Here is a 57,671-nt window from a genome sequence, read left to right on the forward strand (position 1 = left end):
GAGAAAATTTGCGATGATTTTGTGCTGATCTCGGGTGGCAGGGTTGCCGCTGCAGGAACGCTCGAAGATATACGTGATTATGCTGGGCTGCCGGAGGCGTCGTTGTTTGATTGCTTCGACGAACTGACATGAGTAAGCAGAAGCAGCGAGGGTTTGCTTTTCCTACCTCCAAAAAGCTATTCTGGCGGCGATTATTTTCTCATTGGCGTGAGCAATCTGCTATTATCCGTACGGCTGCCGATTGGACTGTGCTGTTATATATACTGATTCCCGGGGGATTTCTGGGAGGACGGTTATATTACGGGTTCTGGAACGAGGCATTGCCAGCTTGGAGTGCAGATTTGCCGTTTATGCTGATTCCTTCATTATTTGTGCTCCTGCTCTGTAGAGGGGGACTGGTGCTATTATTGCAGGAAGGCGATCTATTATTTCTAAGACAACGGCAGCGATGGATAAATACGATCATGTTCCGCGGGTTGTTGTACAGCCTGATCGTAACATCGTTGAAGTTCTGTGCAGCTTTTGTGCTGTTATTACCTTTTCTGGTTCGGGGATATGGAATGCTGTCATCGGAGGTATGGGCGCTGTTCGCTCTGACTTTGGCATGTAGCTGGTGCGTTAAATTACTTGGGCATATTGTAAAAGTACAAAAGCAAGGCTGGCGGCGCTGGCTGTGGCTGATTCTGGCCATCTCCGTTCCTTGTGGGATTTATTTCCGTGCAGCTACGTTTTGGAACAACAGTCCAGTTTTTATGCTGCTGATGGCAGCGCTCTTTGCAGTCGTAGCGGTAATCGCTCTTCAGCGGCGTATAGTGATGCGTGGGACATTCATGAACGATGTGCGTGAAGATTATAAGCAGCGGATGAAAATAGCGGCCCTATTACTCCGCGGTGTACTGGATAAGCCACGTCCGACCCGCCATAAGCCGTGGATTTTCCGGAAATCACAGCCTTTGCTAAAATCAAAAACTGCCGAGAGCCGTTTCTCTGCGGCAGCGATTAAGGCCCTTGTACGGAATCCTGCCCATTTAAAGCTCTACTTATCGTTTACTGCTGTGTCCCTTCTAGCGATATTTATCATTCCATCAGGGTTCAAATGGCTGGGATTTATAGTTTTAGTTTCTCTCATGACCAATTGGCTGTTGTCGTTCTGGTCGTTATTCGTGGGAGATGATTACATCGGAATTCTGCCGTTTTCAAAGGAACAAAAAGCCGAAGCGGGGCTGCGTGCGGTCCCTATCTTACTGCTTCCTTTTTCAATCATTTGTTCTGCGCTGATCTGTATTTCCTTATATGGATGGTTTGGGATTATCCTGTTCATCCCGCTAGGTTATATCGTTGCACTGTTTAGCTCTAGAATATTTGGAACATTTCGCTTAGCGAAATAAAGATATAAATAGAACGGAAGAGTGCCCCATAAGTGATATGCTCCCCATACAGTAGACAGGTGAAATAATAAAAACCTGTCGCTGTATGGGGAGCATTTTTATGGAACAAAAGAAGTTTACAGCACTGGAAAAGTTAACGATTCTCCAAGAAATTGAACGGGGCGACATTGGTTTGAAAACTGCGGCCCGGAAGTATGGAATATCCAAAAACTCATTAGTGAAGTGGCGGCAACGTTATCAATTGTATGGATACGAAGGGCTGGAAGTCCGAAGCTACAATCGTACATATTCTGCAGAACTTAAACTCCATGCCGTTAAGGACTATCTCGAGGGAGGATTGTCGCAAAACCAAATCATCTGCAAGTATAAAATTGCAAGTTCAACCCAACTCGCCAACTGGATTAGGAAGTATAATGGTCATAGCAACAGCTTAACAGCTCATTCAGGAGGAACTAAAGCTATGACCAAAGGACGCGTAACCACTTGGCAGGAACGGATAAATATCGTGCTGTACTGCCTTTCGAACAGAGAAGACTATGCGAAGACGGCAAGCCATTTTCACGTGTCTTACCAACAAGTATATAGCTGGGTAAAGAAGTACGAAGCTGGTGGTGAAGAGGCGTTACGAGACGGTAGAGGACGCACTAAAGCGCCTGAAGAACTTACGGAAGCAGATCGCCACAAACTCGCGATGCAAAAGCTGGAATACGAGAATGCACGCCTGCGTGCGGAGAATGCTTTTCTAAAAAAGTTAGAGGAACTCGAAAGGAGGAGACGTTAAGGACCATTCGCCAGGTGAACATCTACTTGGCCATTCAGGCCGTTCAGCAGGAACAGACATGCTCCATTCGGCTTTTGTGTGACATCGCAGGGATTTCACGGTCAAGTTATTACAAATGGTTGAATCGCAAACCCAGTTATCGAGAGGCTGACAACGAGAAACTGACAGAGGCTATGCTCCTCTTGTATGAGAAGGTGGAACGAACCTTTGGGTATCGTCAATTGACCCTGCATTTGCGCAGACAAATGGATAAATCTATTAACGCAAAGCGAGTGTACCGGCTGATGAGATGCCAAGGCATCCAGTCAGTCATCCGCAGAAAGAGAAAGAAGTATGTAGGCTCCACACCTCAGCAGGTTGCAGAGAATGTGCTGAACCGTAATTTTAAGGCTGAAGCTCCAAACCAAAAATGGGTAACGGATGTAACGGAATTCAAATACGGCAACGGCAAGAAGGCGTATTTAAGTGCAATAAAAGATCTGTATGACAAGTCGATTGTTGCTTACGTTCTGGGTCATTCCAATAATAATTCGCTAGTTTTTAACACACTGGAATTAGCTTTGAAGGCAGCACCGGGGAGCCGAACCTTACTCCATAGCGACCGTGGTTTTCAGTATACCTCTCTGCATTTTAAAAAGATGCTGGACGATGCAGAACTGAAGCAAAGCATGTCCCGAGTAGGCTGCTGCATTGACAATTCGCCGATGGAATCCTTCTGGGGAACATTGAAATGTGAGAAGTACTACTTACATTCCTACCAGACCTTTGAAGAACTCCAAACAGATATTGATACCTACATTCATTTTTACAATAACGAACGGTTACAGGCAAAACTAAACGGCCTCAGTCCCATTGAATTTAGGACTAAGGCCGCTTAAACTACTTTTATTTTTTGTGCTGTCTACTTGACGGGGTGCAGTTCATAAGCCGTGAAAAGGCTGCTGGAGCACTCTTCTTTTGTTGTCTTGATCGCACGTACGTACGAGGTACCTAGCTAGCCTATGGGACACAGCTGCCCCTAAACATACTATTTTTCCACTTTTGGGATGCTAACGGACTCCATAGTTGCTATTGCCATGAAAAACACCATATATGAGCCTCGTTATAATGAATAGCGTCGTTGGAGTCCGAAACACTGCCCATAAGGTGATAAATTCGCCAATAACGTCATCTGGGTCCGAAGCCGCAGTAGCTGATTAGGACAGACGCTCCACATAGCAGCTGAGGAACCCAAAACAGAGGAGCGATTCTCCAATTAATGAGAGAATCGCGCAGACCGCCATTTTCAAAGTAGTAAGCTGCTTGGAGGATATTCACGTTGCATTAGAGATTATCCCAGTCGAATGTCAGCAGCGTGCTTGCCTGCTGTATATCCTGTTGAGAAGGCCGCTGTTATATTGTAGCCTCCTGTATAGCCATGGATATCGAGTACCTCGCCGCAGAAGAATAACCCCGGCATAAGCTTCGATTCCATTCTTTTGGGATCGATCTCCTTCAGGTTTACCCCGCCCCCGGTAACAAAGGCCTCGGATAGGGAACGGGTGCCATGCACATAAACCGGCATGCGTTTTAAAATCCCAGCCAACAGAAGCAATCCATTCTTGGAGACGTGATGACCGGTTGTATCCCCATCTAAGTCAGCTTTAGTCAGCAAGAGGGGGATGAGACGCTCTGGCAACAGCCCTTTTAGCGAATTGCGGATTGCTTTCTTTGTCTCCTGATCCAGCTTATCCTGCAACATAGATTCTACTTCCTGTGCGTTCAGATCAGGGAAGAGATCGATGGACATCTCCACCGTATCTGTGCCGGATTTACGTTGGACCTGTCTCAGAAATTGGCTGCACCGCAGTGCAATGGGTCCTGATAATCCAAAATGGGTGAATATCATATCTCCTCGATGAGAGATGACCTTCTTTCCTTTAGGATTCCACACAGTGAGGGCTACATCACGTAGCGACAGGCCTTGCAGCTCGCCGGACTTAATCCATTCTTCCCGTGAAAGAATCGGCACCTCTGTCGGAAACAGCTCGGTGATCGTGTGCCCTGCGGCTTCTGCCCAAGGGTAGCCATCTCCAGTGGAGCCGGTCTGTGGTACAGACTTGCCTCCGGTGGCGATGATAACAGCTGTGCAGGCGATCGTCTTGCCCGAGCTCAGCTGGACTCCCTTAACAGCCCCTTCGTTATAGATTATTCTTGAGACGGGACTGTCGGTCATAATCTGCACGCCTAGACTCCGTACTTTGCTAATTAAGGCAGATACGACACTAGAGGCCTTATCGGAAACGGGAAACATCCGCCCGTTATCTTCTTCTTTTAATGCAATGCCTAAACCTTCAAAAAAGGCGATGATATCCTGGTTATTAAAATGGTCGAAGGCACTATACAAAAAACGCCCGTTTCCTGGAATATGGGCGATTAGCTCGTCTCTTTCCTTGACGTTGGTAACATTGCAGCGTCCGCCACCGGATATTCCGAGCTTTCGGCCTAGTTTTGCTCCCTTGTCGATTAGCAGAACGGATGCCCCGTGTTCTGCAGCGGCCACGCTTGCCATTAGACCCGAAGGGCCGCCCCCAATGACGATCACATCGTAATTGCTCATGAAATTTTACTCCTTTACATGTTAAGACACGGAAGCGATTTCCGCGGGTATTCCTAACGGAATCATACCATTCTGATTCACATGTAACCAGTCTTGTCCAATCATTAGGTGATTATCGTTGTCAGGAGAGTAATCCTGTGCTTTAATCTAAGCATGTAGGGTAATTTGTCCATTTTGGGGTGTGATTGTAATTATTGGTGCGGTTAAGGATATCTTATTGCAAATATCGGCAGCATGCTCCTTTCTTTTTCTTTTTCAATGGTGGGTGGACCGTAGATTTGTGACTCGGAAAAAGGGGAAGCTCCCAAATGATCAGACCTTTTTAATTTTGGCGTGTACGTTTAGTCTTATCCTGTGCTCTCTTCTTTCGACAACTCTGTTTGGTGTAGCCTATTTGAATTTAGGATTAATCCCTGCGTATATTGGTATTTTATATGGAACTACCCGTTCGGGCATTTTGCTGTCCATTTTCTTGCTTATCTGCAATGTAATCATTGCGGAGCCTACAGGAATCAGTAACGTGATATTGAATTCAGGGGTTTTATTATATCCGCTACTGTTTGGACTGGCCAAACCTTTTAAGAAAGGTACAGTAGTTGAGAAGATCGGTATGTTATGGATGATTCTTTGTCCAAGCATGCTATTTATTGCGTTAGTCCCGATTATAGGCGGGGAAAATATATATGAATCAAATTCCGTACAAGCATTTCTAATTACGGTGTATCTGTTTTTTACCATCGCGCTAGGTGGTGTTTTTGTATATTTTGTTGAGATGGTTAGAAGTAGATTGCGGGATAAAGTACAAATGGAGAGTATCAGTGAAAGTTTCCAGTGGGAGTCCGAGAAGCTGCAGCAGATTACCAATGTAGTCCCTCTGAGTATTATGTCTCTGGATGAACACGGAGTTGTAACTGATCTTAATGATTGTATGTTAGGAATGATGAGGACTCATTATCCCAATTTGCGAAAAGAGGATATTATTGACGAACCGGTAAAAAAGTTTTTTCACAGCTCAGTGGATACACAGGCCTATATGCGGGTAAGTGATAATATCCGCTCTAAACGGCGTTCCAGTGAAAAAATGATTCATGAGTCGCGTATCTATCAGATTTATTCAGCGCCGTTAATGCATAAGAGCTCAGGGGTAACAAGTGGTGCTGTAATTATTGTGCAGGATATGACCAATGAGGAAAAACTACGTGTAGAGCTGGATCATGTGGAACGTTTGAGCTTGGTCGGGCAGATGGCTGCTGGAATTACCCATGAGATTCGTAATCCTATGGCGGTAGTTCGGGGTTTTTTGCAGCTGATGAGAGAAAAGAGTGCTCAAGAATTGGATTCTTATTATCAGATTGTGATGGAAGAGCTGGACCGCGCTAATAGTATTATTAATGATTTTTTATCCTTGGCACAGAGCCGGGTTTCTGATAAAGAGAAGGTGCTGCTGCACCATATTATAGAAGAAGTTAGTCCATTGCTGTGGGCTGATGCTAATCTTCGCGGTCAAAGTGTTGAACTGAAGCTGAGCCCATCACTGCATGAATTGGAGCTAAATGTCCGGGAAATCAAGCAGCTTATTCTCAATTTAGGACGTAATGGTATGGAGGCTATGGGACCCAAGGGGGTGCTGACGCTGGAGACTCGCAGTACTCATGATAAAGTGGAGTTGATTGTCACCGATAGCGGTGTTGGTATGTCAGAAAGTCAACGCGAGAAGCTGTTTTTACCCTTTTTTACGACGAAAATTCAGGGAACAGGTCTAGGCTTATCCTTGTGTCTTAGTATTGTGGAGCGGCATAACGGTAAAATAAATGTAGAGTCTGTAGAAGGAGAGGGCACGGTATTTACGATCTCCTTCCCATTGAATAAGGAGGAACCCAGCGGGGTTCGCTCTTAGATTGAATCACCCTCTACAGCATCTCTTGCTTTCACAGAGTATGAATGTATAATAAAGTTAGTAAGTACTGCTGTAATATTATCTGACAAACAGTTGAAATGTGAAGGAGAGTGCAGAGAAATGTCCATGTCTTTTAATCAATATATGAGAGATTCAATTCAGCCTATGCGTGATGACCTGACAAGTATCGGGTTTCAGGAGCTTATGACTCCAGAAGAGGTGGAAGCTACTCTTCCAACCGCAAAAGGAACATCGCTTGTAGTCGTAAATTCGGTCTGTGGTTGTGCTGCTGGACAATGTCGACCAGGTGTAGCTCAGGCTTTGCAAAATGAAATCACTCCGGATCACTTGTTCACAGTGTTTGCAGGTCAAGAGAAAGAAGCTACTGCTAAAGCACGTGAATATTTTGCTCCTTATCCGCCATCCTCACCTTCCATCGCACTGATGAAGGATGGAGAACTCGTTCACTTTATTGAACGTCATGGCGTAGAAGATCGTTCGGCTGCTGAAATTGCTGCTGAATTGAAAGAAGTCTTCAATCGTTTGTGCCAGTAAAAACAGTTATTCCATATAATCTCGCATCAGCCGGCAAATCGGCTGCATGCGGGATTTTTCAAAATATAAGAGCAATAATGGGATAGAATATGCTTAGAAGCATGAGCTTCGTTTGGGTGGATATTTTGATGGATATGGAACCATTTCTGATGGAACGAGGTGTGTTTGGTGAGTTTACAGAAAGAAATTATTGCGGATCTTGGCGTGAAGCCAACGATTGATGTAGAGGTTGAGGCACGAAAACGGGTTGATTTCTTAAAGTCGTACGTGCTGAACGCAGGGGCTAAAGGATTATTGATCGCCATTAGTGGTGGAGTGGACAGTGCGGTAGCCGCGGGTCTTTGTAAACAGGCTACGGACGAGCTGTCGGCAGAAAAAGGCACAGAGTATATGACGCTTGGAGTATTCCAGCCTTATGGGGTTCAGGAAGATATTCAGCACAGCTACGATGTTGCCAAAGCTTTTAATCTGACTCATACTGTGGAGACCAACATTGAGGAAGCGGTAAATGAAATTGCCCTTGAAGTTGAGCATGGTCTGAAATCAATAGGCCAACACCGCCATATGACGCATCAAGGCAAAGGAAATGTTAAAGCCAGAACACGTATGGTTATGCAATATGCACTCGCTTTTGAGAACAATCTGATTGTAGTAGGAACGGATCATGCTTCTGAAGCGATTACCGGCTTCTACACGAAGTGGGGCGATGGCGCTGTAGATATTACACCACTATCCACACTTAATAAACGTCAGGTACGTCAATTGGCAGCACATATCGGTGTGCCTGCGGATATTGTCACAAAAGCACCTACGGCGGGCTTATGGCCGGGTCAGACGGATGAAACCGAGCTGGGCATTACTTATGACGATAACAGCGACTATCTGGAAGGTAAACAGGTTAACCCTGAAGTAGCTGAGAAGCTTGAGAATTATTACCGGAGAACGGCACATAAGCGTAATGTTATTCCGGGGATTTAGAATAGGTTGAACTAGAAATCGCCACGGGTCTGCGTAGCAGCAGAGCTCGTGGCGGTTTTTGTGAGTTGGATAGCTGGATAGACTAAGAAGAATAATTATTCTGTAAGCGTAAGTGTCTGATCGATAAAATTAGTTGTCGCAGCAATCGCGAACTCTAATTGCGGAGTCGTGCCAGCAAAAGGATGCACAGTGTTGAACGTATGATTACCCTCAGGAACCTGCACCCAGCTAATATCTGGCCGAAGTTTGATGAGATGCTCAGATCCTTGGCGGAGATGTACTCCATCTTGACTGCCTTGAATAAGGACAACTGGGAAGGACGCTTTCTGTATGCGTTCAAGGATGTTATAGCGTTCTTTGTTGTTCTCCATATCTTCTAAAATTACAGCATCCAGCGGCATTTGTTGGCCAGTACGTCCATTAAGGACATAGGTTCTTCCTGTTTCCTTCATCTGCTGCTTTTGTTCTTCCGTCAGCAAATCGAGTTTCGTAACCCCGTTCCAGGAGATTACTCCGCTGATCTCATTGGGATGATCAAGCGTGTAGACCAAACAAATTCCCCCTCCGAGACTGTGGCCGAGAAGGAATAACGGCAGGCTGCCGAATTTCGGGTGTTGACTAAGATAGGACAACAGGATTTCCATGTCCTTCAAGCTGCGGCGGTAGGTGTTGCGGGCGAACTTCTCAAGTTCAGTGAAATGCAGCAGATCTTCCCCGATGCCAGCATGAGAGAAGTTAAAAGTAATTACTTCATGCTCTTGGCTGAGAGTTGTGGCTATGTAAGGAAACATTCCCCAATCTTTAAAACCTTTGTAGCCATGGGCTATAACTATAACGCTTTTGGCTTTGCCTTGGGCTGGGAAGTGTGAGCAGCGGAGAACAGCTCCGTCTCCGGCAGGTATTTCAAAATTACGATGATTCATAGGGTAATCCCCTCTCCATATATAAAAATGAAGTAAATCAGCTAGTCTATCGTGAAGTCGCTGGATAGTCTTATTAGACTTAGAGCGCATTTTCTTTTAAGATAGCAGAAAGAATCTTGCAGGACTATTACTTTTAATAATACTTCATATGATTGATCATACCATTATTGAAGCAAAATGGGATACACGTCCATAAGGAGCGTGAAGTGTTGATTTACGGAATCGGACATGATGTGTTAGAAATTGAACGAATCTCAGAGGTAATAAATAGAGGACTGGGTAAGAAATTTAACCAGCGGGTCTTAACAGAGCAAGAATATCAACTTGCTGAAGAGCGAAGCGGGAGGTTGGCTGAGTTCGTAGCCGGACGTTTTGCTGCCAAGGAAGCAGTTGTGAAGGCTTTAGGCTGTGGCATCGGCAATGTAGTTGGGTTTCAGGATATTGAGATATTGCCTGATGCTAAAGGAAAACCAGAGGTAACTTTATCGTGTGAAGCTTGGAGCAGACTAGATCTGCCAAATGGACAGAGGTACACCATTCATCTTACGATAACACATGGCCGTGATTTGGCTTCGGCTTTTGCTGTCGTGGAAGGGCCAGGTTCATAAATTGAACCCTGATTATAGAAGGGCAAGGAGCGTTATAATGACACAACAAGATCTACAAGTTCAAGACGAACAGGAGCTGCGGGAGGCTAAGCAATATTTCAGCTATCATTTGCTGGAGTGGTATCAAGGGCAGAAACGGGATTTGCCTTGGCGTCGGCACCGCAATCCTTATTATATTTGGATTTCTGAAATAATGCTGCAGCAGACAAGGGTGGATACGGTAATCCCGTATTTCAATCGGTTTATCGAAAGGTTTCCTACCGTGGAGTCGCTCGCCGATGCACCAGAAGAGGACGTGCTTAAGTGCTGGGAAGGCTTAGGTTATTATTCTCGTGCTCGCAATATACAGCATGCGGCCAAACAGGTCAAAGAGCTGTATGGCGGGCAGGTGCCGAATGATCGCGAGGCTGTGTTCAGTTTAAAGGGAGTGGGACCTTATACGGCAGGGGCTATCCTTAGCATTGCGTTCAATCGGCCGGAGCCAGCGGTCGACGGCAATGTGATGCGGGTGTTGTCCCGATACTTCCTGATAGAGGATGATATCGCCAAGGGACCCACCCGCGTAAAAATGGAGCGCCTGGCAGCTGAACTGATCCCGGAGGGGGAAGCGGCATCTTTTAATCAGGCGCTGATGGAGCTCGGGGCGCTCGTATGCACTCCTAAATCACCGCGCTGTTTAACCTGCCCGGTGATGGAGCATTGCGCCGCGCGCTTGGCGGGCTGCGAGACCTCGCTGCCCGTCAAGACCAAGGCCAAGCCGCCGCGCCCTGAGGAGCGGCTGGCGGCCTTAATCGAGGGCCGCGGTGCCCACGCGGGCCAAGTGCTCATCCGGCAGCGGCCACAAAGCGGGCTGTTAGCCCGCATGTGGGAGCTGCCGCACTGGCCAGCGCCGCATGGGGAAGGCGGCGCCAAAGGCGCGCGGCTGCCGGAAGCGGCGGCGCTGGACCGGCTGCGCCGGTCACTGCGGGAGGCCGGGATCTCTGCCCGGCCTGAGAAGCACTGGATGGCTGCTGAGCATATCTTCAGCCATATCGTGTGGACGCTGCAGGTGTACCGCTGCAGCGAAGAGGACGCCCTTCCGCTGCCGATAGCGGCAGAAGGACGGGCGGTGTACAACGCGGATGCGGACTTATTCTCGGGGATCGACAGCAGCATGCCTATCGAGAGATTTGAGGACGGGACCGCTAGTCCAGAGGATGGCGGAGCAGTGCGCTGGATCAGCCGCGAAGACATGGCTAACTATGCGTTCCCTAACGTTTTTCTGAAGCTACTGAACCTTTATTTTGATGAGCAGGAAGAGCGGGCGAAGCTAGAGAAGTAGGAGATTCACCGTGTTGCGTTGCTAAAGTGCTAAATGTACAAAACCTGAGTTTGGTGTAACCTAAGTATGGTCATATGCACCTAAGTAGGGTCGTATGCTTCAGTCTGTTCGTAGCAAATATTTGTTTATTTGGCTCAGACTAGTTCAGTCTTGTTCCAACTAAATTCTTCTGGTGTTCTATGGCTACGAGAGTGGTAAAGATTTAATTAGGGAATTCTTCCCTGAAAATAGGTCGATTTGGCTTGTAATTGATCATTTTAGGGAAAACCTCCCTAATAATTGGGGAAATATCGGTTTTATGCCCAAAACGGATGATTTTTAGGGAGTATTTCCCTAATTACTCGTGTTTATGGAGTATATCGCAGAATTTTAGGGAGTTATTCCCTAATCTATTGCTCAGCGACTCCAAACGCAGATTCTCGTAAGCCGAGTATAGATTTATTGCGATTTATTGCGATCTCTTCCGATTTATTCTCATCTATACCGATCTATTCTGATCTATACCGATCCAGCGCATCCATTTAAGCGACGCAAGCGGCGTGAAATGCGGTGTCTGGGAGGATCTCAACCAATCAATCAGTCAATCTCTGTCTTTATCTTTATCTCTCTTTATCTCCAACCTAAAAAAAGAAGGTATCCCTTAGCCTATTCGGCTCTGAGATACCTTCTTTTTTAGTTAAATGGCATAAGCCAAATGGAATTTCTTATTTTGCGCTTTCGTAACGTTTGCCAACTTCTTCCCAGTTTACTACGTTCCAGAACGCTTTGATGTAATCAGGGCGTTTGTTTTGGTAGTTCAGGTAGTAAGCGTGCTCCCATACATCCAGTCCGAGGATTGGAGTAGCGCCTTCGCTGATTGGGTTGTCTTGGTTAGGTGTGCTTGTTACTGCCAGTTTGCCATCTTTAACAACTAGCCAAGCCCAGCCGCTGCCGAAACGAGTAGTTGCTGCTGCTGCGAAATCTTCTTTGAATTTTTCGAATCCGCCCAGTTCTTTATCGATAGCTTCAGCCAATGCGCCAGTTGGTGCGCCGCCGCCGTTTGGTCCGATAACTTCCCAGAACAAAGTGTGGTTAGCGTGTCCGCCACCATTGTTGCGAACAGCAGTACGGATAGCTTCAGGTACAGCGTTCAGATCTGTAAGAAGCTCTTCAATGCTTTTGCTTTGCAATTCAGGTGCTTTTTCCAAAGCTGCATTCAGATTAGTTACATATGTGTTATGGTGTCTGTCATGGTGAATTTCCATCGTCAATGCGTCGATGTGTGGTTCGAGTGCGTTGTTCGGATAAGGAAGTGCCGGTAATTGAAATGCCATGGAAAAATCCCTCCTGAGTTATATTAGAATTTTGTTATAGATAAAGAATTCTGGCGAACTAACGTCAAAATCCTTTATTGTAAATATGTACTATAGGGTTTCGCCCAATAGGATACTTTAATTAAACCGTATCTAGACCAATAATGCAACACTAAACAAACATAAATGTTTATAAAGTATAATTGGAGAGGGAAAGGGTTTTACAATTGTATTTAGAATGTTAAAATAAATAGTCCCTAACCTATAGACATATATCCTTATTAATACCCTTTTAATGAAGAAATGAACCCCATCCGAAATGTAAACGCTTGATATTAAGCGCTTTCAAAAGAAAAATGATGATATCACGAGAAAAGTGTGCTTTAATAGATTTAAAAGCAGGTATTCCTCGATATTTGATGCTTTTTTTTATTTTCTCTATGTTAAGGGAACCCCTTCTTTTTGTTAAATTCATAAGCCATAGACAAGGGAGATTTTAAAGAATGCACGTTCGTTCCTTTCAATTAAGCGACGTTAGCCCTGTGACTGATTTGCTGCAAACCGCATTATCGGAAGAGTGTTTCGAGAACACTATCGAGCCTTTCTCCAGGCAGCTTTCTTGGGATTCAGATCTCATTGTAGTTGCGGAAGATGAAGAAGAAATTGTTGGAGCACTGATTGGTACAATTGAGAAAAACCACGGTTGTTATTTCCGGATTGCTGTACATCCTGATTATCGCCGCAGAGGAGTCGGTAGAAGTCTGGTATCAGCTATGGAATCCAGGTTTCAAGCTCGTAAAGTCAGTGGTATCTATGTAGCCGTCGATGAGCATAATTCTTTTGCTTTGCCATTGTATGAAGCTATGGGATATAGCGAGAATCAAATCTTCAAATCTGTCCGGAAGCTGAGCATTGTTGGGTAATTTTGATCACTCAGCTGCGAAAGCGGAAACATTTTCTAGAAAAAAGAACTATAGCTGACGATATAGTCTGTTTCATTCATACTCGAGCGTATTTTCCAGAAGTCCATTGCTAATGGCTGGGAGATATGCTTTTTTATTGTTATAATATCTGCAAGTATAGACTTCAATTATTGAGAACAGAGGTGACATATTGAATCAGGAGCCCCAAGTAGATTACACGAGAAACAGGAAACAAAGACATAGATCCTCCAGATCCAAGACTACCCTGGGCGGTCGTTTGGTCTCGGAAATGAAGGATTGGCTGCTTACAGCTGTGATTGTTTTTGCTGTGATGTCTGTTCTTAATGTTTTTGTGTTCAATATATCAACGGTTAAAGGTCAGTCTATGCAGCCAACGCTCTGGGAGGGTGAGAGGCTCTTCATTAATAAAATTTCATTGCTCTTCGTAAATCCAAAACATGGTGATGTTGTCATTCTTCATGATCCAAGTACCGGACCTAGTCATAAGGAGTATTTAGTGAAGCGAGTGATTGGCATACCTGGAGATATCATAGAGGTACGGAATCATCAGTTATACGTAAATGGAAAAATAGTGAATGAGCCCTATATCGATACTGAGATTGAAGATCCGGATTTTGCAGCGTTAACCGTGGAAAGTGGCAATTATTTTGTAATGGGCGATAACCGTCATGCTTCAGCCAGCAAGGACAGCCGTTACTTCGGCTCTATTTCACAGGATATGATTGTCGGCAGGGCTGATTATATATGGTGGCCTCTGTCAAAACTGAATAGATTATAAGAAAGTCAGCGAAGATATGAAAGGAGAAGGCGGAAATGACCAATACATTTCAGTCATCGTATGCTCCCCCGCCTTCCGAGTGGGCACAGCTTAAAGCAGAGATTCAGGAGGCTGCGACATCACTCGGTATTGATGATATCGGGTTTACAACAGCAGAACCTTTTTTATATTTAAAAAATATACTGCAAGACCACCGGGACAAAGGATATGAATCTGGCTTCGAGGAACCCGATCTGGATAAAAGGACAGTTCCAGCATTGTCTTCTGGAGACAAGCCGTTATCTATTATTTCGATTGCAGTGGCTTACCCTTCTAAAATGGAGAACCCTCCTAAATCTGAGCCGGGTGCACGTAGAGGCATCCTCGCCCGGGCATCTTGGGGCAGGGATTATCACCATGTGCTGAGGGAAGCCTTAAGTAAGCTAGAGGAATTTATTCACGAGCGTGTACCAGAGGCTGTGCTGGAAAGTATGGTGGACACTGGTGTTCTAGTAGATAGAGCGGTAGCGGAAAGAGCGGGAATAGGCTTCAGCGGCAAAAACTGTTCTATCATCTCGCCCAAATGGGGATCTTGGATTTATCTTGGGGAAATGGTTACGAACATTCCTTTTGCTCCGGATGAACCTGTTGAAGAAGGCTGCGGGGAGTGTACCAAGTGTATTGATGCTTGTCCGACCGGAGCGCTGGTGGGTCCGGGTCAGCTTAACGCACAGGCTTGTATTTCTTTTTTGACGCAGACTAAAGGGTTCCTCAGCGAGGAGTATATGACCAAGATCGGCAATCGTCTATACGGCTGTGATACTTGCCAGATTGTATGTCCCAAGAATAGAGGTAAGAACTGGAATCATCGCCCTCAGATGCAACCTGATCCTGAAATTGTGAAGCCGCTGCTGCTGCCGATCCTTGATCTTAGCAATCGTGAGTTCAAAGAGAAATTCGGCAATAGCTCAGCAGCCTGGAGAGGCAAAAAGCCGATGCAGCGAAATGCGATCATTGCCCTAGGCAATTTTAAGGAAGCCGGGGCTGTGCCAAAGCTATCAGAGATTGTTCTGAAAGAGCCGCGGCCGGAGATGCGGGGCACTGCTGCTTGGGCGCTTGGACGTATTGGCGGTGATGAGGCTCTAGCGGCTGTAGAAGCGGGTTTAGAGCGCGAGGAGGATAGCACGGTGAGGGAAATGCTAAGCCGGGCGCAGGATGTGCTCCTTACTGGGAAGAAGGCACGGGAGGACAGCGATATTAATGGAGGAAAAAGTTCATAGACAGGTTGCATATTGCCAATTGCTGTCCAGTTCCCGAAATGCTATGATAGATTCGCGTGCCATATGGCGATGCAGACAATAGAGTGTAGAGGTGGGCTTTAGATGAGTATCGCATTACCTATTATTACATTGGTCGTAGGTCTCATCGGTGGTTTTTTCATCGGTGTATATTATCTGCGCAAACAAATGACAAACATGCAGAATGATCCTGAAATGCTGCAAAAGGTTGCAAAGCAAATGGGTTATAACCTGAACGGGAAGCAAATGCAGCGTGCCCAGCAAATGATGAAGACTCAGGGACAGCCAGGTGCGCGCCCAGGAGCAGCTAAAGGGAATAAACGTAGAAGTAAGTAACCGGGTCCGGATAACATGTATACGGGTGCGGAAGGGGGAGACATCATGGGGAACATCAAGGAATATGTGAACGGTAAAGTTGCAGAGAACCGTGAGCAAATCGAGTATCACGTTGAGAAAATATTAGAATTAATCGGTGAAGATACCGGCCGCGAGGGACTGCTGGAAACACCGGCACGTGTTACGCGGATGTACGAGGAGATATTCGGCGGTTATTCGATAGATCCCCGCGAGGCGCTCGGCGTTACTTTTGATGAGTCTCATGAAGAGCTAGTGATCGTTAAGGATATCGTCTATTACAGCCAATGTGAACACCACATGGCTCCTTTCTTTGGTAAAGTGCATATAGGATACATTCCGAGCGGACGTATTGCTGGACTCAGCAAATTAGCTCGGCTTGTTGAAGCAGTAAGCCGGCGTCTACAGGTTCAAGAACGCATTACGGCGCAAATTGCTGATATTATGACGGAGGTGCTAGGCCCCCACGGTGTTATGGTTGTTGTGGAGGGAGAACATCTGTGTATGTGTGCACGCGGAGTGAAGAAGCCAGGCAGCAAAACGGTAACTATGGCTACTAGAGGGGTCTTCCGTGAGGATGCCGCCGCTCGTGCGGAGTTTCTAAGCTTGATTAAGGAATAAATATCGGGGTGCATACCTCGAAATTGGAAGGACCCATCGTTCACGTAATGTGAATGATGGGTCCTTTTTGGTCAGGGTGTGGGAATAAGAGTGATGTTCACTGTGAATTGAAATAATATCAAAAAGGCTTCCAGGCCAGTTTACTGGCAGCAGCATAACGTTCTGAGACGTAAGGCCAGTTAACGACCTTCCACCAATCCTCAATATAATCGGCCCGATTATTCTGATGTTTAAGGTAATAAGCATGCTCCCATACATCCAGAGCCAGTAACGGAACCACGTCCCATTGTGACAGGTTCTGATGTTTCTCCGCAGTCAAAATCTCCAGTCTATGACTGCGTGGACTCCAGACGAGAATAGCCCAGCCGCCACCTTCAACCTTATTCGCAGCTTCTGTGAACTGTTTCTTGAAGCTGTCATAGCTGCCGAAGCTTTGTTCAATGGCTTCCAGTAAGGCTCCAGTTGGACGCCCGCCACCTTGTGGAGACATTACGTTCCAGAAGATTGTATGGAGATAGTGGCCTGCCCCATTAAAGGCTAGCTCCCGCTCCCAATGCTTAACGAGATCGAAATCTCCTTTCTTGCGAGCCTCAGCTAGCTTGTTCTCCGCTTTATTTAGTCCATCTACATAACTTTGATGGTGTTTATCGTGATGAATCCGCATGGTTTTCTCATCGATGTATGGTTCCAGCGCATTATAAGCATAAGGCAATGGAGGCAGCGTATGCCCGCCAATTGGCACAGCACTCATTTCACGAATATCTAGGATAGTATCTGTAGAAGGAATAAGTCCCTCATTCCGCGTGACATTGTCCTCTTCTGTTCTTACGACATAGTCGGCTGCTGTATAATCTCTCATAATTTGCGTGAGCTGTCCGGGCGAGCTCAGAGTGTGCAGTACGGCAAGGAAATACTCTGATTCGCGAATAATATGCAGGATCACAGTGGTTGCAAGGGGGACGGCTTTGACGGCTGCGCTACTTTCCATAATGGCAAAAAGCTGCCGAACAAATTCTTGGGATTGGGTACAGGAGATATGCAGCAGCTTTTCTGTTTCCGCAGTGAGTTCAGCCTGACTTGGTGGAGAAGCAGAGAGGGCAGAATTCAATAACTGCTGAGCGGCCATCTCTGTGGCACCGAAGACCACTGCCCATTCATCCAGCAGTTTAACATAGGGTTCCTCCAGGTTAGGTACGATTGCTTTGATAACCTCGGTATGCTCTTTCTCTTGTGTTTTCCAGAATACGATTTCTTCTAAAATACGTACTGGCAGCATCGGCCCGTATACATATAACATTCCAAGAAAACCTCCCGTGATATGTCTTCATCAGTCCATTATATGTGTGCTCATGATAGCTTATGAAGAGCATAAGAACGCGATAATAATATCGTTGACAACCGTTTGATATGGTGAAATAATACAGGAAAATAAAGGCAATGATACCGAAAGGTACAACCTCGCGAAAAGGAGGGTGTACCTTTTTTTGTCGTGTGGACCGATTAATGAAATCCTATGGGGTAGTAGAAAAACTTTGAGAAATGAGATGAGGGTATGAACAAGCTTGAGAAGAAGCAATTTTATAATCAGCTGTTAAAATTAGCGGTACCGATATCCCTCCAAAGTCTAGTCATGGCGGTGCTGTATTTAGTAGATCAATTGATGGTAGGGCAGCTTGGGGGTGTAGCGATCGCTTCGGTTGGGATGGCTAGTAAAATCTATAGCGTGATTTCAGTGGTACTGGCGGGTCTTGCTACGGGTCTTGCTATATACGCGGCTCAATATTGGGGGAGTAAAGACCGAAAGAGCATCACACCACTACTGGGATTAAGTCTTGGAATTGGCCTGATCTTGTCGGGTTCATTTACGATATTTGTTTTTTTCAACCCTCGGCTATGTCTGTCTATTTTTACAACGGATAAAGAAGTGTTGGAGAATGGGTACATTTTTCTGAAAATCGTTGCCCTCAGTTATATTCCAACGATGTTGACGATGCTCTATTCGGCGGTTCTACGAAGTTCAGGACATGTAAAGTATCCAATGATTGTTAGCATAGCTGCTGTAGGAATGAATATTATTTTAAACTATGCGCTTATTTTTGGGCATTGGGGATTTCCAGAGCTTGGACTTGCAGGTGCGGCATATGCAACGTTAATCTCACGTATAGTCGAAAGTGCCTTGATTATCGGAGCCGTATATCGTGGAAAGCTGCCGGGTGCCGGAGGTATTAAGGAACTCAGTTCGTTTTCGAAAGCGCTGTGCATACCTTTTTTAAGAACGATAGCGCCTATTGTTTTAACGGAATTGGTTTGGGTCTTAGGGGAGGCTTGTTATTCCGTTATATATAGCCGTATGGGCACAGCAGAGATGACCGCTATGACAGTGACCTTTCCGCTGCAGGGGTTGACGATTGGGCTTCTGGCAGGGCTTTCTGGTGCAGCTGGCATTATGGTCGGACATAAGCTGGGAGAGAATAATAATGCAGGTGCTTTTCAGTATGCTCGTTTTTTTGTTCGAATAGGAGTAGGGATTTCATTGCTGCTTGGTGTTCTTATTGCTGTTCTTGCCCCGCTCTACGTCTCAGCCTTTAACTTAACAGTGGAAGAGCGCCGAATGGCCACTTCCGTTATCTGCTTTTTTGCTCTTTTTTTATGGATAAAGGTGGGCAATATGATGATTGCGGGAGGGATCCTGCAGAGTGGTGGCGATAGTAAATTCGTCTTTATTATGGAAGCCTCCACAACTTGGTTGCTTGGGGTGCCTCTAGGGCTACTGTTGTCATGGGGATGGAAACAGCCTCTTCCCTGGGTATACTTCTTTCTGTCCCTGGAAGAGGCTGTTCGATTGGTTATAGGTTACGTGCGTTTTCGCCGTGGTAAATGGTTGAAGCAGCTGACCCATCAGGGGACAGAGGCGGATTGTAGTGCTTAACTAGTTACTTGCCATCGCCGGCTGGTTGCCATTGTAGGTTTTGGCTAGTTGAACATTTCCTAAGAAAGCAGAGACTCGCCGCAAATACTCACGCGGGTGCTCACGGAACAGCAATTCATGATGGCTGCCCTCTACGACCCAGGAATCTGAGAACGGATTGCTTTGGTTCGCGGCCAGCTTTTCGGCAATAGGATAAGGAGCTTTATCATCTTCGGTTCCATGCATGAGTAGAATAGGGAAAGGATAATCTTCGGATTTGACCTTCGCATAAGGAATTTGATTCAGCCCCGTACCGTTCAGAACTGGGAACAGCATTTCCATAATCGCCAGGGAAGGCTGGCGGGGCAGATCAATATTTTGCTTAATATTATGATACAGCGTATCTGGTTCTAACAAAAAGGTGCTGTCCAGAATCATCGCGTCAATGTCCTCTGATACTAATCCTGTTTGCAGTGCTGTGCCTGCTCCCATGGAGAAGCCCCATACCACTAACTCCTCAGCTCCACGTTCCTTAGCAAAATCAATAGCGCCTAGAAGCTGCTGGGACTCTTTTTTACCTCCGGTTGCAATATCCTTGTTGCCTTGGGCAGCAAAGCCGTAATCAAACATCACGACATTGAAATTCAGACTGTGTGCATAGTGAGCGAGATCGTACATAGGTACCCAAGATTCTTCCCGGTTGGCGCCATAGCCATGGCTGAACACGATAGTTTTGGTAGCCCCTTCGGAGGGAATATACCAGCCGCTCATCATCCGACTTCCATCTTTAGCTGGAAACGTCACATCCTCGTATGCGAGACCTTTGGCCTGCATGGGATTGGAATACAGAGGTGCGACCGTTGGATTAGATAATACCCAGGCGATATAGCCATGAAGTGAGACAAAGCAGAAGGCTAAGAAGAAAAAAATAGATAATAGCAGTGCAACGATAATATGCTTCACACGAATCATCCGCAGCGATAGCCGGGACGAACTGCCTTGTTTAGGTAGTTTAGGTCGACGGGAGACGGTTGTGCCGGTTTGGCGAGTTGCCAGATCCATATGGTCCCCTCCTAAGAATGATGTGAGTACTAGTGCCTAGAAGAATTTGTAAAAATGATTCTAAAGCATCAGTAGATAATTTAATATGTTAATCGTATGAAAAAGCCCTTACAAAGTCAATGAATTAGACGCTTTTGTAATGTAACTGTAAAGTGCGGCCCAACCTTTTCCGGCACATTTTTGGCACAACTCCGGCGGAGTGAATATACTGGACTTTCCATAGAGTTTTGCACTAAGATAGAGTTAGTTATAATGTAACCGAGTTTCATTTGATGAAACACGAGGGGGAGATTGTCATGGAGGACCGAAAGCTTACAGTGCGTGCGGTAGAACGTGCGCTTGATATATTGCTTTGTTTTACGCAGGACAGAGATTTAGGGTTGACGGAGATCGCTTCAAAGATTGATTTACATAAAAGTACCGTCCATCGGCTGCTGGCAACCTTGGAGGAAAAGGGCTTCCTCATTCGTAATCCGGCCACTGAGAAATACAGCTTGGGTATACGAATTTGGGAATTATCTACGCATTTGCCTGCTTTTGATGAGTCAGCCGCGGTATTATTGCCGTCAATGGAACGGCTGCGGGATCGGCTAGGGGAGACCGTTAGTTTATACTTACGCGACGGCATAGAACGTGTGCGGATTCAGGCGGTTCAGAGTCAGCAGGCCATCCGGCGAGTGGCGCAGATCGGTGCGAGATTGCCTTTATCTGTGGGCGCATCAAGTAAAGTGCTGGCAGCCTATGCTCCTCCAGAGGTGCTGAAAGAATTGCTGGAGAGTTCGGGATGGCCGAACTATGTTGAGAAGGATGTCTATCAAGAGCAGCTTAATGACATTATCCGGCTCGGATATGCCACCAGTTTTGAGGAACGCGAGCCCGGCGCGGCCGCGGTGGCGGTGCCTGTTACGGGCCGCAGTGGAAATGTGATTGCGGCGTTATCACTGTCCGGCCCAGTTAGTCGCCTATCCCGAGATACGCTAGTGGAATATGCCGCGGTACTGAAGGAAGCGGCTAGTGAAATGGGCATGATGATTCCTTAATTCGCTGGCTGAGACATACCTTGTTAAACAGCGAAGCAGCGATCTCTCCGTTACTGGAGGATCGCTGCTTTGCTGTTTTGGGGAGGGACTAGCCTATTGTGGGTAAGTGGCAGGAAACGATGGGTAACTGATGGATAATTGCTGGTTGACTGATGAGTGACTGATGGGTGACTGATGGGTGACTGATGGGTGACTGATGAGTGAGTGATGACTGACTGACGAGTGGCTGATGAGTGACTGATGAGTGACTGATGAGTGACTGATGAGTGACTGACGAGTGGCTGATGAGTGACTGATGAGTGACTGATGAGTGGCTGATGAGTGACTGATGGGTAACTGATGAGTGACTGATGAGTAATTAACGGCTAACTGATGGGTAATCAACAGCTAACTGACGGCTAGCTAATGGCTAACGGCTCCCCTACCTTGCGTTGGTTTGGTGAGCTTCAGTGAATATACGTTTCTTTGGAATCCTCAGTAACTCGTAATGCTGAGTCTGGAGAGTTAGAACCCAGAATCTAGATAGGCAGAGGGACGGAGGGGCGGGAGGATGGAAAGACGGAAAGGTAGAGAACCCACCATGAACCTACGAGCCAACGATCCTACGAGCCAACGAACCCACGAGCCAACGAACCCACGAGCCAACGAACCCACGAGCCAACGAACCTACGAGCCAACAAGCCAACGAACCCGCGAGCCAACGAACCTACGAGCCAACGAACCTACGAACCTACGAACTAATGAACTTACGAACCAATGAACTCACAAATCCGCGAACCCGCGAACCCGCGAACCCACGAACCCACGAACCCACGAACCCACGAACCCACGAGCCAATGAACTCACGAGCCAGTGAACTCACGAACCTACGAGCCAACGAACTTACGAGCCAACGAACCCACGAGCCAACGAACCCACGAGCCAACGAACCCACGAGCCAATGAACTCACAAATCCATGAACCCGCGAACCCGCGAACCCGCGAACCCGCGAACCCACGAACCCACGAACCCACGTATCTCATAACTCGTACACAAGTAATCTCGGGTTGTTATTTAGATATTCCCTGAGGCTTCCGGACTCAGAAGACGCTATTTGCCCATTTAAAGCCTTTTTGGCAGAGTTTCGGACCCCAGTGCAGCTATTCGGCAAAAATGGGCTCCTGTAGCGTGTTTTTCATGCCAATAGGGTCTATGGAGTCCGATCGCACGCTAAAAGTCGGATAATCGAGCGTATAGAGTCATCTGAGTCCGATAGCGCGGAATCCTAAGCGTCCCCTGGGGCGTGCGGACTCAGGGGACGCTATTTGCGAATTGACAGCCAGTTTGGCGTAGTTTCGGACCCCAGTGCAGCTATTCGGCAAAAATGGGCTCCTGTAGCGTGTTTTTCATGCCAATAGGGTCTATGGAGTCCGATCGCACGCCAAAAGTCGGATAATCGAGCGTATAGGGTCATCTGGGTCCGATAGCGCCGAATTCTAAGCGTCCCCTGAGACGTGCGGACTCAGGGGACGCTATTTGCGAATTGACAGCCAGTTTGGCGTAGTTTCGGACCCCAGTGCAGCTATTCGACAAAAACGGGCTCCTGTAGCGTGTTTTTCATGCTAATAGCGACTATGGAGTCCAATCGCACGCCAAAAGTCGGATAATCGAGCGAATAGAGTCATCTGAGTCCGATCGCGCGGAATCCTAAGCGTCCCCTGGGGCGTGCGGACTCAGGGGACGCTATTTGCGAATTGACAGCCATTTTGGCATAGTTTCGGACTCCAGTGCAGTTATTCGGCAAAAATGGGCTCCTGTAGCGTGTTTTTCATGCCAATAGGGTCTATGGAGTCCGATCGCACGCCAAAATTCGTAAATTTGTTCATTTAGAGTCATCTGAGTCCGATCGCGCGCCAAAAGTCGGATAATCGAGCGAATAGAGTCATCTGAGTCCGATAGCATGGAATCCTAGGCGTCCCCTGAGGCGCGCGGAATCCTAAATGTCCCCTGAGCCTCACGCAGCAATGGTGAAGATCCCAAAGACAACAGACAGTGGCACCCCACCCGCCACAAATTGGCTGCTGGAACGACTCCATAAAAAAGGGACTGCTCACAGCCACTCATGGCCGTGAAACAGTCCCTTTTTAAGTTACTTTAAATCTATTCTACCGACACCGCGGAAGAGTCTGTAGCATCTGCCAGCATCTGGCGAAGAACAGTCTGCAGGATACCGCCGTTGCGATAGTAATCAATATCGACTGTACTGTCGAGTCGTGCAATGACAGGGAAATCGAATTGTGTGCCGTCTTCACGGGTAGCCGTGACAGTTAGCTCTTGACTTGGTGCCACGTTGTTATCGAGACCAGTAATGTTGAAGGTCTCGCGTCCGGTCAGTCCCAAGCTGCTCCAGCCGTGGCCTTCTTGGAATTGAAGTGGGAGTACACCCATACCGACCAGATTGCTGCGGTGAATCCGCTCAAAGCTCTCAGCGATAACTGCTTTAACGCCAAGCAGAAGCGTACCCTTAGCTGCCCAGTCACGAGAGCTTCCTGTACCATACTCCTTACCAGCGATGACGATCAGATTTTGTCCAGCATCCTGATAGAGCATGGAAGCATCATAGATGGACATAACCTCGTCGCTTGGCAAGAAGGTAGTAACGCCGCCTTCTGTACCAGGAGCTACCGCGTTACGAATCCGAATGTTAGCGAACGTACCGCGCATCATGACTTCGTGGTTTCCGCGGCGTGAGCCGTAGGAGTTGAAGTCTGCACGTTCTACACCATGATCGCGCAAATATTCGCCAGCAGGACCAGAGGTAGAGATATTACCCGCTGGTGAGATATGGTCGGTTGTCACGGAATCAGCAAGCAGCGCTAGAACGCGTGCATCTTTGATATCCTTAATGTCTCCCAGACCGTCTGCCAGATGTTCGAAGAATGGCGGATTCTGGATGTACGTGGAATTATCATCCCACTCATACAGCTCGCCTTGCGGAACAGGAATCGAATTCCAACGTTCGTTAGCGGTGAATACATTTTCGTATTTGCTACGGAACATCTCCGGACTAAGGGAGAGACCAATGGCTTCACGAATTTCAGCAGTGGTTGGCCAGATATCTTTCAGGAATACTGGCTCACCTTGCGGATCAAATCCAAGTGGCTCAGTTTGCAAATCGATATTTACTGTACCAGCCAGTGCGTAAGCAACTACGAGCGGCGGTGAAGCCAAGTAGTTTGCTTTTACCTGAGCATGTACGCGGCCTTCAAAGTTCCGGTTACCGGAGATGACTGCGGCTACGGTCATGTCATTGTCAGTAATGGCTTGACTAACTTCTTCAGGCAATGGACCGGAGTTACCGATACAAGTGGCACAGCCATAACCAGCCAAGTAGAAGCCCAATGCTTCGAGTGGTTTCAGCAAGTCTGCTTTTTGCAGGTATTCAGTAACCACCAAGGATCCTGGAGTCAAGCTGCTCTTAACGTAAGCTGGTTTGGTCAGACCACGTTCCACAGCTTTTTTCGCCAAAAGACCTGCTCCAAGCATAACGCTAGGGTTGGAAGTATTCGTACAGCTAGTAATAGCTGCGATTACGACTGCGCCTGTGCTGAGCTTGCTGGTAGTATCATTTTTATGCTGTACTTCTACGACTTGAGCGATTTTCTCATCGCTGAGACCATAACCGCCTTTGTCTACAGGTGTACGGATAATACCTTCGAAATTTTCCTTCATATGCGTAAGTTCGATCCGGTCTTGTGGACGTTTTGGTCCAGCCAAGCTAGGAACGACAGAAGCTAAGTCAAGCTCAATCACATCGCTGAACTCAGGGTCTGGCGTATCCGAGGTACGGAACATCCCTTGTGCTTTGTAATAAGATTCAACCAACGCCACCAGATCATCCGGACGGCCCGTGCTGCGAAGATAAGCGAGTGTCTCGTCATCTACAGGGAAGAAACCGATAGTTGCTCCGTATTCTGGCGCCATGTTGGCAACAGTTGCCCGGTCAGCCAGACTGATGTTAGCAAGGCCAGGTCCGTAGAATTCGACGAATTTGCCGACTACACCCTTTTTACGCAACATTTCAGTTACTGTCAGTGCCAAATCCGTTGCTGTAGCTCCTTCGATAAGGCTGCCTGTAAGCTTGAAGCCCACTACATCAGGTGTAACAAAATAGAGCGGTTGTCCAAGCATTCCTGCTTCAGCCTCAATACCGCCTACACCCCAGCCCACAACACCCAGACCATTGATCATCGTGGTATGGGAATCCGTTCCTACAAGGGAATCTGGATAAACGACAGTTTCACCATCGAGAGTTTTAGTAGTGGCAACGGAAGCTAAATACTCTAGATTTACCTGGTGCACGATACCTGTTGCTGGTGGAACTGCACGGAAGTTGTTAAAAGCTGTCTGTGCCCAACGAAGGAAACGGTAACGCTCCTCGTTGCGTTCGAACTCAACGTTCATATTGTATTCCAAGGCGTCTGCTGTACCGAAAGCATCAACCATGACAGAGTGGTCAATTACAAGGTCAACCGGGACAAGCGGATTGATCTGTTTAGGATCTCCTCCGGCTTTTTTTACAGTATCACGCATAGCTGCGAGATCCACGACTACCGGAACTCCGGTGAAATCCTGAAGCACGATACGAGCAGGGATAAATGGAATTTCTTTATTACGGTCAATGTCACCTGACCAATCGGCCAGTTGTTTCACATGTTCTTCAGTAATTGCCCGTCCGTCAAACTGACGTACAGCAGCCTCTAGTAGGACTTTGATCGAAAAAGGCAGGGAAGAAATAGAGCCCAATCCTTGTTCCTCAAGGGACTTCAGATCATAATAGCGATAAGATTTGCCGCCTGATTCCAGGGTCCGAGCCAATGAAAAATGATCCTTGCTTGGCATATATGCGCCTCCTTGTTTCGTCTAATGAAACCCAATTTCAAATTGCTTCTAGCTTAATTATAACGGTTACAAAGTGGGGAGTAAAGTTTTTTTTCCTACATCTAAAGCCCGAATTATGCCTGAGAAAATGCCAAGCTACCCTTCCATTGTTATATTGTATCGTTTCGGGATATTCTTTTTACCTCAAAAAGAGCCATTTAAAGGAGATAATACGAAAGAATTCACCGGAATCCTTGGTTTTACTTAATTATTAGGCGAAATACACACTGAATTTCTCTTCCTCAGTCATTAGGTGATAGGGTCCTCGTTGTCGATGTTGGATTGAGATGTCGGACTTGGGGTTAGATTTTTTGCCTGAAACATCCTTAACTATTCAACCGATCTGTATAGCGGCCTGTTTCCTTTCATATACATAGAACAGCAGTTAAAAGGGAAAGAAGGGGCGCGAGTATAATGGAACAACAGTGGAAGCAAAGTCTTTATGTATATGTTGATCAAGTGAATAAGGCCAGGGTGGAGCCTAAGTCATCATCGCATACCGTTTCCGTATCCGTTAAAGATCCGCGTTTTCTGGTAGAACAAGGGGAGCGTTCAAGACGTCTTGCGGAGTGGTATAAAGAACGTGGGATAACTCCTTTGCGCGGAGAGACAGGGGTTAAGACTTTGCGGACCGTCCGGCAGACTCCGACCGAGGTAGTAGCAGAGGTTACACTGCATAGTGCCCTTTATTATGAAAAAGGCGGTGTTAACCACCGCGAGGATATTATCGAGCTGGAGCGGCTGACCTTTGTACGGGACGGTGGGGGCTGGGAGATTGCTGGTGTGGAACGAAGTGTCCCTGAAAGAAATACGGTTCATCGGGCAGAGGTAGAGCTATCGGGCAGACTATCCAAATGGGGAGAGGCTTTGCCGGCACCGCTGCCATCACAGCCCCTGCTAAACCGGAATGTCCTCGGAGAAATTGCAGGTTCAAGAGATGTTCGTTATAACCGTGAAGAAGCTGTGGCGTATGCCGACCGCTGGTGGAAAGACGGCAATCCGGAGTTCGAAACCTTCGAGGTGGATTGCACAAATTATGTCTCCCAATGTCTCTTTGCAGGGGGAGCACCTATCAACTATACTGGTAAAAGAGAAACGGGCTGGTGGTACAAAGGTTACCAAGGCAAACAAGAATGGTGGAGCTATAGCTGGGCTGTATCAGACAGTCTGCAACGCTATTTGAGCGGAAGTCGGAGCAGTGGCTTGCGTGCGGAAGTCATGGAGCGGCCGGAGCAATTGATGCTGGGCGATATCATTCAATATGACTGGGATGGCAACGGGCAGTATCAGCACAGCACAATCGTCACAGCTTTTGATGCAGGAGGCATGCCGCTTGTGAATGCACGTACCGTTAGCAGCCGTCATCGGTATTGGGATTATCGTGATTCCTACGCATGGACTGATCAAACGAAATACCGTTTTTTTCATATTAACGACTACTTATAGTACAGAAAGAGGTTAAGGGAATGGGGAACGCAAAACTAACCGTAGGGCTGGTGTACGGGGGCAAATCAGGAGAACATGAGGTATCGCTACAGACGGCTTTTGCCGTGATGAACTCATTTGATTATGATAAATATGAGATTATACCTTTTTACATTTCAAAACAGGGATTGTGGAAGGTTGGAGAGAAGTTATCAGCTCCTTACAGCCAAGTGGAGCAGCTCAAGCTTGCAGAAGCGACCGAAGATATGGGCACAGCCCTGAACGTGGTATTTAGTGGATTATCGGGTGCTGACCAAACAGTGGACGTAATGTTCCCGCTGTTGCACGGCACGTATGGTGAGGACGGAACGATTCAAGGGTTGTTCGAAATGGCGAATATTCCTTATATCGGTGCTGGTGTTCTTGCCTCTTCGGCAGGTATGGATAAGGTGGTCATGAAGAAGCTGTTCGCTGATGCCGGTCTGGATCAATGCGAGTTTTGTTATTTCAACATCAGCGCTTGGAAAAGAAAACGTCATGAGTTGATTGTTGGTGTAGAGGATAAACTGGGATATCCGGTATTCGTGAAGCCTGCCAATCTAGGCTCAAGTGTAGGTATTTCTAAGGCTGCCGATAAGGATAGTCTTGTAAAAGCCATTGATTTTGCTTTCCGCTATGATACCAAAGTTATTATTGAGGAGTTTGTGGATGCGCGTGAGGTAGAGGTTGGCGTGCTTGGAAATGATGAACCAGAAGCCTCTGTTCCGGGTGAAATCGTTTCTTCTGGTGAATATTATGATTACGCAGCCAAATATACGGACGGCAAATCGCAAATGATGATTCCTGCACCAGTGGATTCTGAAGTGGCCGATCGTTTGCGGGAGTCCGCGATAGTTGCTTTTCGAGCGATTGAGGGCAGTGGAATTACCCGGGCAGACTTCTTCTTGCGAAAATCGGATGGTAAAATTCTAATTAACGAAGTGAACACGATGCCTGGTTTCACTCCTTACAGCATGTATCCGCTATTGTGGCGTGAGACGGGTGTATCTTATAGAGCTCTGTTAGACCGAATGATTGAGTTAGCCTTGGAGCGCTATAATTTTAAACAAGGTCTTAAGTACGACAACGAGTAATAGAAGCTATAGCGGGAATATCCCGACTGGAAGGAGAGAAGAAACATGGGTTTTCAAACAGAATTCAACTCCGTCTGCAAATTCAAGAGTGAACAAGAGCTGTACGAGCTGCTGGAATATGGGCGCACCAAAATGGTGAAGCAAGGCTTTCGTGTGTATCCGACGGGTCAAAAGGTTATTGCTTACACCCCTGAAAATGTAGCTGTAGCCATTGTCAAAATTTCAGCCTCGATTGCAGAGATTAATTTTCAAGGGCATGAGGTTACCGCGGTCGAGATGGAGCTTGTGCGTAAGCTGAATGAAGAAGAGTCCAGAGTGCAGACGGCTTTGGCTGAGGAAATGTTTTTTGGAGCACAGGGATGATTGTCCGCTTCGGATATGTAGCGATGTCCACCGTTATCAAAGACTGCTCCCCATCCAAGACAATGACGATGGCCTCTTTTAAGAAGCTGGATGACCGTGAAGCGGCACTTCGGCGTTTGGAGAACATCGCTAGAATGAATCTGCATAATACGCTGCGGTTGATGAAGCATAATGTGGCTTCGGACATCATGGTGTACCGCCTCACTTCCAAAATCATTCCTTTGGCGACGCATCCGGATTTGCAGGACTGGAATCCGTTTGCGGCGCTCGCCGAGGAATTTGCGGAAGTGGGCCAATATGTGAAAAAGCACGGGCTGCGCGTTTCTTTTCATCCAGATCACTTTACAGTACTTAGTACACCCCGTCCGGAGGTGCTGATAAACTCCGTACGGGATTTGCAGTACCATGTGGACATGCTGGTTGCTATGGGGCTTCCTGCCATGGCGAAGAACAATATCCATATTGGCGGAGCTTATGGGGACAAGCCTGTAGCGGCGAAGCGATTCGAGGAGCATTTCCGCGCGCTGCCGGCAGCGCTGCAGGAGCGTATAACGCTGGAGAATGACGATAAGACATTTACAGCTCCGGAGACACTGGCAGTCAGTCAGAGCGTAGGATTACCGATGGTGCTGGATATTCACCACCAATGGGTGAATAATGAAGGAGAGCTCCCTTGGGAGCTGTGGCCTGACATTTTGCAGACATGGCAAAGCGAGCTAGCACAGAAGGACGTTCCTTCTGGAGAGCTTTTGCCGCCTAAGATTCATGTATCCAGTCCGCGCAGCCCGTCTGATCCGCGCAGCCATGCGGATGGCGTGGAACCTGCGCCTTTGCTGGCTTTTCTGAAACGTATTGCCGCAGATACGCCTGCTGTCGATGTTATGATTGAGGCGAAACTAAAAGATGGCGCGTTATTTGGATTGATGGAGGCTATGAAGGAGCTGGCTGAGGCTGGTAACGGAATTTCCTTATTAAATGGGGCAAGCGTGAATATTGAACCTTAAACAATGAAAATAAGGAGATAGGTCCCGAATACGGGTCCTATCATGACTTGATATGTAACTTGAAATAGGGTACGTTGAATGAAACTTTAATCGCTTATCGTCTTTATATGGACCTGGGGCATTTATGCTCGCAGATGAGAATTGGGTCCTCTTTTGGCGGAACTTTGGGAACTTGGGGAACGTTTTGACGTATTGCACGGTATTGTGAATAGGATTGCTTTAGAATTAAAGCCATTGGCGATTATGTTCAAGAAAGTGGAGTGAAGATATGAGTCCTTTAAATCCAGAGGGTAAGAATGAACGTGAACCCTATGTAGTAACAAGCAAGGGACATACGGCGGTGGCCATTAATGCGGCTGCCAAAGCAGGAGAATGGATAAAGAGCAGACAGGGTCTCGTGAAGGAGCTGAATACAAAAACTTCAGCACAAGATCTGGTTACGGAAGTTGATAAAGGCGTTGAGCAAATGATTCGCAGGCTGATCCTGACACATTTTCCCGACCATGCCATTCTCGGGGAAGAAGGGGTTTCGCCAGGAGCAGCAGCGGCTACCGCTGCATTGGAAGAAGCTCGTGAGCATGAATATTTGTGGATTGTAGATCCTGTAGATGGTACGACTAATTTCGTACACGGATTTCCTTTTTACTGTGTCTCCATAGCATTGGTGATTCGCGGTGAACTAACTGTAGGCGTTATTTATGATCCGACTCGTGATGAAATGTTCGTCGCTGAAAAAGGAAAGGGAGCTTACATGCACGGTGTTCCTACCTCGGTCTCTACGGAGACTGATTTTGGGGACAGCCTGATTGCTATGGGCTTTCCGCCGGATCGTGAGTTTGCACAACCTGTGAATATGGCCGGACTGCAAAGTATTCTTCCGCAGATTCGTGGTATTCGTGCCGGAGGCGCGGCTGCTCTACATTTAGCTTATGTGGCGGCAGGCCGTGTAGATGGCTATTGGGAAGTGGGCTTAAGCCCTTGGGACTGTGCAGCAGGAGTACTGCTTGTACTTGAATCAGGAGGCAAGATTACGGATACCCTAGGACGTTCATATGATATTGGTACACGCCATGTAGTAGCAAGTAATGGCCACATTCACGAATATTTGGTTTCGTCACTGAAGAATGCTGAAGCAACAGGATATAAGCTTTAGGGAGGACGATACAGCATGAGTGAGAAGGATGATTTGGAACGCAAGCTGAGCGAAATGTTGGTAGATGGTGAGATGGAACAAGGCGATCGTACGGCTAAGGAAATCCGGGAAATCTCACCTAAATATGAAATTCGTATTCAGACTACGCTCGATCCTATTGTGGAAGAAACATTACGTTATCGTAAGATTGGATATGAGCTGGATGACCGTTATGATAAATATCTGGAGCGTGCAGGGCAGAAGTTAGAGTCAGATGAAGATTCAGACAATAATAGCCAGTGATTTGCGAGGGGCGGTTTCCTGAATATAGGAGGCCGCTCTTTTGCGTTGCTATCCTGGATGGTAGAATGGAATTAGAACAATTTGGGAGGGATACGATGCTAGGCAATTGGAAAAAAATTTGGGCAGCTGGCATAAGCAGCCTGCTTTTGTTATCTGCGCTGATTAGCGTAGGAGCAGGCACGGCAAATGCGGCTGACACGACTGCGATACAAGACTCTGGGCAAGATGTCTTTCGCATCGTAGCTCTAGGTGATTCCATTACTGCTGGCTACGAGCCAGGAATGACGGACGTGAATACTAAGCCATACGGCTATGCGGAGAGATTGCTTGAGCAGGGCTGGTATCATGGCAGAAGTACACTTACTAATTATGGTATTCTAGGGCTGACTACAGCCGGATTACGTAATTACACAGGAGCGATCAAGGATGGTTCAGTGATTACTGCTGAAGGAGTTCAGGCAGGTCTCCCAGATCCACGAATAGAGCAGTTCGTGAAGCTAACTCCGCAGATCGCAGCAGAGCTTAAGGAAGCTGATCTGATTACCATTACGATTGGCGGGAATGATGTAAGCAGTCTGTTCTTGCAGTTCAAGGAGCTGACGGATGCGGATTTCCAAACACAGCTGGACCAGCGGCTAGCGGATTATCAAACAAATGTGAAGGCATTGCTGGAGAATATTCGTGCGGTAAGTCCGCAAACGACGATTATACTGGCCGATCAATATCAGCCTGCCCCTAAGGTTGCGCTTGGTCAAATGTACAACAGATTAATGACGGCAGCGGGCAAATTTACGGAAGCAGCGGATAGTGTAGCTGCAAGCGTGAACCAAGAGGGAGCGAAGGTGCTTGTAGCTCATGTTGCGGCAAAGTTTGCCGGGGTAGAAGGCTCGCTGACACATATTATTGGAGCAGGGCAAACTGATTTTCACCCGACGCAGCTTGGATACGAGACTATTGCTAAGGTCTTTGCGGAGTTACAATGGGGAGAGTATCGCGTTCCTAGTGTAGCTACAATGGCTACTGCATCGGTACCGATGTCGATTGTAGTGAAGGGCGTGGAGTTGAATACACCCAATAAGCCTATCCTTAAAAATGGGCAGAACTTTTTGGCGCTAAAAGATATTCTAAATGCCGTGGGCGCAAGCGGGAAGTGGGATAACAAAACCTCCAGCGCTACCATCGTGTATGGTGGAAGAACTGTTGTGATCACCATTGGCTCGAAATTTATTAAGGTGAATGGAGAGAACGTGGCTATTGATACTCCAGCTTTTCTGCAAAAGGTAGGCAAGGAGGACAAAACCTACTTACCCCTTGCCGCTTTGGCGACAGGACTTGGATTCGATGTTAATTACAGCAGCAAACTGCGAACTGCTTTCATAAATCCATAAAGCTGCATACTATACATCATAAGAAATTAAATTAAGCCCGTAAGGAAAAGGTGGATGGAATATTGTCTAGTTCAAAATATAATGCTGAATATATCATCACCATGGATGATATAGTGCGGGAGGGTCATCCCGTACTTCGTACCGTAGCGCAACCAGTGGAGCTTCCATTACAGGCGGAAGATCGTGAGGCTTTGCAATGTATGCTTCAATTTCTGAAGAACAGTCAGGACCCGGAGATTTCCGAAGAATATAAGCTGCGCTCTGGCGTAGGTCTGTCGGCGAATCAAATCGGACTGGAGAAGCGTATGTTCGCGATGTATCTTACAGACGAGAGAGGGCGGGCTGTAGAGCATGCTTGGGTTAACCCTAAGATCATAAGCCACTCCTTGTCTATGGTGTACTTACCAGAAAGCGAGGGCTGTCTGTCCGTTGATCGTCCCGTGCATGGCTTTGTACCTCGGTATGAAACCGTGAAGGTGAAGGGTTATGATCTGGAGGGCAAGGAGGTTATCCTTAAATTTAAGGGCTACCAAGCTATCATCATCCAGCATGAAATAGATCATCTCGATGGGATTATGTTCTATGACCGAATTAACAAGGAGAATCCGTTTAAGCTGCCTCAGGGCGTGGAGATCCGGAACTTATATGAGTAGGAGAGTAACTCTGAATTAAAAAGCGGGCGACCTTACAGCGTAAAGCTGATGGTCGCTTTTTTTTACCTATCGGCAAGATTATGATATTTCAAATATTTTACAAATCAATCGGAAGGATGTACCCTTACAATTAATAGATTTAAATTAGTAATAAGAGGAGGACCTTAAATGAACTGGAGCAGAATGCCAATTAGAGGATTCGCCAACGAATACAATGATGAGGTTAAAAAGATTGATGAGCAGATTTTGAGTCTGATTCAGGAACGTAAAGCTATAACAGGCAAGAAACGATTATCCCCTGATAGTAAGCTACTTGAGGAATGGGTAACTAGATTCGAGATGAACACTACTCAGATTGTGCAGCATTTGCATCTTATGAATGAAACTGTACCCAGAAGACAATATTGGGAAGAGCCTGGTTTATTGCTGGGAGTGCTTCCGATTGTGAAGCGGACGGTCGTTGAAGAATGCGAGTATATACTTACGCATGCTATGCAGTATGAAGCCTTCAGCATAGTTACTGTGGAAATCAAATATTTAAAAGAAGCTGTAGGACATATCCATCTTCGAACGGCTTTAACGCTTGAAGTGGCGGGTGAGAATGAATATGAAGTGCAGCCGCATGGTGGTCATGGAGGTGGAGCGCATACACAAATGCAATTCTTGGTCGCCCCAACGCTGCCGGAGCATCTGGAGGGTGTAGAGTTTTCACTAGTACCTGGGAGCGAGCAAATGTTAAGACCGTTAATGACTGAGATTACGTTGGACAAGCAGGTGGATTTTACATGAGAGCAGTAGAATATTTGGACTTCCAAACGCTGTTAGCGGATGAAATCCGTAGATAAAAGTGGTCACTATCAACCTATATTCTCTGTAAATGAACAGAATTAGGGATTTCCTCCCTAAAAAATGATGTAAGTTCTTTGTTTTCCGCTAAATCAGCTAAATTATAGGGAGGGTTTCCCTAATTATCTATTCAAGCTCCCTAACCCTTGTACTAAACTCCGGGAAGGTCTGGCGATACCTGTTACGTAGCCTAGAGAAATTGACGCTTGAGATCGGCTGGCTTAAGCTTGCCACAAGCTACAGAGGCAGACCGTGGATGAGTAAAAATGTAGAGCAGCGATCCTCCAATATAGGAGAATCGCTGCTCTTTTAACATTTGCGGTTTATGGGACTGGGACAGCCCCTTAATCTATGCAGCTATTATTCAGCTTATAGAGCACTGCGTTTCATAATCCATTCTTATTTCTCAGCCGCCATAGCGCGGAAGGATTCTTCAGCTGCGATAAGTGTAGCATCAATATCTGCATCAGTATGTGCTGTGGTCAGGAACCAAGCTTCGTATTTCGAAGGGGCAAGGTTAATGCCACGGTTCAGCATATGCCGGAAGAAGCTGGCGAACAATTCGCCGTCTGTATCCTGAGCCTCGTCATAATTCGTAACCGGATGATTACAGAAATGAGTGGAGAACGAACCACGGATGCGGTTGATTGTCAGTGGAATGCCATGACGGTCTGCAGATGCTTTAAGTCCATCGGCGAGGCGGATTGCAAGCCGATCCATTTCTTCGTATACACCCTCTGCACTCAGAACCTCTAAACAAGCAATCCCTGCAGAGATAGACGCAGGATTGCCCGCCATTGTGCCGGCTTGATATGCCGGTCCAAGTGGAGCTACCTGTTCCATAACATGCTTGCGGCCGCCGTAAGCGCCGATAGGCAGGCCGCCACCGATGATTTTGCCAAGTGCAGTAAGGTCAGGAGTAATGTCCTCATGATTATCCAGCCCCGCATAGGTTTGTGTAGAACCATAATGGAAGCGGAAGGCAGTAATGACTTCGTCATAAATAACAAGGGAGCCATTATCGTGAGCCAGCTTGCAAAGTCCTTCGAGGAAACCAGGCTTAGGCATCACCATGCCGAAATTCCCCACAATCGGTTCAACCATAACAGCTGCGACATCTTCGCCCCATTTCTCCAGCGCCTCTTTCAGGCTGTCCAGATCATTAAAGGGAACGGTGATTACCTCCTGGGCGATACTGCTTGGAACACCGGCACTATCTGGAATGCCAAGTGTAGAAGGTCCGGATCCTGCTGCTACAAGCACCAGATCAGAGTGGCCGTGGTAACAGCCAGCGAATTTTACGATTTTGCTGCGTTTTGTATAGGCACGGGCTACACGAATCGTTGTCATAACCGCTTCGGTTCCGGAATTGACGAAACGTACTTTATCCATAGATGGAATGGCTTCTTTTAGCATTTTAGCAAGTTTAATTTCGAGCTGGGTTGGGGTTCCGTAAAGAACACCATTTTCTGCTGCTGTAGTAATTGCTTTGGTAATATGAGGGTGGGCATGGCCGGTAATGATCGGTCCATAGGCTTGGAGATAATCGATATATTCATTGCCGTCTTCATCCCAGAAGTGAGATCCACTGGCGCGTTTCATAAATACAGGTGCTCCGCCGCCAACGGCTTTGAAGGAGCGGGAAGGGCTATTTACACCTCCAACGATATGCTGGAGGGCTTCGTGATAAAGTTGTTCAGATGTGGAACGATTCATAATGTGATCATCCTTTCGATTGTTGGTGCTCAAGGGAACGGGCGAACAACGGTGTTTTCCGTTGTCCGCCCGTATTATACCAAGTCACAGCTTTGTGTACATGTGAACTTTGCTTGTCAGGCCCTTAATGGGTCCCGGCAGAACTGCTATTGGAGGTGTTCTCCGATGTAGGGGTTGGTGTTGGCTCAGGACCATTTATGGTATCCTGTATAAATTCTTTTAGCTTCTTTTCGCTACGAATTCCGATAACCTGTGATCCGTCACTTGTAGTCTCCTCAGTGAGCAGATCCATTGGCGGAATTTGCTCACTGCCACCCATACTGCTATTATACCCTACGCTTGCCAGCTTCCACATATCATTAACTGACATATTGGTTTCAATATAAGGCGTAACCTGCGACAGGATATTTGGCAGCTTGACAATGGAGGTGGTGCTGATCAACTTATCAGCCACAGCCTTGAGAAAACCGCGTTGGCGCTCGGTTCGAGTGAAATCGGAGGTAGCGTCATGCCGAAAGCGAACATATTGTAGCGCCATGTTGCCGTCAAGATGCTGATATCCTTTTTTTAGATCAATATCATATTCCGGACCGTCTGCAACGGTTTTGTAGACCATATCTTTTTCGACTTCATAATCCACACCCCCAACGGCATCAACCAGCTTGATGAATCCTTGGAAGTCCGTGTAGACATAATATTGAATTGGGATACCGAGCAGATCGCTGACGGTCTGCATCGCAGTATTAGGTCCATAAATAATCGCTGTATTAATACGTTTCTCGCCATGATCTGGAATCGGAACGTACGTATCTCTCAGTATTGAAAATACACTGATTTTCTTCTTCACAGGGTCAAGAGAAGCGACGAGCATTGTATCTGAACGGGGGATTTCCCCTTTCTTCACACCTCGGGCATCTACACCCATTAATAGGATATTAACAGGCTCTGTACCTTCCCACTTAGGAGGCTCAGGGGTATCGACATCAACGGTCTCTGCATTTTGAAAAGGTGAATCTTCAGTATTCGACATGCTACCAAGCTCATTGTAAATGGTTGTAATGTAGAAAATGGCCCCACCGATAATAAGGAGGAGTATAATGGCCAGCGTCCAAAGCAGCGGTTTCTTTTTTGACTTACCAGTCTTTGCGTGCCTTTTCTTTCTAGGTGGCATTTCTCGTTCTTCCTTTCGCATTCACGTTGACTACATTATAATTTCTTTTGGGGATACGTGCAATTTAGGAATAATTCCCCAATCTTAAGAAGGAGTGGATATATCTTGATCGAAGTAGCTATTGGACAAAAAGTACCCAATTTCACCCTTCCCTCTTCCAATGGGCATGAGGTTAGTTTGAGTGATTTCTTGGGCCGAAAGGTCATCTTATATTTTTACCCTAAAAATATGACACCAGCCTGCACGCAGGAGGCCTGCGAATTTCGTGATGCTTTTGATCAAATCACGGCGGTGGGTGCGGTTGTTCTGGGCATTAGTCTGGACTCTTTGGCCTCACACGCTAAATTTACAGAGAAGCATAGTTTGCCCTTTCCACTGCTGTCTGATGAGGATCATAAGGTAAGTGAAATGTTCGGCGTATGGCAGCTCAAGAAACTTTACGGCAAAGAATTTATGGGAATTGTGCGATCTACTTTTCTGATTGATGAGCAGGGGATATTAGTGGAAGAATGGCGGAAGGTACGGGTAAAAGGGCATGTCGCAAACACGATAGCAGGAATAAGCGAATCATAAATTTTACTAATTACTTTTTATAGATGTCTATTACATTTTTAACAGCTTATATAAGGTGTTGTCATGATATAGTTTCCTCATAATTGCTTCAAATTTGGAGCAAGAAGAGGTGGTGGAGTGATAATGCTGCATATTGGGCTTGATATCGGATCAACTACTGCTAAATTAGTTGTCATAGAGCGGGACATCATTGTTTATCAAGACTATGTAAGACATTATAGCGATATTAAAAAAGCGGCCCTCTCTCTTCTGTCTGATGTACGCGACAGATTCCCAGAGAGGGGAGCTAGGCTTACTGTAAGCGGTTCCTCGGGGTTGTCTTTATCCAAATTAGGTGGAGTTCCCTTTATTCAGGAGGTGATTGCCTGTACGAAGGCGATCAGTGCGCTGATCCCGGAATGTGACACGGCGATTGAACTGGGTGGAGAGGACGCTAAGATAATATATCTTCGGGGCGGCATTGAGCAGCGTATGAATACAGCCTGCGCGGGTGGAACGGGAGCGTTCATCGATCAGATGGCAGCGCTGCTGCAGACCGATCCGGCAGGCTTAAATGTTTTGGCGGAGAAGCATGAGCGAATCTATCCCATAGCTTCACGCTGTGGTGTCTTTGCCAAAAGCGATGTACAGCCGCTGCTTAATGAAGGAGCACGCCGGGAGGATGTGGCGGCTTCGATCTTTCAGAGTATCGTTAATCAGACGATTAGCGGTCTTGCTTGTGGACGTCCGATTCGAGGACGGGTGGCTTTTCTTGGCGGCCCGCTGACCTTCCTGCCTGCCTTGCGGCAGCGTTTTGCGGAAACGCTGGAGCTGGCGGAGGAGGATATCCTGTTCCCGGAACGCTCACAGTATTTCGTGGCGATTGGAGCTGCGCTCTCCGAAGCTGATCCAGTCGTATTGCCACTTTCAAGCTGGATCACGCGAATTGCGGCGGTTGATTTTACTGCGGATCGAGCTGCGGATGCTGAATTGCCTCCGCTTTTTGAGAATGCCGCTGAGCTTGCAGAATTTCGGCTTCGTCACGGCAAAGCCTCTGCAGCGAGATCAGATTTAGCCTTATATCGTGGACCTTGTTATCTAGGAATTGATGCCGGCTCAACCACAACTAAACTCGTGTTAACCGGTTCGGCTGACGAAATTCTCTATACCTTTTATGGCAGCAACAAAGGCAACCCGCTGCATTCGGTCAGCGATGCACTGAAGGAGATCTACCGGGTTCTGCCTGAAGGCTGCCATATCGCAGGATCATATGTGACAGGGTACGGTGAGGGGTTAATCAAGGCCGCTCTGCGGACAGATGGCGGAGAAGTAGAGACTGTTGCACACTATAAGGCAGCTTCCAAGTTCATGCCAGAAGTAGATTTCATACTGGATATCGGTGGGCAGGACATGAAGTGCATCAAAATCCGTGGCGGTGCTATCGACAGCCTTATGCTCAATGAAGCTTGTTCAGCCGGTTGTGGCTCTTTTCTGGAGAGCTTTGCCTCTGCCCTCGGACTTGGGATCGAGGAATTTGCCAAAACTGCACTCGAAGCGACTCAGCCTGTTAATTTGGGCTCGCGCTGCACGGTGTTCATGAACTCTAAGGTCAAGCAGGTTCAGAAGGAGGGCGCATCATTAGCGGATTTATCGGCGGGTCTTGCCTACTCTGTGATCAAGAATGCTCTGCAAAAGGTAATTAAAATCCGCAATCCGGAGGACTTAGGGCGAAATATCATCGTTCAGGGCGGTACCTTCTATAATGAAGCTGTATTGCGCGCCTTTGAGTCCTTGACGGGGCGGACGGTGGTTAGACCGGATATAGCTGGCGTAATGGGAGCTTACGGCTGTGCACTGATTGCGCGTGAGCAAGCAGGGGTTAACGGATCCAGTACGCTGCTTGGAGCAGAGGAGCTTGCCAGCTTTAAATATGAGGTCTCCTCAGGCCGCTGTGGCCGCTGTGGGAATAACTGTGCGCTGACGATCAGTCGTTTTCCGGATAAGAGCTTTTATGTGACCGGCAATCGCTGCGAACGCGGCGCAGGAGTCAAAAAAGAGAAAAATGTCCTGCCGAATCTGATGCAGTATAAATATGAACGGTTTTTTGAGTACGAGAGTTTACCGGAAACAGGGGCATGGCGGGGGACCGTCGGGATTCCGCGTACCATGAATATGTTTGAGAATTACCCGTTCTGGCACACTTTTTTCACCAAACTGGGCTATCGGGTGATTCTCTCCCCTAAATCAAGCAAGAAGCTCTTCGAAAGCGGCATGGATACGATTCCTTCAGAATCGATATGTTATCCTGCGAAGATGGCGCATGGACATGTGCAAAGCCTGATCGGTAAAGGTGTCGATTTTATTTTTTATCCAGCGGTGGTGTATGAGAAAAAAGAAGATGAAGCTGCGGATAACCACTTCAATTGTCCAGTAGTCGCCTCTTATCCCGAAGTCATTCGCAACAATATGGATGGGTTAAAGGACAATGGAATCAAGCTTGTCAGTCCATTCCTGACCTTCGATGATATTTCTGCGCTGACCAAAGGGCTGGTGAAGACATTTACCAGCATTCCGCGAGAAGAGATTGCGTCCGCGGTGCAAGCGGGACTTACAGAGGCTGATAACGCCAAAGGTGATGTGCGTACCAAAGGGGAAGAGACCCTTGTGTACCTAGCTGATACTGGAACCAAAGGAATCCTGCTCTGTGGGCACCCTTATCATGCCGATCCTGAGATTAATCACGGGATAGCGGATATGATAACCGGGATGGGACTCGCCGTGCTGACAGAAGATTCTGTCTGCCATCTGGACCACAGCGAAGGGGATGTGGCTGTTGTTAATCAGTGGACCTACCATGCCCGGATGTACCGTGCAGCCCGCCTTGCTGCAGTCCGCTCGGATCTGGAGCTTGTTCAATTGACTTCCTTCGGCTGTGGGATCGATGCGATCACTTGTGATGCCGTACAGGATATTATGGAAAGACATAACAAGGTATATACATTGATCAAAATCGATGAGATCAGCAATCTTGGTGCAGCGCGCATTCGGCTTCGTTCATTGCTGGCGGCAATGCGTGAGCGTGAAAAAGGTAAGGTAGTGCCGCAAAAGCCGCCAAAAGTGCAGGCTAATGTGTTATTTACAAAGGAAATGAAAGAGACCTATACCATTCTTGCGCCACAGATGTCGCCTATTCATTTTGAATTGTTTGAGCAGGTGTTTCGCGATGCCGGATACCGCCTGAAGATACTTGAGACGACCGGACCCGAAGAGACAGAAGAAGGTCTGAGATACGTTAATAATGATGCGTGTTATCCGGCAATTGTGACGATTGGCCAGATTCTGTCGGCGCTGAAAAGTGGGGAATACGATCCGGATCGTACTGCTGTGATTATGTCACAGACGGGTGGCGGCTGCCGGGCTACGAATTATATTTCTTTGCTGCGCAAAGCCTTAAAGGATTCAGACCTTGAACAAATTCCGGTGATTTCACTCAACGCTTCAGGGATGGAGAATCAGCCGGGTTTCCGTATCAGTCTTAAGCTGGCGAATCGGTTGATAGCTGCCGCTTGTTACGGTGATCTTATGATGCGGATGTTAAATCACTTTAGGCCGCATGAGGTTGTTCCAGGAAGTGCTGAAATTCTATTCCGCAAAGGGATGGAGCGTTGCAAGGCAAGCTTATCCAACTTTTCATTCCGAGAATACAAACGCCTGATTCGTGAGATTGTTGCAGAGTTCTGCAAGCTGCCCGTTACAGGTGTTACTAAACCAAGAGTAGGCATTGTCGGTGAGATCCTGATCAAATTTCATCCGGATGCTAATAACCGCATTATAGAGATGATCGAGGCAGAGGGCGGGGAAGCGGTAATGCCGGATTTCCTGGATTTCATTTTCTATTGTGTATATAATCCGATCTACAAAGCTGAGCAATTCGGCAAAAGCAAACGGCTCGGCTATATCAATCCCATGCTGATCTCTTATCTGGAAATTTACCGTAAGCCGATTAAGGTTGCCCTTGAGGATGCGGGGCTGGCTAAAGGACGGGAGAATATTTATGGTCTTGCCGAGAAGGCCAGCCGACTGGTGTCCGTAGGGAATCAGATGGGTGAGGGCTGGTTTTTAACCGCAGAAATGATGGATTTGTTGGATAATGGTGTGAACAACATCGCCTGTATTCAACCGTTCGCGTGCCTGCCCAACCATATCACCGGGCGTGGGATGATTAAAGGTCTTAAGGAATTATATCCGGGTGCAAATATCGTGGCGATTGACTATGATGCTGGAGTTAGCGTAGTCAACCAAGCGAATCGGATTAAGCTGATGATGTCAATTGCCAGCAGCCAGGAAGAGACTAAGCCATCTAATTTAAAACTGCAGGATAAGCCTCAGCAGCAGACTTTACCTGAAAGTTCATACAGCTTAACCTGAGCATTGTTCAGACGAAAAAGCGGGCCAAGGATCTACCTTGGTTCGCTTTTTTTATGCTTTGTGCACTTATGTATGATTTTCATGTTTTTCCTGCAATATAAAATTAACTTTCAGAAAGTTACAGCAAAATATTGACCGAAATTTAGTTAAGGTGTAAAATAGTACGCATGCGAACTATTAGATGGTCTAACTAATTAATTCTTTGGAGGTGAAGATTTGGAAGATAAGGAGCAGCAATTAGATGATATATTCTCCTCTTTTCGCCGGATTAGCCATGCATTTCAGCAGTTGCTGTGGAAGGATGCTGAAGAGCTGGACATCACACCAACACAGTTGATGGTTCTCCGCAAAATATCTGCAAATCCCGATATTGGCATTACAGATCTTGCCGAGCTATTACATTTGGGGAACAGTGCAGCGAGCGGTGTAGTGGACCGGATGGTGAAAGCCGATTTTATCACAAGACAGCGCTCTGAGGTAGATCGGCGTATATACAACTTGGCGATTACTGAAAAGGGCAGAGAGATCAGGGAAAGAAGTAAGCAATCGCTCAGAAGACACTTACTTCCACTATCCAATATACCTGCCGAGGATGCAGGCGAATTACTTAGGATTCATACCGAAATCATTCAGATCTTAGAGCAGGGGAGAGACAAACAGAATTTATGAGTACAATTACAGGTAACGCTGCAGCGGCAACTAAGGGAATACGTAGAGGACCGATTATTGCGGCGCTCTTAATAGGTGCATTTGTCGCACTTTTGAACCAAACACTTCTTAATGTGGCATTGCCGAGCATAATGGACGATCTAAAAATCGCAACGAATACGGCACAGTGGCTAACAACGGGATTTATGCTCGTGAACGGTGTGCTGATACCGATTAGTGCGTTTCTGGTGGAAAAGTTTACGACCCGCCAGCTATTCATCACCGCGATGTCACTTTTTTCGTTAGGTACACTTGTCTGTGGAATCGGAACAGGCTTTGAAATGATCATGGTCGGCAGAGTCATTCAGGCGGTTGGCGCAGGGATTTTGATGCCGTTAATGAATATTGTGTTTCTTCGCATCTTCCCAATTGAAGAGCGGGGGAAAGCGATGGGGCTAATGGCGGTAGCCATGATTTTTGCTCCAGCTGTAGGTCCAACGTTGTCAGGGTGGGTAGTTCAGAACTATTCTTGGCGTGTATTGTTCTTTATCGTTCTTCCGCTGGCTATTCTTTCTACCTTGCTAGGTATGAAAACAATGCAAAATGTAGGGCAAACAACCTCTCCGAAGCTGGATAAAACGGGTGTTATCCTGTCTACCATTGGTTTTGGGGGATTGTTGTACGGCTTCAGTGATGCTGGAACCGATGGTTGGGGAAGTGCAACAGTCATTACCTGCCTCATTGTGGGTGTGATTGCACTGGCTTTATTCGTATGGAGAGAGCTTAAGGCTGAGACACCACTGCTTGAGTTCCGGATTTTCAGATACAATATGTATTCACTCACGACATTAATCAATATCATCATTACGATGGCTTTATATTCGGGTATGATTTTGCTGCCGATTTATTTGCAGACGATCCGTGGCTTTACGCCAATGGAGTCTGGTCTTATGCTGTTGCCGGGAGCCATTCTAATGGGAATTATGTCTCCAATCACGGGGATTATATTTGATAAAATCGGGGCAAGATGGCTGTCTGTGGTAGGCCTGATTATTACAGTAATTACGACCTGGCAATTCAGCCAGCTTACAGACAGTACGACGTATACGCATATGATTATTACTTACACGGTTCGGATGTTAGGCATGTCGATGTTATCGATGCCGATTGTAACGGCTGGACTTAACCAGCTTCCACAGCGTTTAAGCTCGCATGGTACAGCAATGTCGAATACGTTGCGGACGGTCGGAGGCGCGCTGGGAATGGCGTTGTTCGTCAGTCTAATGACCAATAAGACGAAGAGCACAATCACTGATACGCTTATGAGCGGAACGGTTTCGTTAAACGATAAAGCAGCGATGCTTAAGCTTACGCAAGAGGCTACAATTAGCGGGGTTACGCATGCCTTTAACATTGCTACCTGGATCACTGTAGTTGCTTTGGTATTGGCTTTCTTTATTAAAAAGACTTCACCGCAGCCAGACTTCCTGAAGACGGAAGAAGTGCAGCCACAGCAGGACAATCAATAAAAAACTGGGTTAACAAAGAATGGAAAAAGGAGCGTCCTACGAACTGTTATGGTTCCGTAGGGCGCTTCTTTTGTTGTGATGCTATTAGTTAGCTGGAGACACAGCTGCAGGATCGCTCCAACGTTTCAGATGTGGCAGCTGCTCCGCGAGAAGTTTACGGGCAACATTCTCATCCATTCCTTCTTCGACCATATAGCCTGTACAAATGTCAGCCATTTCTTGCAACGTGATGTTAGGCTGTTTGAATGCGCCATTCTCATAGCAGTACACGCAGTAATCTTCGATCTTGTTGCCATTCTGGTCCGTTCCAAGCAATTCCGCCGTAGGCATTGGCATCCCACAGCTTTGACAAATTTTAAGATCTCCTTGCTCTACATGTTCATGTCCCATATTTAACACTCCTTTAAAGGTATGCAAGCTCTCGAGCGCCCGCTTTAAGTTCAGTATAGAACAATAAACCTGACGGCATTCCGTCAGGTTTATTGTTAGGTTGTATATTTTGCTGCTATGCCTGCTGCAAGCTGCCCCAGCTTTTGCCGAATATGCGGTGGCTCTAAGATTTCTACATGCATCCCGAAGCTTAGCAGGAAACCATACAGCCATCCATCCTCAGGATAGTTGATGGTAACCTTGTAACCTCCATTACCGTCGGGCAGTAGCTCGGTAGAATCAAACCGCTCTTCCGCTAGATGTTTGCTTTCAGCCTTAAACTGCAAAACGATGGGTGTTGCTGTTGTTACGGTTGATCTCTGATACTCGTTGCTCCAAGGCAGCTCGCTTGCATCCACATCTTTTGCAATAAAAACTTGGGTATTCTTAACGAGCTCTTTCATGCGCAACAGCTTAAATAGACGGAAATCCTGACGATTGAGACAAAATCCATATAAGTACCATGCTTGCCCCTTTAGCACTAAAGTATAGGGCTCTACCGAACGCTGGCTTGTCTGACCCGCAGCATCCACATAATCAAAGTTTACGGTCACGCTTTCCTCAAGTGCTTCTTTTAGAGTGGCAAGCTTTTCTTCCAGAATACGTTGAAGACCCCATGGGGAGAAGTCGATGATGAGCTGAGTTGTTTTGCTGCGGAAGGCGGCGGATTGGGAGGGCGGGATTACGCTGCTGATTTTTTCCATGAGCAGAGTATGTTCATTTCCTCCATAAGACGAGACGCTCTGCAGAGCCGTGAAAATATCCGCCAGCTCACGATCCGTCAAAACATTGCGGTCCAGCCGGTATCCTTCCATAAGCCCGATCCCACCGTTCGCTCCCTGATAGGTGACGATAGGAATTCCGGCTCCATTAATGCTTTCAATATCACGATAAATCGTGCGCACAGATACCTCGAACATATCGGCTAGCTCCTTCGCCTGAATTAGGCGGCGGTTCATTAGCAGGATAACGATAGAGAGCAATCGATCTATTTTCAAAAGACAATTCCTTCTTTCCCGGAGATTTCCGTGAAGTAATGCTGTATTTCATCTTAGCAAATCCTTGAAAATAAAGCATTGTCATAAATTAATGATTCGATTAATATCTAATTAGATATATGTATAAATAGATGAGATGAGGTTTATTTTATGAATAATCACTCAGCTGTTGCGATGTTTAGGAGTCATAAGGGATATTCACGATTGTTCACAGCCGGCTTGATCAATGGAATTGGTGATCGTTTTACTAGCGTTGCAGTACTAGCGCTGGTTCTGCAGTTGACGGGATCAGGCATGGCGGTAGGGATTTCGTTAGGTGTGAGACTGTTTCCTTATTTATTTCTGGCCCCGCTTGGAGGCATACTTAGCAGCAAAATTCCACGCAAATATATCATGATAGCTACAGATATGCTGAGGGTCCCAGTAGCCTTAGCCTTTTTATGGGTGGATGGGGAGGAGAAGCTGTGGTTGTTATATATGGCAAGTTTTTTACTGGCAGCGGGCGAAGCCATTTACAGCCCTGTTCGTAAGTCCACTATCCCCTTGCTCGTCACCAAAGATTCTCTGCTGACCGTCAACGGACTAGAGCAGTTAATGAGCGGCTGCGTGCTGATCCTTGGAGCGTTCAGTGGAGGGGTGGTGTCGATGTGGTTTGGTCCGGAGGCAGCATTCATTATGAATGCAGTGTCTTTTTTAATCGCAGCGATGTTAATTTACGGTATCGATTTTCCACAACATTCGGAAATGGTGACGGTGGCTAAGAAGGCTACATATTTTCCTGAGGGGGACTTAGAAAAATCCGATAAAGAAGCACAATACGGTCGGCTGCGTGCTCTGGGAATGGTAATTGGCGGAAGCTTAACGTTGCAGGTCATTTTCGGTTATGAGCTGTTGGTGCCGTTGCTAAATGGTCTGGATAATGTACTGATCAGTGTCTATGCGATACAGGTATTTCACGCGGGGGATATTGGAGTGGGGGCATTTTATGCGGCGCTTGGCATCGGTCTTAGCCTTAGTTTTTTTACCTCACGTTATTTAAAAAAGGGGCTGCTGATTGTAGCCATCGGAGGGCTTTTACTAGAAGGTGTATTACTGATGGGCATCAGTGTCAGCAATCATTTTGCGGCAGCATTTATGTTATACATCCTGCTGTCATTTGCCGGGGGGACGGGGAATGCCTGTCTGGATACGCTCGTTATGCAGGAAACCCCATCTGCTATGCAGCCCTTTGTGTTTGGACTCCTGTCTGCAGTAGGAAATACGCTGCTGGGATTATCTATGCTGTTCGGAGGGTGGCTATTAGAAGGGGTGGAACCAAGAATGGTAGGGTTTGCTGGGGGAGCGGGATTTGCCATAGTTGCGCTTTTACTCGCAGGATACGCGGGGGTACGCAGCAAGAAAAAACGCACTTAAAAAGGGCGGTGGCTTCACCGTCCCTTGGAAGTTTTTTTAACCTGAGTCTGTAGCTTTATGGCAGCTTTGCGCGGGAACAGGCGGATGCTTATCTTTTTGCGGTAGCGATACAGGATTACAAGGGCAGCTATAGCTACACCGCCAGAGATAATCCATAGTGCATATAACTCGAATAAATGGAAAATACCCATCCACTGCGGACCAAATACCCGTCCTATGCCAAGAAACAGCACTACCCAGAATAACGCTCCACTATAAGCGTAGAGGGCGAATTTACGGAAGGGCAGCGCAACTATACCAGCAAAATAGCCGGTAAAGTGACGAACGCCTGGAATAAAATATCCGATGGAAATAAGGATACTGCCGTATCTCTCGGACCATTTTTGCGTTTTATCCAGCTTGGCAGGGGAGAACAGCAACCACTTTCCGTATCGCTGGATGAAGGGCATTCCGGCTTTTAAGCCGACAAAATAGGTGAGGGTCATCCCGGCTGTGGTCCCAGCAAACGCCACTAGAATCAACGTTATGAAATCAAGTCTTCCCGTATAGGAAAGAAAACCTGCAAAAGCCATGGTAGTTTCTCCGGGAAACGGCAAGGCAACGAATTCGAGCAGCAATCCAAAAAACAATACGCTATATCCATATTTGCTGAATAATTCTTGTATAAAGTTCAGCATTTCCATAAGATTCTCACTCTCCAAGGGGCAGTTGCCTTATTCTATTTTGAAGCTTGTCTTCATACAATCTACCAAATGGCTTTTGAGCCAATAGAATGCTGGAGGTAGAGAAGATGAAAGGTAACAAAAACACTCACGGCCGCCGAAACTTGATAAGCGGATTGCTTGTTATGGTTGTAATCGTCATCGTAATGCTGGGATGGAACGCAGGGGAGAGTGTAGATTCTTGGATGAATCGTTCATTACATTCCGCAAGCGCGGAGTCTGTCTCTGTTAAGAATAATCTCCCGTTAGTGGCGATGCAAGAATTGCCTCCTAAAGCAGAGTCCATTGTGACTGCTTCTCCAGAAGTTAAATTGAATTCCAGTACGGCACAAGTATCCAAGGTGTCGACAACATATTCAGCAATTACGGCCGCAAAGAAAGCTTCAAAAACGGTCTATATTACATTTGACGACGGACCGAGTGACAATACCTTCAACGTTCTAAAAATTTTACAGCAGCAAGGTGTGAAGGCGACCTTTTTTGTCCTTGGTAATCAAGCGAAAAGCCATCCAGAGCTAATTAATGCCATATGGGAACAAGGACATGCTATTGGCAATCATACCTATAATCATAATTACCATGATTTATATAGTGGATTCACTGAATTTTGGAGCCAGATTAAAAAGACCGAAGAAATTGTTCGGGGCATTACAGGGGTTCGCCCACAACTTATCCGCGCCCCGGGCGGAACCTTTGATCACTTTGATAATACCTACTTCAATTTGTTGAAGCAAGCCGGTTATATCGTTACGGATTGGACGGTGGACAGCGGGGATTCTAAACGCAAAGGGGTACCGGCGTCAGAAATCTTAAAAGAGTCAACTGCAGATCTGAAGTCCTCTCGGGTTATTCTTCTGCTGCATGATGGCGGCGGCCATCAGGAGAGTGTTAAAGCACTGCCTGATATTATTGCGCGTTATAAGGCTGCTGGGTACAGCTTTGGCCTTTTAGATGAGACGGTGGAGCCTGTACAATTCAGAGTCTCCTCAAAAGCAAATAGCTTGGGCAGAGTGAAACCTTCGGAAGCTTGGATCACCTCGAATATCATACCGAATGCAGAGCTGTTTGCGCCCGGCAAACCTTTGGTGCTGGAGGTTGGAAAGCTGGAGACGAAGCTGGCGCCAGGTGAATATGCTCTGCAAAAAGGGAAATATATGGTGCCACTTCGCGCTGTGATCGAACGGCTGGGAGGGCAGATTAGTTGGGATGCGGGCAGTCGCAGTGGGAAGATTGCCTGGAACGGCAAAGATATCATCGCGGATGTGGCGAACAAGGAACTCCTGTTAAATCTTCCTGATCATGTTCAAAAGATAAACGGTGCCAGTGTGGAGATGATTGGCGGTTCTATCTGGGTATCGCTGCGTGAGCTGCTGGAGACAGCCGATCATCCTCCTTTAAATATAAGCGTGACGGAAGGTGAGCGCCGGGTAATAGCCTTCTGAGATTTAGCGCTCAGGCAGTTTTTTTAAAAGAAAAAAACAATGTCTGGGCACCCTTTTTCATGGGAAGAATAGATAGTAATAAGTTCCTCAGCTGGGAACAAGTCTAGACCCAAAGGAAGGGTGTTCGTTCCATTGTCCTCTTCAAAAAAAGTAGAACACAAATTAAATAACAAGACTGAAAGAGTTAGAAGCTATCCGCGTAGCCGTAGTGCGTTGGCTGAATGGCTGCGGATGCTGACTGTGGCTGGAATTATAGGTGTTTTATATGCATGGCGCGGAGGCGCATCACTCTTATTTCTGCTGATCGCTGTAGGCGTTATCATGGTTGGCGGACTGATTGTTCAACTTTCAGGTCCACGGGCGATAAAGATTGAACGGACAATCACTCCAGTAAGACCGATAGCTGGAAGTACATTGCTTGTGAAGGTGCGGGTGAATTTCTCTGCCCGGCTTCCACTGCCATGGCTGACTATCGCTGATTTTTGGGGGGACAGAGGACATCACAAGCTACTGTTTCCGGGATTCAGACGCTCTTTTGAATACACCTACCTTCTTGAGAACATGCCGCGGGGACATCATCATTTGCAGGGCTGTAGAGTAACCTGGGGAGATTTGCCCGGCTGGTTCACAGGCCGATCTGAGCCTGCTGAAGAGCATAGTGTTAAAGTGCTGCCAGCCCCCCTATATTATGGCGGAGTCCCGGATAGCGGCTTTATTAGCGGTAATTCGCTCTATTCCAGAAGGGGAAGAAGCAGCAATGATGAGACCATGGAATCGCGGGAATATGAGCCCGGTGATCCGCTTAGCCGAATTCATTGGAAGAACAGCGCCCGGCTAGGAAATCTGCAGAGCAAAGTTCCAGAGCGTGAAAAGGCAAGAATGAGCTGTATCGTGTTGGCTAATGATCCCAAAAGCTATGAGATTCCAGCCAATGCACTTACACCTCGTGGCAGTCGGGAGGAGCAGCCTCCGGTATTTGAGAAGGCGGTGTCAACGGCGATGGGGCTGATGCTCTTTGCTGAGCAGTCAGGTGCTTATGTCCAGTTATTTAGCGGAGGCTGGCCGGAAGGAATGGCTAGGCATGAAGGACTGGGTAAAATCCCAGGGAGAGTGCTGGATATTCTAACTGATATTTCTCCGAATGGAACAAGAACCCTGTCCGAGCTGTTGGAGGATGCTTCTAGAGGCTGGATTCCGGGAATGACCGTTGCTATAGTGACCGGAAGATTAGAGGAACAATCCGCTAAGGTTATCGCTAAATTCTTAGTGCAAGGTGTAAAAGTTGAGCTCTATTATGCTTGGGATCAGCCAGCTCCGCTGCCTGCTGAGGTAATGCTGCAGGAGATCCGCCAGCCTGTGCGGGGAACGGTCGGGGATAGTCTGGGTCGTCTGGGAGCACGGATGTTTTGTCTGGATGATGCATTGCCAGCTTACAGGCTCAGGGAGGTAGAGTACCATGAATCATCCGGAAAACCAACGCTACGGTAAGCGGATACCGGGTGACACAAGCTTCTCTATGAATGAGCACAGTGGGAAGGAACCAAAGCAGCTCCATTTGGAAAAACTGGAGAACAGTCATGCCGGTAAACAGAGAAAGATACCTCTGTATTATCGCATGCTGTTCTCTTTGGCTATTTTGGGGCTGTTTTTAGAATGGCTGCTCCCTTTATATAGAACGACTTCATTGGAAGATACTGCTAGATTGCTGCAGATTCTGATGATTTCTGCTGCCGTGCTGTTGATGTGGGGAATCCTTCAGATTCCCGGGTGGCTATTGCTAAGTATCCAATGTTTGATGATCGGAACAGCTTGGCTATATCTATGCAGCGAGAGCGTAGGGACAGGATGGCTGGGCATTTATGCAGTAGAAATTCCAAATGATCTGATTTTGCTCTTTTCCGGGCATGTTTCTCAGCTAAGCGAGATCAGCAGACTTTTGATTTTGATTGTTGGCTGGGGGCTGCTGGTATCTTCGGTGCAGCAGCTTGCACTTTTCAGAGGTAGTACGCTGCTGTTTACAGCGGTGACCCTCATTTATCTATTAGTTCTGGATATTGGCTTTGGCGTTAATACGACAACGGATGTTGTAATATCAGTCGGGCTTATTGTATGGATGCAAGCAATGAGTGGTTTGCTCCGTCTGCGGGAACGGGTGGGCAGCATTCACCTGCCGTATGCCCGATGGGGAGTTTTGGCATTAGCGGCTGCTATATTCGTCATGATGACAGCATGGTTTGGTGGGCAGGTATATGAAGTACGACCGCCTAACCAAACTACACTCCAGTCAACCTTTGAAAAGCTGCAGGAATGGGCTTCGGGCCATATGCCCGAAGATAATGAGGCTATACCTGCAGGAACAACAGGGTATAGTACAAATGATGGAGAACTGGGTGCTCCATTATCACGCAATACCGAGCCAGTCTTCACAGCGTTGACCAGTCAGCGTACCTATTGGCGCGGGGAGAGCATTGCCTACTATGACGGTCGCCGTTGGATCAGAGGGGGTGAGGAGTTTACTCCGCTTAACTTGTCCAGCCTGCCTCAGATTCCGGCGACGGTAACCACCACTAATGGGGGGCGGACTTTGCAACAGCGGATACAATTTGCTATTCCCTCTTCCGGTGGAATTCCTGTATTCAATGCGGGTACCCTAACAGATGTTGAGACAGTTCAACTATCCAATGGCAGCCAGCTTGGTTATGTTCTGGCGAATAAGGACAGGGATACCTTTCGTCTGCCAGATTCGGTGGGGTCAACTCGGATCACTGAGTATATAGTTGATTCTATACTTCCCGAGAGTAATCCAGTACTGCTGCGCGGGTTGGGTGACGCTGATCCACAAGAAATAAAGAATAAATACTTGCAACTGCCTGATTTATTACCTGAGCGAGTGAAAGCTCTGGCAGAGAAGCTCACAGCTTCCTCGGGCAACCGATATGATTCCGCAACCGCCATTCGGGATTATTTGCAAAACGGGTATTCTTACACGCTGGATACCATGGTTCCGCCAGCTGGGGCTGATTTTGTGGATCATTTCCTGTTTGAGACCAAACAGGGTTACTGTGTGCATTTTGCCACAGCGATGACCGTATTGCTGCGAAGCACAGGTATTCCAGCGCGGTATGTTCAAGGTTATGGACCTGGAACCCAGCAGGAGGAAGCCATGCCGGCGAAGTATTTAGTCACCCAAGGGGATGCGCATGCTTGGGTAGAGGTTTATTTTGCCGGCGCAGGTTGGGTTCCTTTCGATCCGACGCCGGGTCCTGCGCTTGCGGCTGGCTTCCCTGCGCCGGCACGGCCAGCGGCCGCAGCAGTCGCACCGCAAGCAACGCGCAGCGCGGAACTGCCCGCCCTGCCGCTGGCGGGCGGGCCCTTTTCAGCGCCGCTCGCTGCCGCGGCGCTGCTTCCCGCCGCCGCTTGGCGCTGGCGGCGCAGCCTGGCTCTGCTGCTGGCCGCGCGTCGCGGCAGCAGCTTGAGCCGGGAGAGGCAGCTGCGCGCGGCCTCTCTGGCTTGGCACGGGCTGGCGGAGCGGTTTGGACCGCCGCCGCCCGGCGTTACTGGCAGGGAGTATGTGGACTCCCTGCGGATTTACGATGCCGGACTAGACGTGGCCGTCCGGCAGTTTGTCCGCCAGTGGGAGACCCTGGCGTACGCGCCAGCTTCGGCCTCCACAGCCGTGATCTCTGCCCGCGACAATCCCGTAGACTCCGCTCCCGCCCTTGGCGGCGAACCTGCGGCTTCTGATGCGGCCGCGTTTATTCGCGAATGTCTGCTCATTACCTTCCGTTTAACATAAACGGCTAAGAACGCTTAGATCCGCTATCTAATTTATGCCATAGCAAGGAAGGTTCTGCATGAAGTTTTATCACTCTCTGATTATGAGAGGCGTGTCCTCCTTTCCTTGACGATGAGAATTAACCATGAGTATAATGAATCCAATAATCAAGGGAGGCACGTAATGAACAAGCCAAATGAAATTATCGTCGTTCTCGATTTTGGGGGACAATACAACCAACTTATCGCGCGCAGAATTCGGGACCTGGGAGTATACAGCGAACTTTTGCCGTACAATACGCCAGTTGACAAGATTAAAGCACTTTCGCCTAAAGGAATTGTCTTCTCCGGCGGACCTAGCAGTGTATACGCTGAAGATGCACCACACGTAGATCCGGCTATTTATGATCTAGGAGTGCCGATCTTCGGTATTTGTTATGGTATGCAGCTGATGGCTCATCAGCTTGATGGTAAAGTAGAACGTTCGGCTAAACGGGAATATGGTAAAGCTGATGTTGACTTTGCAGAAGGAACTGCTTTAGTTGCAGGATTGGAGAACCGCCAGACTGTATGGATGAGCCACGGTGACCATGTAGTTGAGCTTCCAACAGGCTTCAAGCTGGATGCAGGTACAGAAAGTGCTCCAATTGCAGCAATGAGCAACGCGGAGCGCAAACTGTTCGCTGTGCAATTCCACCCAGAAGTACGTCACTCCGTTCAAGGTAACGAGATGATCTCGAACTTCTTATACCAAGTTTGTGGTTGCGACGGCAAATGGACAATGGAATCGTTTATCGATGAAGCCGTTCAAGATATTCGCAATCAAGTCGGAGATAAAAAAGTACTCTGCGCTCTTAGTGGCGGAGTGGATTCTTCCGTTGTGGCTATGCTTATCCACCGTGCAATCGGAGATCAATTGACCTGTATGTTTATTGACCACGGCCTTCTGCGTAAAGGTGAAGCAGAAAGCGTTATGGAGACTTTCGTAGGCAAATTCGATATTCATGTAGTGAAAATCGATGCACGCGATCGCTTCATGAGCAAACTTGCAGGTGTTGAAGACCCTGAGCAAAAACGTAAAATCATTGGTAACGAGTTTATCTACTGCTTCGACGAAGAGTCAGCTAAGCTCGGAGATTTTTCATTCCTTGCACAAGGTACGCTTTATACGGATATCGTTGAGAGTGGAACAGCTACAGCGCAAACCATTAAATCCCACCACAATGTGGGCGGCCTGCCAGAAGATATGAAATTCAGCTTGATCGAGCCGCTAAACACCTTGTTTAAGGATGAAGTTCGTAAACTCGGTGAAGAGCTGGGTATGCCACGTGCGATCGTATGGCGTCAGCCTTTCCCAGGTCCAGGTCTTGCTATTCGTGTCTTGGGTGAAGTAACAGAGGACAAGCTTACCATCGTTCGTGATTCTGACTACATTCTGCAAGAAGAAATTGCTAAAGCGGGATTAGACCGTGAAATTTGGCAATACTTCACTGCCCTGCCTAACATGAAGAGTGTCGGAGTTATGGGTGATGCTCGTACGTATTCCTACACAGTAGGTGTTCGTGCAGTAACTTCCATCGATGGCATGACCGCTGACTGGGCACGTATCCCATGGGATGTTCTTGAAAAAATCTCTGTACGTATTGTCAACGAAGTTGAGAATGTAAACCGCGTAGTGTATGACATTACTTCGAAACCACCTGCAACGATTGAGTGGGAATAGCATATAGCAATAAGAAACCTGCAGCTCCTTATTTATTAAGGGACTGCAGGTTTTTTTATTAACCGTGAAGCTTGTGACGGACCCTATATAGCAACTTTAGAAAATGTGATAAACTGGGAAAAATAAACTTACAGGAGCCATTAGAATGGGATTCTCACTTATTGGAACACTAATAGCTATGGTTATTCTTGCCCCAAGTTTACTGATGATTAAGTTTCCGCCCGATCATGTTCCCAGCGGTTTAAAAGATGCCGGCATCGTCTACACCCTTTTGGAGAGAGTAGGGCAGTTGGGATGTATAGCCATTCTTGCGATTTCAAAGGATAACTTTGAAAATGTAGAATTCGGGATCTGGGCTGCACTTATCTTTGTATTTATCACGATTTATTACGGTTTATGGATTCGTTATATGGCTAAGGGACAGCAATTCAGATTATTATGGGCTCCATTATTGTTTCTTCCGATTCCCATGGCAGTTCTCCCTGTTTGTGCATTTGGATTTGCGGCAATATGGGGCAGATCTTTCTGGTTGGGTATTGCAGTGATTTGTTTAGCTATAGGGCATTTTGCTAATTCTTGGCATAGCTATCAGTATTCCAAAGGCCAATAAGCCAGGGAACATCGAAATTGTTTTATAGGGAAAAATACCCATTTGAAAAGGCTTTTGATAGTTAATAAGCTGCATGATTTAAAGAATTTTGGGGTTGAAGTTAAAGATAAAAATGTATGAATTACGAACAATAGAAAAAATAAAGTCGAAAATGTTCGCTTTTTTCATTGACAACTTATGTGATGTCCACCTAAAATGATAAAGCACAACAACATAATTCTTTCGTATATTTCCGGGAATAGGCCTGGAAGTTTCTACGAGGTCACCGTAATGACCTGGCTACGATTAAGAAGAGCTGAGCAACCCGTATTGTCCTGAATCTAGGGCTATAGTCATGGGTGCTACTCTTTTTTTCGAGCCGGTGTCGATCAGATACCGGCTTTTTGTTGCTGTCAGCCACAACATACCTTAGGGGGAGAACAATTTGAATCGGTTTTTCAAGTTGAAAGAGAACGGCACTACAGTACGTACAGAGATAATGGCCGGCTTGACTACGTTCATGGCCATGGCTTACATCCTGTCGGTTAATCCGAGCACATTAACAGCATTTGGCCGCATCGATATGGGCTGGTACTCTGTATTTCTAGCGACTGCGCTGGCAGCAGGTATTTTCACCATTGCAATGGGCGTGTTTATAAACTTTCCAGTAGCATTGGCACCAGGTATGGGACTTAATGCATACTTTGCTTCCGTAATTTTGTCTTCTGCAACCTCAGAACATCCATTCACTTGGCAAATGGGTCTGACCGCAGTATTTATTTCCGGTTTGATCTTCATCCTGCTCACGGTTACCCGAGTGCGGCAGATCTTACTGACAGCCATTCCTGACAGCTTGAAGCATGCCATTACCGTAGGTATCGGGATGTTCATTACAATCCTTGGGCTTAAGAACAGTGGTTTGATGACGATTGGTGTCGAAGCTGGTAAAGATATTTCCGCCAATACATTCACAGATGTCCTATCCTTTGAAACAATTATTCATATGGGTAGCTTAGAGAACACTGATGTACAATTGGTAATTATCGGATTGCTTCTTATTTCCATCCTGATGGTACTGCAAGTTAAAGGTGCGATTTTATTCGGTATCTTGGGTACAACCCTCGCGGGTATACTGATGGGTGTAGTTGATTTTGGCTCATTGTCCAGTCCGACAACCCCTTGGGTGCCTGACCTGACGCAATTGAACTTTTTCGAATTTGACTGGGATGGTATCCTGCACACCGGTATTGTTTCAGCAATCGCAACATTCACTTTTGTAGAATTGTTCGATACATTTGGTACACTTGTAGGTACTGCTCAACGCGCTGGTATTATGGACAACCCTGAAGAAGGTAACAAACGTGTAGGTAATGCAATGTTTGTCGATGCCATTGCTGTTGCTGGTGGTGCGGCATTGGGTACTTCCACTACTACTGCTTTTGTAGAAAGCGCGGCAGGTGTTGCTGAAGGTGGACGTACAGGTCTTACAGCTGTAACAACGGGTGTGTGCTTCTTGCTTGCGTTGTTTCTTGCACCAATAGTAGCTCTGATCCCTGGATCTGCTACAGCCGCAGCATTGATTGTCGTAGGCGTGCTCATGGCACAATCGATTCGCGAAATTGATTTTCAAGATATGGTTGTTGCGATTCCAGCGTTCCTTACTCTAGTAATCATGCCTTTCACTTATAATATTGCTAATGGTATTTCCTTTGGTATCGTAACTTATGTAATCCTTGCTTGTGTAGCTAACCTTGCTGGCAAGAAAAAATACGATATTCACTGGATGATGTGGGTACTTGCTATTCTGATTATTCTCCGTTATGTATTTCTTGGTAGTGCGGGCTAACTCATATATAGCATACAGATGTGCATTCAACGGCTCCTTCATAACTGAGGGGGCCCTTTTTTTATATTTTTGTTGGCACTTAACCATTCAGCCTAGTCTATGTTTCTAGCTTTTCATCATCTATGATTTAGATTATATTGTTGAAGAGGTGATGTTCAGGACGAGGCAGCCTTGGCGTTAGAGTCCAATTTGTTCCC

At 47.0% G+C, this 57,671-nt stretch carries 46 protein-coding genes, 1 pseudogene and 1 riboswitch (1 of these 48 running past the window's edge); of the genes and pseudogenes, 36 read left to right on the forward strand and 11 right to left on the reverse strand.

What is annotated here, in order from left to right:
• The 3 genes from NSQ91_RS03025 to NSQ91_RS03035 all read left to right on the forward strand — a co-directional run.
• A protein-coding gene (locus tag NSQ91_RS03025) for an ABC transporter ATP-binding protein (protein WP_036676805.1) crosses the window boundary here: on the forward strand, window positions 1-132 show its final stretch. 609 nt of this gene lie to the left of the window's left edge; the window shows 132 of its 741 coding nt (coding positions 610-741); its start codon lies beyond the left edge, outside the window; its stop codon occupies window positions 130-132.
• Complete coding sequence (locus NSQ91_RS03030) at window positions 111-1,388, forward strand: ABC transporter permease (protein WP_143763958.1); 1,278 nt, start codon at window positions 111-113, stop codon at window positions 1,386-1,388. Before NSQ91_RS03025 ends, NSQ91_RS03030 begins: the two co-directional genes overlap by 22 nt.
• A 100-nt stretch (window positions 1,389-1,488) precedes the next feature.
• Window positions 1,489-3,047 (forward strand): IS3 family transposase gene (locus tag NSQ91_RS03035; RefSeq protein ID WP_340916352.1). Its coding sequence is split into 2 segments (ribosomal slippage): window positions 1,489-2,122 and window positions 2,122-3,047, totalling 1,560 coding nucleotides; the frame shifts between segments, so codons are not numbered across the junction.
• A gap of 452 nt (window positions 3,048-3,499) precedes the next feature.
• Here the strand turns inward: NSQ91_RS03035 and NSQ91_RS03040 are convergent.
• On the reverse strand, window positions 3,500-4,768 hold the full coding sequence (locus tag NSQ91_RS03040) for a BaiN/RdsA family NAD(P)/FAD-dependent oxidoreductase (RefSeq protein WP_076305669.1): 1,269 nt from the start codon (window positions 4,766-4,768) through the stop codon (window positions 3,500-3,502).
• A gap of 394 nt (window positions 4,769-5,162) precedes the next feature.
• Between NSQ91_RS03040 and NSQ91_RS03045 the strand changes: the two genes are divergently transcribed.
• From NSQ91_RS03045 to nadE, 3 genes are all read left to right on the forward strand, one after another.
• Complete coding sequence (locus NSQ91_RS03045) at window positions 5,163-6,665, forward strand: ATP-binding protein (protein ID WP_081392005.1); 1,503 nt, start codon at window positions 5,163-5,165, stop codon at window positions 6,663-6,665.
• 120 nt (window positions 6,666-6,785) lie between these two features.
• The gene (locus NSQ91_RS03050) at window positions 6,786-7,220 is read left to right on the forward strand and encodes a BrxA/BrxB family bacilliredoxin (protein ID WP_036676813.1); all 435 of its coding nucleotides are present in this window, start codon (window positions 6,786-6,788) and stop codon (window positions 7,218-7,220) included.
• Window positions 7,221-7,388: 168 nt separating this feature from the next.
• Window positions 7,389-8,198 (forward strand): ammonia-dependent NAD(+) synthetase, encoded by an 810-nt coding sequence (gene nadE, locus NSQ91_RS03055; protein WP_076124401.1) that lies wholly within the window; start codon window positions 7,389-7,391, stop codon window positions 8,196-8,198.
• Window positions 8,199-8,293: 95 nt separating this feature from the next.
• On the opposite strand, the gene NSQ91_RS03060 is transcribed toward nadE, so the two are convergent.
• Window positions 8,294-9,121, reverse strand: a complete 828-nt coding sequence (locus tag NSQ91_RS03060; RefSeq protein WP_076124399.1) for an alpha/beta hydrolase — start codon at window positions 9,119-9,121, stop codon at window positions 8,294-8,296.
• Window positions 9,122-9,330: 209 nt separating this feature from the next.
• Here NSQ91_RS03060 and acpS point away from each other — a divergent pair, with 209 nt between their 5' ends.
• Window positions 9,331-9,729, forward strand: coding sequence for a holo-ACP synthase (acpS, locus tag NSQ91_RS03065; protein ID WP_076124398.1), 399 nt, complete (start codon window positions 9,331-9,333; stop codon window positions 9,727-9,729).
• 37 nt (window positions 9,730-9,766) lie between these two features.
• Entirely contained in the window at window positions 9,767-11,050 is a 1,284-nt protein-coding gene (mutY, locus tag NSQ91_RS03070; protein ID WP_076305670.1) for an A/G-specific adenine glycosylase, read from the forward strand.
• 704 nt (window positions 11,051-11,754) lie between these two features.
• Here the strand turns inward: mutY and NSQ91_RS03075 are convergent.
• Window positions 11,755-12,363, reverse strand: coding sequence for a superoxide dismutase (locus tag NSQ91_RS03075; RefSeq protein ID WP_036676820.1), 609 nt, complete (start codon window positions 12,361-12,363; stop codon window positions 11,755-11,757).
• A 482-nt stretch (window positions 12,364-12,845) separates the two neighbouring features.
• On the opposite strand from NSQ91_RS03075, the gene NSQ91_RS03080 reads away from it, so the two are divergent.
• The 5 genes and pseudogenes from NSQ91_RS03080 to folE all read left to right on the forward strand — a co-directional run bounded on the left by NSQ91_RS03080 (window position 12,846) and on the right by folE (window position 16,316).
• Window positions 12,846-13,265 (forward strand): GNAT family N-acetyltransferase, encoded by a 420-nt coding sequence (locus NSQ91_RS03080; RefSeq protein WP_036676822.1) that lies wholly within the window; start codon window positions 12,846-12,848, stop codon window positions 13,263-13,265.
• Between the two features lie 190 nt (window positions 13,266-13,455).
• Window positions 13,456-14,064 (forward strand): signal peptidase I, encoded by a 609-nt coding sequence (lepB, locus tag NSQ91_RS03085; RefSeq protein WP_076101394.1) that lies wholly within the window; start codon window positions 13,456-13,458, stop codon window positions 14,062-14,064.
• A gap of 35 nt (window positions 14,065-14,099) precedes the next feature.
• A pseudogene (gene queG, locus NSQ91_RS03090) lies at window positions 14,100-15,296 on the forward strand (tRNA epoxyqueuosine(34) reductase QueG); the annotation flags it as partial.
• Between the two features lie 129 nt (window positions 15,297-15,425).
• The gene (locus NSQ91_RS03095) at window positions 15,426-15,677 is read left to right on the forward strand and encodes a YneF family protein (protein WP_036676828.1); all 252 of its coding nucleotides are present in this window, start codon (window positions 15,426-15,428) and stop codon (window positions 15,675-15,677) included.
• A 45-nt stretch (window positions 15,678-15,722) separates the two neighbouring features.
• A complete protein-coding gene (gene folE / locus NSQ91_RS03100; RefSeq protein WP_036676830.1) occupies window positions 15,723-16,316 on the forward strand; it encodes a GTP cyclohydrolase I FolE in 594 nt (197 codons plus the stop codon).
• 118 nt (window positions 16,317-16,434) lie between these two features.
• Here the strand turns inward: folE and NSQ91_RS03105 are convergent, their stop codons facing one another.
• Window positions 16,435-17,613, reverse strand: coding sequence for a Fe-Mn family superoxide dismutase (locus NSQ91_RS03105; protein ID WP_076138416.1), 1,179 nt, complete (start codon window positions 17,611-17,613; stop codon window positions 16,435-16,437).
• Between the two features lie 255 nt (window positions 17,614-17,868).
• Here NSQ91_RS03105 and NSQ91_RS03110 point away from each other — a divergent pair, with 255 nt between their 5' ends.
• Entirely contained in the window at window positions 17,869-19,245 is a 1,377-nt protein-coding gene (locus tag NSQ91_RS03110) for an MATE family efflux transporter (protein WP_076305672.1), read from the forward strand.
• Here the strand turns inward: NSQ91_RS03110 and NSQ91_RS03115 are convergent, their stop codons facing one another.
• Window positions 19,246-20,286, reverse strand: a complete 1,041-nt coding sequence (locus NSQ91_RS03115; RefSeq protein ID WP_139329954.1) for an alpha/beta hydrolase — start codon at window positions 20,284-20,286, stop codon at window positions 19,246-19,248. It lies immediately after the preceding gene.
• 296 nt (window positions 20,287-20,582) lie between these two features.
• Here NSQ91_RS03115 and NSQ91_RS03120 point away from each other — a divergent pair, with 296 nt between their 5' ends.
• A complete protein-coding gene (locus NSQ91_RS03120) occupies window positions 20,583-21,326 on the forward strand; it encodes an IclR family transcriptional regulator (protein WP_076305673.1) in 744 nt (247 codons plus the stop codon).
• 550 nt (window positions 21,327-21,876) lie between these two features.
• Window positions 21,877-22,086, forward strand: coding sequence for a hypothetical protein (locus NSQ91_RS03125; protein WP_340916359.1), 210 nt, complete (start codon window positions 21,877-21,879; stop codon window positions 22,084-22,086).
• A gap of 1,380 nt (window positions 22,087-23,466) precedes the next feature.
• Here NSQ91_RS03125 and acnA read toward each other — a convergent pair.
• A complete protein-coding gene (gene acnA, locus NSQ91_RS03130; protein ID WP_340916362.1) occupies window positions 23,467-26,208 on the reverse strand; it encodes an aconitate hydratase AcnA in 2,742 nt (913 codons plus the stop codon).
• A 453-nt stretch (window positions 26,209-26,661) separates the two neighbouring features.
• Here acnA and NSQ91_RS03135 point away from each other — a divergent pair, with 453 nt between their 5' ends.
• From NSQ91_RS03135 to NSQ91_RS03175, 9 genes are all read left to right on the forward strand, one after another.
• Window positions 26,662-27,693 (forward strand): amidase domain-containing protein, encoded by a 1,032-nt coding sequence (locus NSQ91_RS03135; protein ID WP_445670796.1) that lies wholly within the window; start codon window positions 26,662-26,664, stop codon window positions 27,691-27,693.
• Window positions 27,694-27,713: 20 nt separating this feature from the next.
• Window positions 27,714-28,805, forward strand: a complete 1,092-nt coding sequence (locus NSQ91_RS03140) for a D-alanine--D-alanine ligase (protein ID WP_076130522.1) — start codon at window positions 27,714-27,716, stop codon at window positions 28,803-28,805.
• 45 nt (window positions 28,806-28,850) lie between these two features.
• Window positions 28,851-29,168: a hypothetical protein gene (locus NSQ91_RS03145; protein WP_036679853.1), complete on the forward strand. Its 318-nt coding sequence runs from the start codon at window positions 28,851-28,853 to the stop codon at window positions 29,166-29,168.
• The gene (gene uvsE / locus NSQ91_RS03150; RefSeq protein WP_339246253.1) at window positions 29,165-30,172 is read left to right on the forward strand and encodes a UV DNA damage repair endonuclease UvsE; all 1,008 of its coding nucleotides are present in this window, start codon (window positions 29,165-29,167) and stop codon (window positions 30,170-30,172) included. Before NSQ91_RS03145 ends, uvsE begins: the two co-directional genes overlap by 4 nt.
• 268 nt (window positions 30,173-30,440) lie before the next feature.
• Window positions 30,441-31,325, forward strand: a complete 885-nt coding sequence (locus tag NSQ91_RS03155; RefSeq protein ID WP_036679857.1) for an inositol monophosphatase family protein — start codon at window positions 30,441-30,443, stop codon at window positions 31,323-31,325.
• Between the two features lie 15 nt (window positions 31,326-31,340).
• Complete coding sequence (locus tag NSQ91_RS03160; RefSeq protein WP_076130524.1) at window positions 31,341-31,607, forward strand: hypothetical protein; 267 nt, start codon at window positions 31,341-31,343, stop codon at window positions 31,605-31,607.
• A 95-nt stretch (window positions 31,608-31,702) separates the two neighbouring features.
• Window positions 31,703-32,995: a stalk domain-containing protein gene (locus tag NSQ91_RS03165; protein WP_340916365.1), complete on the forward strand. Its 1,293-nt coding sequence runs from the start codon at window positions 31,703-31,705 to the stop codon at window positions 32,993-32,995.
• Between the two features lie 101 nt (window positions 32,996-33,096).
• On the forward strand, window positions 33,097-33,648 hold the full coding sequence (def, locus tag NSQ91_RS03170) for a peptide deformylase (protein WP_076282520.1): 552 nt from the start codon (window positions 33,097-33,099) through the stop codon (window positions 33,646-33,648).
• 168 nt (window positions 33,649-33,816) lie between these two features.
• A complete protein-coding gene (locus tag NSQ91_RS03175; RefSeq protein WP_038568624.1) occupies window positions 33,817-34,437 on the forward strand; it encodes a hypothetical protein in 621 nt (206 codons plus the stop codon).
• A 456-nt stretch (window positions 34,438-34,893) separates the two neighbouring features.
• On the opposite strand, the gene NSQ91_RS03180 is transcribed toward NSQ91_RS03175, so the two are convergent.
• Complete coding sequence (locus tag NSQ91_RS03180) at window positions 34,894-36,210, reverse strand: glutamate-1-semialdehyde 2,1-aminomutase (protein WP_076307388.1); 1,317 nt, start codon at window positions 36,208-36,210, stop codon at window positions 34,894-34,896.
• A gap of 124 nt (window positions 36,211-36,334) precedes the next feature.
• Window positions 36,335-37,381 carry an LCP family protein gene (locus NSQ91_RS03185; protein WP_076282484.1) on the reverse strand — a complete coding sequence of 349 codons (1,047 nt, stop codon included), beginning with the start codon at window positions 37,379-37,381 and terminating at the stop codon, window positions 36,335-36,337.
• Between the two features lie 105 nt (window positions 37,382-37,486).
• Between NSQ91_RS03185 and bcp the strand changes: the two genes are divergently transcribed.
• The 4 genes from bcp (at window position 37,487) to NSQ91_RS03205 (ending at window position 44,538) form a co-directional block, all read left to right on the forward strand.
• On the forward strand, window positions 37,487-37,954 hold the full coding sequence (gene bcp / locus NSQ91_RS03190) for a thioredoxin-dependent thiol peroxidase (RefSeq protein ID WP_340916367.1): 468 nt from the start codon (window positions 37,487-37,489) through the stop codon (window positions 37,952-37,954).
• 123 nt (window positions 37,955-38,077) lie between these two features.
• Entirely contained in the window at window positions 38,078-42,361 is a 4,284-nt protein-coding gene (locus tag NSQ91_RS03195) for an acyl-CoA dehydratase activase-related protein (protein ID WP_340921391.1), read from the forward strand.
• 216 nt (window positions 42,362-42,577) lie between these two features.
• The gene (locus tag NSQ91_RS03200; RefSeq protein WP_340916369.1) at window positions 42,578-43,030 is read left to right on the forward strand and encodes a MarR family winged helix-turn-helix transcriptional regulator; all 453 of its coding nucleotides are present in this window, start codon (window positions 42,578-42,580) and stop codon (window positions 43,028-43,030) included.
• Window positions 43,027-44,538 (forward strand): DHA2 family efflux MFS transporter permease subunit, encoded by a 1,512-nt coding sequence (locus tag NSQ91_RS03205; protein ID WP_076106051.1) that lies wholly within the window; start codon window positions 43,027-43,029, stop codon window positions 44,536-44,538. The genes NSQ91_RS03200 and NSQ91_RS03205 overlap by 4 nt, the downstream gene beginning before the upstream one ends.
• Before the next feature lie 84 nt (window positions 44,539-44,622).
• Here the strand turns inward: NSQ91_RS03205 and NSQ91_RS03210 are convergent, their stop codons facing one another.
• The gene (locus tag NSQ91_RS03210; protein ID WP_052096752.1) at window positions 44,623-44,928 is read right to left on the reverse strand and encodes a zinc ribbon domain-containing protein; all 306 of its coding nucleotides are present in this window, start codon (window positions 44,926-44,928) and stop codon (window positions 44,623-44,625) included.
• Window positions 44,929-45,023: 95 nt separating this feature from the next.
• Entirely contained in the window at window positions 45,024-45,965 is a 942-nt protein-coding gene (locus NSQ91_RS03215; RefSeq protein WP_076130530.1) for a helix-turn-helix transcriptional regulator, read from the reverse strand.
• 150 nt (window positions 45,966-46,115) lie between these two features.
• Between NSQ91_RS03215 and NSQ91_RS03220 the strand changes: the two genes are divergently transcribed.
• Complete coding sequence (locus tag NSQ91_RS03220) at window positions 46,116-47,378, forward strand: MFS transporter (RefSeq protein ID WP_076305527.1); 1,263 nt, start codon at window positions 46,116-46,118, stop codon at window positions 47,376-47,378.
• A 14-nt stretch (window positions 47,379-47,392) separates the two neighbouring features.
• On the opposite strand, the gene NSQ91_RS03225 is transcribed toward NSQ91_RS03220, so the two are convergent.
• On the reverse strand, window positions 47,393-48,061 hold the full coding sequence (locus tag NSQ91_RS03225; protein ID WP_340916372.1) for a DedA family protein: 669 nt from the start codon (window positions 48,059-48,061) through the stop codon (window positions 47,393-47,395).
• Window positions 48,062-48,168: 107 nt separating this feature from the next.
• Between NSQ91_RS03225 and NSQ91_RS03230 the strand changes: the two genes are divergently transcribed.
• The 6 genes from NSQ91_RS03230 to NSQ91_RS03255 all read left to right on the forward strand — a co-directional run bounded on the left by NSQ91_RS03230 (window position 48,169) and on the right by NSQ91_RS03255 (window position 57,474).
• Window positions 48,169-49,542, forward strand: coding sequence for a polysaccharide deacetylase (locus NSQ91_RS03230; RefSeq protein ID WP_340916374.1), 1,374 nt, complete (start codon window positions 48,169-48,171; stop codon window positions 49,540-49,542).
• A gap of 132 nt (window positions 49,543-49,674) precedes the next feature.
• On the forward strand, window positions 49,675-51,030 hold the full coding sequence (locus tag NSQ91_RS03235) for a DUF58 domain-containing protein (protein WP_340916376.1): 1,356 nt from the start codon (window positions 49,675-49,677) through the stop codon (window positions 51,028-51,030).
• Window positions 50,999-53,338, forward strand: a complete 2,340-nt coding sequence (locus tag NSQ91_RS03240; RefSeq protein ID WP_076277882.1) for a transglutaminase family protein — start codon at window positions 50,999-51,001, stop codon at window positions 53,336-53,338. The genes NSQ91_RS03235 and NSQ91_RS03240 overlap by 32 nt, the downstream gene beginning before the upstream one ends.
• A gap of 162 nt (window positions 53,339-53,500) precedes the next feature.
• Entirely contained in the window at window positions 53,501-55,039 is a 1,539-nt protein-coding gene (guaA, locus tag NSQ91_RS03245; protein ID WP_036679874.1) for a glutamine-hydrolyzing GMP synthase, read from the forward strand.
• A 145-nt stretch (window positions 55,040-55,184) separates the two neighbouring features.
• A complete protein-coding gene (locus NSQ91_RS03250; RefSeq protein ID WP_340916380.1) occupies window positions 55,185-55,649 on the forward strand; it encodes a hypothetical protein in 465 nt (154 codons plus the stop codon).
• A 202-nt stretch (window positions 55,650-55,851) separates the two neighbouring features.
• Window positions 55,852-55,951, forward strand: a riboswitch (purine riboswitch).
• Window positions 55,952-56,073: 122 nt separating this feature from the next.
• Window positions 56,074-57,474, forward strand: a complete 1,401-nt coding sequence (locus NSQ91_RS03255) for an NCS2 family permease (protein WP_036679893.1) — start codon at window positions 56,074-56,076, stop codon at window positions 57,472-57,474.
• The last annotated feature ends 197 nt before the right edge of the window (window positions 57,475-57,671 follow it).

The organism is Paenibacillus sp. FSL R7-0048, assembly GCF_038004505.1.
Classification (GTDB): domain Bacteria; phylum Bacillota; class Bacilli; order Paenibacillales; family Paenibacillaceae; genus Paenibacillus_AQ; species Paenibacillus_AQ odorifer.

What these genes read in the sequence shown, in the direction of transcription:
- NSQ91_RS03040 (WP_076305669.1), bottom strand. Translation starts at nt 4,768, where the DNA reads ATGAGCAATTACGATGTGATCGTCATTGGGGGCGGCCCTTCGGGTCTA.
- NSQ91_RS03050 (WP_036676813.1), top strand. Translation starts at nt 6,786, where the DNA reads ATGTCCATGTCTTTTAATCAATATATGAGAGATTCAATTCAGCCTATG.
- NSQ91_RS03060 (WP_076124399.1), bottom strand. Translation starts at nt 9,121, where the DNA reads ATGAATCATCGTAATTTTGAAATACCTGCCGGAGACGGAGCTGTTCTC.
- mutY (WP_076305670.1), top strand. Translation starts at nt 9,767, where the DNA reads ATGACACAACAAGATCTACAAGTTCAAGACGAACAGGAGCTGCGGGAG.
- NSQ91_RS03075 (WP_036676820.1), bottom strand. Translation starts at nt 12,363, where the DNA reads ATGGCATTTCAATTACCGGCACTTCCTTATCCGAACAACGCACTCGAA.
- NSQ91_RS03080 (WP_036676822.1), top strand. Translation starts at nt 12,846, where the DNA reads ATGCACGTTCGTTCCTTTCAATTAAGCGACGTTAGCCCTGTGACTGAT.
- NSQ91_RS03095 (WP_036676828.1), top strand. Translation starts at nt 15,426, where the DNA reads ATGAGTATCGCATTACCTATTATTACATTGGTCGTAGGTCTCATCGGT.
- folE (WP_036676830.1), top strand. Translation starts at nt 15,723, where the DNA reads ATGGGGAACATCAAGGAATATGTGAACGGTAAAGTTGCAGAGAACCGT.
- NSQ91_RS03105 (WP_076138416.1), bottom strand. Translation starts at nt 17,613, where the DNA reads ATGTTATATGTATACGGGCCGATGCTGCCAGTACGTATTTTAGAAGAA.
- NSQ91_RS03110 (WP_076305672.1), top strand. Translation starts at nt 17,869, where the DNA reads ATGAACAAGCTTGAGAAGAAGCAATTTTATAATCAGCTGTTAAAATTA.
- NSQ91_RS03115 (WP_139329954.1), bottom strand. Translation starts at nt 20,286, where the DNA reads ATGGATCTGGCAACTCGCCAAACCGGCACAACCGTCTCCCGTCGACCT.
- NSQ91_RS03120 (WP_076305673.1), top strand. Translation starts at nt 20,583, where the DNA reads ATGGAGGACCGAAAGCTTACAGTGCGTGCGGTAGAACGTGCGCTTGAT.
- NSQ91_RS03125 (WP_340916359.1), top strand. Translation starts at nt 21,877, where the DNA reads ATGGAAAGACGGAAAGGTAGAGAACCCACCATGAACCTACGAGCCAAC.
- acnA (WP_340916362.1), bottom strand. Translation starts at nt 26,208, where the DNA reads ATGCCAAGCAAGGATCATTTTTCATTGGCTCGGACCCTGGAATCAGGC.
- NSQ91_RS03135 (WP_445670796.1), top strand. Translation starts at nt 26,662, where the DNA reads ATGGAACAACAGTGGAAGCAAAGTCTTTATGTATATGTTGATCAAGTG.
- NSQ91_RS03140 (WP_076130522.1), top strand. Translation starts at nt 27,714, where the DNA reads ATGGGGAACGCAAAACTAACCGTAGGGCTGGTGTACGGGGGCAAATCA.
- NSQ91_RS03145 (WP_036679853.1), top strand. Translation starts at nt 28,851, where the DNA reads ATGGGTTTTCAAACAGAATTCAACTCCGTCTGCAAATTCAAGAGTGAA.
- uvsE (WP_339246253.1), top strand. Translation starts at nt 29,165, where the DNA reads ATGATTGTCCGCTTCGGATATGTAGCGATGTCCACCGTTATCAAAGAC.
- NSQ91_RS03155 (WP_036679857.1), top strand. Translation starts at nt 30,441, where the DNA reads ATGAGTCCTTTAAATCCAGAGGGTAAGAATGAACGTGAACCCTATGTA.
- NSQ91_RS03160 (WP_076130524.1), top strand. Translation starts at nt 31,341, where the DNA reads ATGAGTGAGAAGGATGATTTGGAACGCAAGCTGAGCGAAATGTTGGTA.
- NSQ91_RS03165 (WP_340916365.1), top strand. Translation starts at nt 31,703, where the DNA reads ATGCTAGGCAATTGGAAAAAAATTTGGGCAGCTGGCATAAGCAGCCTG.
- def (WP_076282520.1), top strand. Translation starts at nt 33,097, where the DNA reads ATGGATGATATAGTGCGGGAGGGTCATCCCGTACTTCGTACCGTAGCG.
- NSQ91_RS03175 (WP_038568624.1), top strand. Translation starts at nt 33,817, where the DNA reads ATGAACTGGAGCAGAATGCCAATTAGAGGATTCGCCAACGAATACAAT.
- NSQ91_RS03180 (WP_076307388.1), bottom strand. Translation starts at nt 36,210, where the DNA reads ATGAATCGTTCCACATCTGAACAACTTTATCACGAAGCCCTCCAGCAT.
- NSQ91_RS03185 (WP_076282484.1), bottom strand. Translation starts at nt 37,381, where the DNA reads ATGCCACCTAGAAAGAAAAGGCACGCAAAGACTGGTAAGTCAAAAAAG.
- NSQ91_RS03195 (WP_340921391.1), top strand. Translation starts at nt 38,078, where the DNA reads ATGCTGCATATTGGGCTTGATATCGGATCAACTACTGCTAAATTAGTT.
- NSQ91_RS03205 (WP_076106051.1), top strand. Translation starts at nt 43,027, where the DNA reads ATGAGTACAATTACAGGTAACGCTGCAGCGGCAACTAAGGGAATACGT.
- NSQ91_RS03210 (WP_052096752.1), bottom strand. Translation starts at nt 44,928, where the DNA reads ATGGGACATGAACATGTAGAGCAAGGAGATCTTAAAATTTGTCAAAGC.
- NSQ91_RS03220 (WP_076305527.1), top strand. Translation starts at nt 46,116, where the DNA reads ATGAATAATCACTCAGCTGTTGCGATGTTTAGGAGTCATAAGGGATAT.
- NSQ91_RS03225 (WP_340916372.1), bottom strand. Translation starts at nt 48,061, where the DNA reads ATGGAAATGCTGAACTTTATACAAGAATTATTCAGCAAATATGGATAT.
- NSQ91_RS03230 (WP_340916374.1), top strand. Translation starts at nt 48,169, where the DNA reads ATGAAAGGTAACAAAAACACTCACGGCCGCCGAAACTTGATAAGCGGA.
- NSQ91_RS03240 (WP_076277882.1), top strand. Translation starts at nt 50,999, where the DNA reads ATGAATCATCCGGAAAACCAACGCTACGGTAAGCGGATACCGGGTGAC.
- guaA (WP_036679874.1), top strand. Translation starts at nt 53,501, where the DNA reads ATGAACAAGCCAAATGAAATTATCGTCGTTCTCGATTTTGGGGGACAA.
- NSQ91_RS03250 (WP_340916380.1), top strand. Translation starts at nt 55,185, where the DNA reads ATGGGATTCTCACTTATTGGAACACTAATAGCTATGGTTATTCTTGCC.